We start from the raw sequence: 57,671 nt of genomic DNA, 5'->3' as shown, positions 1-57,671 counted from the left end.
CGTGTCCGCCGGTCAGCAGCGCGATCTGCAGCCGCTCGATGATGGTGAGCTGACCGAGCACTGCCTTACCGATCTCGGTAGAGACACGGCTCGACCACTGCGCCCCAGTTTGTTGTCTTACTTCGACGTGCACGTGACTGACTCTTTCGCTACGCATTGCTTCGTCTCACATCGGCTTCGAGATCCGGCTGCATCGACTCAGGATCGACGCCCGCCGTGGTTTGCAACTCGCCTTCCCATTTGGAAACCACGGCGGTCGCGATGCTGTTGCCGACGACATTGGTGGCCGACCGGCCCATGTCCAGGAAATGATCGATGCCCAGCAGCAGCAGCATGCCGGCCTCGGGCAAATTGAATTGAGTGAGTGCGGCTGCGACGACGACCAGTGACGCGCGCGGCACGCCGGCGATGCCTTTGGATGTGAGCATCAGGACCGCGATCATGGTGACTTGCTGCGCGATGCTCACCTCGATGCCGTACGCCTGCGCGATGAACATGATCGCGAACGTGCAATACATCATCGAACCGTCGAGATTGAACGAGTACCCGACCGGCAGCACGAAGCTCGCCACGCGGTTGCTGCATCCAAAGCGCTCGAGCTCTTCGAGCGTGCGCGGATACGCGGCTTCAGAGCTCGCAGTGGAGAACGCGAGCAACACCGGCCCGCGAATGCCACGCACCAGGCGCAACACGCCCGGGCCGACGAACACCACACCGAGCGCAACCAGGATTCCCCACAGCACCGCGAGTCCCAGATAGAACTCGCCGATGAACAAACCGTAGACGCCAATGATTCCCAAACCCTCTTTCGCCACCGTGCTGGCCAGCGCGCCAAGCACAGCCAGCGGCGCGAACAGCATCACGTACCCGGTGACCTTGAGCATGATTTGGGCCAACGAGTCCAAGGCCTCGAGAATCGGCCGACTGCGCTCGCCCAGCGCCGCCATCGCCGTGCCAAAAAACAGCGAGAACACCACGATCTGCAGGATTTCATTGCGCGCCATGGCGTCGATGGCGCTGGTTGGCAGCGTGTGCTCGATGAACCCCTTCAACGACATGCCGCTGGCCTGCATGCCCGAGGTTGCACCTTCATTGGGCAAAGGCAGGTTCAACGCCCGCCCCGGCTCGAAAATCTGCACAATGATGAGGCCGAGCACCAACGAGATCAGGGAAGCGCCGACGAACCACGCCAGCGCCTTGCCGCCGACGCGGCCCACCGTTGCGATGTCACCCATCTTGGCGATGCCGACCACCAGCGTCGCAAACACCAGCGGCGCGATGATCATCTTGATGAGTCGCAGGAACGCGAAAGGCAGCAGGCCGATGCCATCCGCGAAACGAGTTGCTGTGGCATCGGACGCGCCGACGTGCACGCCATAGCCGAGCAGAACGCCGAGCACGAGGCCGGCAACGATCAACGTAGTGAGTCGCTTGGAGTTCATCAGCGCCTCGACCACATCATCGCGGCGGAGACGCAGCGCTTGGCAAGAATGTCGGTCGGATCGACCAATGTGACGCGGTTGCCCTTGGCGGTGACCCGCTCCGGCTCGGACAGCAACAGCGGCAACTCGGTGCAACCAAGCACGATGACCTCGACGCCTTGCGTCGCCAGCTCATCGATCGCAGCATCGACATCAGCAACGCTCGCAGGACTGGTGAAGCCCGCCTTCACGCCTTGCGGTCCATAGATCGCATTCATCACTCGCGCCTGCAGCGGCGCCGACGGGACAATCTCCTGCAGGCCGTTATCTTCCAGCGCCCGCTTGTAAACGCCACTGGAGATGGTGCCGCTGGTGGCAAGCAAGCCCACTTTGCGCAGCGCTGGAAACATTTCTCGGATGTGCTTCACCGTGACGGTGAGCATGTTCATGATGGGAATGTCGAGCTCGGATTGAATCGCCTCGACGAAGGCGTGCGCGGTATTGCAGGGAATGGCGATCAGATCCGCCTCGCCGGCCTGCAATTTTTTGCACGTCGCATACAGCGCCAGCGTCGGGTCCATGCCGTCGCCGACCAGATGCTCGGTGCGATCCGGGATCTGCGGATTCTGTTCCACCAGCAAGCGCAGATGATCCTGATCGCGCTTGGCAGGAGTGTTGCGCACGACCTTGTCCAGGAAATCGACCGTCGCTGCCGGCCCGACGCCGCCCACGACGCCGAGCTTGAAGGGCCGCTCCACATCAGCCGCGGGATCCGCAACGAGATGTTGTGCATACACTCGATGCGGATCGAGCAACGGCACCGGGACTTGAGCCAACTCGTTCGCCACGAGCGCGAGCTCGGTAACACCAGGCAATAACAACTGCGCGCCCTGAGCGATCAAATCGGCGCAAGCGTCGCGCAACAGCTCGATGGAATAGCCGCTGCGGCTGCCGCTCTTGATGCCGCTCTTGCCGTAGACAGCCTCGGTGACCAGATCCACTCCGTCACGCGGACGCGCGTAGAGCAGTTCGAATTCCTGCGGCCGAAAATAGCGCTCGAACAAAGCGCTCTCACGCAGTGGCGCCGAAGTGAGCACGCCGATGCGCCGCGGCTGAGGGATCATGCCGCGCACGTGCAGACGTAACACTTCGATCATGTCGGCGATCGGCAGCGGCGAGTTCTCCTTCAACTCTTCCATGAAGGTATGACTCAGGAAGCACGGCAGCACCACCGTGCCGATGCCGCGCGCCCTGAAGCTGTCGATCCTGTTGAAGATGTACAGCATGCGCGCCGTGTCCGCGGCGCTCGGGCCGTCGCTTCTCGCGAACGGCCGTTGCTCGAACACGATCTCGAACTGACCTGCATCGACGTGTCGCTCGGTGGCCTCGATCAGCTTCGACAGCAGATCTGCGTCCGCGATGGGCGACAGGCCGCCGATGATGCCGAACGACCGTTCGCGCCTCACTGGTAAACTCATGGAATCTTCGCGTCACTTTTTCCAGGAGAGCGTCCCGACACCGTTCTTGTAGCTGACGGTGGTGCCGAACGGCGCGGAGACTTCCGAGAGATCCTTGAAGATCTGCTCGGCCTCAGCGGCCGGCGACGGATACGGCTGACCGCGCTTGCTGCGAGGCTGGCCGAAACCCAGCGACACCGGATGCAAGCGGATTTCCTGCAACGTGCGATCGTTGTCGTAGACCACTTGCGCGAGCACCGACTGCCAGTACTTGCGATTGGCCGGGAAGCCGACCGTGTCGTTCTTGGAGCGCGTGCTGAAGTAATCGCTGGGCAGCGAATCGTGGCTCAGTCCGGTCTTCTCGTAGTTGTCGGCCGGCTGCAGCTCGACCAGATCGTTCTCGAAAATGAAGTTCGCGAGCGAATAGAAGATCGGCTTGCCCTTGTAGACCTCGATGCCGCGCAGAATGTGAGGACCGTGGCCCACGACCATGTCCGCACCCGCATCGATCATCGCGTGCGCGAACTCGACCACGAACTCGGCCGGCATCCACTGATCCTGCGGGCTCGCAGCCTCGTGCGCATGGATGCTCACAACCACCCAGTCGGCCTGTTGATCCGCATCGCGCACGCTAGCCTGCAGCTCGGCCAGATCGGTTGAATTTGCCTTCGAGTTGATCTTGACCTGATCGCCGACCACATACTCGGCGCCGCCGAACACCAGCTTGTCGCTGCCCGCCTCGCCCATATTCGAGCGCGCCGGGCCACGCAGCGACGTGAGCGTGTCGTATGTCGCCTGCGGCACGGTGTATGTAATCGTGTGACGCAGCGGATTCAGACCGGGTCGACCGGGCATGTCCTTACGCTGCGCGCCCGCGACGATCGGTGCGGGGAAACTGGACGAAGTGGAAATCAGCGCCACTCTACCCTTCGGCGTATCCAGATAGCCCGGCTTGCGCGCCAGCGCGAGATTCTCGCCGACACCGGCATAGACGAAATTGGTCTTCGCCAAGGCCGCGACAGTGCTGCGCATGCCGTCGACGCCGTAGTCATTGACGTGATTGTTCGCCAGGCCCAGCAGATCGAAGCCCGCCCATGCCAGCTCGTCAGTGATGAACCGCGGCGAGCCCATGTAAGTGCCGCCGCTCTGCTGCGCACCCGGGATGGTGAAGTCGTGAATCAATGTTTCGAAGTTGGTGAATGCGATATCGGCCTGACGAATGACGCCCCACATATCGTCGACGCCCGGCGCACGGAACGTCGACACCCGTCGATTGATGATGGAGTCGCCGGTCAAGGCGAACACGGTTTTCGTTTCCTGACCCGCGGCTGATTCCCAGCCCCGCGCCGGACGCGACGGCGTCGCCGCATCCGCCGCCTGAGCGGCCAACAACCCCAGTAACACTGCCTTGGCAATTCGATTGATGTTTTTCATTTAGAAGCTCTTGGTGAGTCTCAGGGTCCAGACGCGTCCCATGGCGACGCTGTTGTAGACGGAGGAGTCGTAGCCGGCGGAGTCCGCAGTGAGCGGCGCATCTTCGTTGGTAAGGTTCTTCACACCGACGCGCACGTTCAGATCGCTGAACCAGCTGTCACTCGCAGGCTTGAAGGTGTAGGCACCGAAAGCGTTGAACGTGACCGTGTCCTCCACCCGCAGGAAATACACGCCGTCGATCGGATAAACGTAACTCGGCCGCCCCAGCTGTTCGTAAGTCGCCGCGCTGATGCTGGCGCCGGTATCGGCGTACTCGCCGATGTAATAAGCGCTGATGCCTGCCGACCAGACATCGTCTTTGGACCAGGACAGATTCAACGCCCCGCGCCACCTGGTCGCGCCGTTCTTGCCCAGGCGGGTTTCGACCGGCGCATTCGCCCCGGCCTGCCGCTCGAATTTGTTCAGGTAGGTCGCATCCGCAGTCACCAGCATCCGGCCCCACGAGAAGCGCGGCGAGTTATAGGTGACGTTGAAGTCGTAACCTTCGATGGTCGCACTCGCCAGGTTGGAATATGGCGTGTTGGTGATCTCGAGGATGCCGACCGGTGCCAGCCACTGCGATTGCGGACGAGTGGCGTTGTACGCCGCGAAGAACGCGCGATCGTCGGCGGTGATGGTCTGCGATCGCTGGATCAGCGGATCGCCGGCGTAGCCGGCCGTACCGCTGCCCAGATCGATCTGGTCGAAGGGAATGCCGCGAGCCAGCGCCGCTTGCGTCGCCGCTAACAGCATCGCCGCGTCGTTGGCGCGAATCTCGTCTGCGATCGGGCTGGCGATCAGGTTCTCCTGATCGATCTTCCAGTAGTCCACCGACATGCGCAGCCCCTCGACGAACGGCACGTCGAGCACAAAGCCCAGCGTGCGGCCTTCGGCCGTCTCGGGCACCAGGTTCGGATTACCGGTAATGCCGGTCTGGCGCTGGAACTGACCGTCGACCGGCAGGCCCGTCACCGGACCGCGATAAGGATCGAAGCTCGAGCCGACCACGAAGCGCGTCGGATAGTTCATCACGCTCAGGTTCGGCGCGCGGAAACCTTCGTTGTACGAGGCACGAATCATCAACGGCTCGATCGGCCGCCAGTCGAGCGTGAACTTGGGATTGGTCGTGTCACCGAAATCGCTGTAGTCCTCGTAGCGAACCGAAGCACCGAATTGCAGACGCTGGGCGCCCGGGAACGCGTTGGCCGGACCGATGATTGGAATCACGGTTTCGGCAAACGCCGCGAGCACCGTGCGATCGCCGATCACGTCGCCCGCCGCGGAGGCCTGCACGAAATCGTTGTTCAGCGGATTCAGGCCCAGATCGTTGACGCCGTTCATGCCGTGGAATTGCGGGCGCACCAGCTCGTAATCGTCCCAGCGATGCTCGGCGCCGAAGGCAATCGCGATCGGACCGCCGCCGAGATCCCACAGCTCGCCATTGACGCGGGCATCGATGCTGCCGAGGATGTTCCGGCCTTCCTGATGGAACTTCTGCACGAAGGGCGACGTGACCGAGTCGGGATTGGTGTACGGCGTAGTCGCGACGACCTGGCCGTTCTGAACCGCGAAGTTATATCCAAATGGGTTGTACGCACTGCTGTCCGTACGCGCCGTCTGAGCGAGCAACGCGCTTTCACGCACGGCATTCAGCGAGTCGTCTTTGGTCTGCGCTCGCGAATACACGGCGCCTGTTTCCCACGTCCAGCCTGGCGCGATATCGCCTCGCAGTCCGGCGGTCGCCGTCACCGCGGTCGTTTCGATGTCGATGGTCTCGGCACCGATGTCAGTGAACCGTTTGGAAACGATCGTGACCGATTGCGGCGTGCCCACCAGGCGCTCGGTGCCGTCCGCATTCGGCGCACCCGTCGGGCTATAGAAGCGTGAACCGAATGGGTTGTAAGGATTGTCGATCGGCACGATCAGCGGCGCGTCGGAATTGATGCCGTACGCGACCGGCGGGCGCACCATGGTCGAAGTGGCGCGATACAACGCCAGATGACCGAATGCAGTCAGACGATCGTTGATCTTGAAGTCGAGGGCGTTGAACCAGTTGAAGCGCTCGCTTTCAGGGACCGAATAGCCATCGGCGTTCACGTCGTAGTAATAACCCAGCTCGGCACCGGTGCGACTCGGCGCGCTGTTCTTGATGCCGACGACGCCGCCTTCCATCGGAGTCAGGTAGCGGGTCGCGGGATTCGAGCCGACGCGAAACGATGGATATGCGCTGGAAGCATTGCGGTCGAAGAACGGGCCATTGGCGGCATCGAAGCCCGGCGGTGCGAGCGCTCGCTTGTCGGAGTCGCCGGCATTCGGCAGGTCCGACGTTTTCAGCTCCTCGCGCGAGAAATAGTCGAATGTCGAGATCCAGTGCAGACGCTCGTCGAAGGCATAGTTGCCGTGCGTGATCGTGACGCCAAAATCCGACCCCGAGCCGATTTCGGTGATGCCAGTCTGCACCTGCATTTCGTTGCCGACGTAGCTGCTGTCGGTCACGAAGTTGATGACACCGGCAACGGCGTCGGAGCCGTACACCGCTGATGCGCCGTCACGCAGGATGTCTACTCGCTCCAGACCGCGCGTCGGCAGCGTGTTCACGTTCACCGACATCGCCGGCACACCGTCTTCAGTCGAAGAGATACCGTGTGCTGCGACTCTGCGGCCGTTCAGCAACACCAGCGTGTTGCCCGAGCCCAGTCCGCGCAGATTCACCGAAGCAATATCGCCGCGCGCGCTGACGCCGCCTTGATTGGAATCGTTGATGGGAACGTTGACGACCGCCGGCATGGCGGTGAGCAGATCGACGGGCGTCGAGGCGTCGCGCAGCTCCATCGCTTCCTGAGAGACGATCGTGACCGGCAACGCGGCGTCGTCGCCGCGCTTGATGCTGCTGCCCGTCACGGTGATTTCTTCCAACGGCGGCGCGGCCGCGGCGGCCTCTTGCGCGTGCGCTGCTTGGGCATGGGCGATTGCGGCGACAACAGCCAGCGCAATCATGCTTCTGGACGATATCGACTCGGTAGCTCTCGACACGACATTACTCCCCAAACTTTTTTTGTGTTGACCCCTGTGCTCAAGCTAACCAACGTCATTTGGGGAGTGCGATGAAAAGGTGCGGCGTGTGTATAACCTCCCGTTATTCTGGGCTGGGGATTGCCTCATGGTGAGGCAGCGGTCGGTGGGCAGCGACCTATTTGAGTGCCGGCGACGCTCATCATCGATGTCGGGCCAGGCGAGCTCGTTTCCTGTTGACGCTGGAACGTCGGCCTGGCGTAAGCTCACGATCCTGATGTGAGCCCCATGAAAGAGTCGGAGCTTCCCGCGGGAGTCTCAGATGAACATTCGATTGACGAGCTTACAGCGACGCCTCACGGCAGCGGTCGCGGTAGCTTGCACACTCGCAGCTGCCGTCTCGCCGGCGCTTGCCGACGGGCGATGGGGTCTGCTCCTCCCATATCAATTGTCGAGCCCGTCGGCCCAGCTCGTCCTCATTCCCCATTCGGGCGTCCCACACGGCATTCACAATGGCTTCGCAATAGTCGCAGCGCCGATCGGTGCGTTCGTGCCATGGTACGGCGGCCTGCCCTACTACTACGCCGACGATGCTTATCGCATGTGGACTTCGGACCCAAATGCGTATGAAGTCGTCTCGCCGCCGCCGGGCGCACCGGCGCCAGTCGTCAATAGCGATCAGCCGTACGCCTATCCGCTCGAAGACCAGAGCCCGGAGCAGCAAGCGCGCGATCGTTATGACTGCCACGCGTGGGCGGTCGAGGAATCCGGCTTCGATCCGTCACAGAGCGGCGACGACATGACTGCCACACTGACGGCGTACTACAACCTCGCTCTTAGCGCTTGCCTCAAGGGCCGGGGTTACAGTGTGCAGTGAGTCAACGCCAATGACCGCCGATGGCTTGAATGAGTGAAATTGCCGCGGACTGTCGATCGACCACGGCTTGGATCTGCGCCTGCCGGGCAGACAGCGCTGCGGTCTGCGTCACGATCACGTCCGAATATGCGATCTGCCCGGCGAGATATTGGTTGTTTGCTATCTCTTCGGCGCGATTCGCCGCTAGCGCAGCCGCGTCACGCTCGGTCGAAACGATCTCCAACACGCGCAAGGCGGCGAGTTGATCTTCCGTTTGCTGAAACGCCGTCAGCACCGCCTGCCGATATTCCGCAACCGTCTGCTCATACGCGGCTCGTGCCTGAGCGACTCTCGCCGAGCGTGCGCCGAAGTCGAGCAATGTCAGCGTTCCCGTCAAGCCGAGCGACCAGACGCTGCTGGCCGACTCGAACAGCGCGTTCCACGAGTTCGAGCTGTAACCGGCGTCACCGCTCAAATCGAACGTGGGGAAATAAGCGCTGCGCTGAATGCCGATCGCTGAATTCGCCGCAGCGACGCGCCGCTCCGCTCCAGCGATGTCGGGCCGCCGCTCCAACAGCGACGCTGGCAACACACCAGGAACGTCCGGCACATCGCGACGCCACTCGCCGTTCGGCACGGCAAAGCTCGATGGATTGGCGCCGACCAGCACCGCAATCGCATGTTCCAGCAACGCCCGTTGACGCACCAAATCGGCGTTGTTCGCGCGCGCGTTGTGTAAGGCCGTCTCTGCTTGCAGGACATCCGAGCGAGCGGCGACACCCGAGTTGTAACGATTGGTGGTGATAGTGAGAGCTCGCTCATAGGCCGCGATGGTCGCGACGAGCACCTCTCCCTGTGCTTGCAGACCGCGCAATTGAATGTAATCGAGTGCCAGCTCGCCTTGCGCGGACAACGTAGCATTGGCGAGATCAGCCGCGCTCGCCTCGGCCAACGCACCAGCTTGCCGCACGCTATCGCCAATACGTCCCCACAGATCGGGCTCCCAAGTCGCGCCAATGGTGACCGAATAGCGCTGGGTACCGCCGCCCGTATTTACTGAGCCAATGTTGCCCACCGTCGGTGCGCCTTGACCGAACGAGCCGACCTTGGTGCCCGACGCGGACAGACTCACCACCGGCAACAACGACGCACGCAGTTCACGAACCAGTCCGCGCGCCTGATCGTAAGCTGCTTTGGCAGCCGCGAGATTTTGATTGCCCACCACCACCCGTTGTTGCAACTCCGAAAGTCCCGCATCGTTGAACAGTTGCCACCACTCGCCGCGTGCCACTGCGTCCGAAGGCGTCGCCTCACGCCAACCCGGTTCTTCCTTGAACGATGCTGGAATTTCCACACCCGGCCGTCGATAGGTCGGCGCGGTACTGCAAGCGACGCCGATCGCAACCCAGCTCAGCAGCACCAGGATTCTGAGGACGAGCCTCATGTCGGTGCGACTCCAAAAGCAGGATCGAGGGTCCGGGAGCCCGGCCGACGAAAACGATCGAGCGCCAGATACACGACCGGTGTCGTCAGCAAGGTCAGCAACTGGCTGGCGATCAAGCCGCCGACGATGACGATACCGAGCGGGCGACGCAGCTCCGCACCGTCGCCGAAGCCGATGGCCAACGGCACCGCGCCGAAGCCGGCCGCCAGCGTCGTCATGAGAATCGGGCGAAAGCGCAGCAGCGAGGCTTCACGGATTGCCGCCGTAGGAGACAAACCGCGGGACCGCTCCGCCTCCAGCGCGAAATCGATAATCATGATGGCGTTCTTCTTGACGATGCCGATCAGCAGAATCAGACCGATCAGCGCGATCAGATCCAGATTGAGCTGCCCGATCAACAACGCGAGCATCGCGCCCACGCCAGCCGACGGTAACGTCGACAGCACCGTCAGCGGATGGATGGCGCTCTCGTACAACATGCCGAGCACGATATAAATCACCACCAGTGCTGCGACGATGAGCAGCGGCATGGTCGCGGTCGATTGCGCGAATACCTTGGCGGTCCCAGCGAAAGATCCCGTCACCGTCGAAGGCAAGCGCGCGCCCTGCTGTACCTGCACGATGCGTTGTGTTGCCTGGCCGAGCGAGACGTCATTGGCAATGCCGAATGAGATGGTCGCCGACGGCTGCCCGTCCTGATGATTCACCTGCGCGGCCGTCGAACCCGTGCTCCAGCGCGCGAACGCCGACAGCGGCACGATGTTCCCGGGCGTGAGACTGACCGCCGCACCCGTCGATGCATCTCGACCCGTGCCGGTCGCCGACACCGGCGCCGAGCTGGTCACGGCCGTCGTCGCCGATGCTGATGTAGATACCGTTCCGCTTGCAGACACCGATGTTGAACTAGCCACGGTCGTCGTCGACGAAGCGGGAGTCGCTCCGACTCCGCTTGCGGACACCGGTGTTGAGCTGGCAGTACTCGTCGATGTCGTGCCGGTTCCGGACGCTGGCGCTGAACTTGCGGCGGCCGTCGTTGCCGGCGCTGGTGTCGTCGGCACATAGACCTGCTCGAGCACGGTAGGCGAGCCATTGAACTCCGGCGCCACGCCCATGACCACGTGATACTGATTCAGGCCGGAATAGATCGTCGCCACCTGTCGTTGTCCGAATGCGTCATACAGCGCCTCGTCCACCGCTTGCGTCGGAATGCCGAGCTGCGCGGCGCGGTCGCGATCGATCTGGACCATCACTTCCGCCCCGCCCTGCTGTTGATCGATATCGATGTCCACCAGCTGCGGCTCTCGCTTGAGCAGCTGGACCAGCGTCGTGCCGGCTTGCTGCAGCGTGTTGAAGTCGTCGGCCTTCAATGTGAACTGATAGGTGCTAACGGCCGCTCGCCCGCCGACCTGCATGTCCTGCACTGGGTTCAAGAACACCGCCAGCCCACTCACGCGCGCCAGCTGGGGTCGCAAGCGCCCGATGATCTCGCGACTCGAAGCGCGCTGATCGCGCGGCTTCAATACGACGAACATGAAACCGCCGCCGGCGCGTATACCGCCGGTGAACGCGACCACCGTATCCACATCGGGATCGCCCCGGATGATGCCGGCGGCCTGCGTGATCTTTCGCTGCATTTCCTGGAACGAGATGCTCTGGTCGGCGCGCATGCCGCCCTGCAATGAACCCGTGTCCTGCTCGGGAAAGAATCCTTTGGGCACGACCACCATCAGGAACAGATTGAGCACCACCACGCCGGCCAGGATCACCAGCACGGTGGCGCGATTGTTCAGTGCCCAATCGAGCCCATGTGCATAACGCTGCTGCAAACGATCGAACGAACGCGCGGCGAACGCGCTGAACCGATTCGGCACTTCCCGCTTACGCAACAGCAGCGCAACCAGCATCGGTGTAGTGGTGAGCGAGATCACCAAACTGATGAGCACCGCAACCGACAATGTCACCGCGAACTCACGGAACAGCCGCCCGATGAGTCCGCCCATGAACAGCAAAGGAATGAACACCGCCACCAGGCTGATGGAAATGGACACGACGGTAAAACCGACTTCCCTCGCCCCGAGCAGCGCCGCCTGCTTCGCCGGCATGCCCCGCTCGATGTGCCGCGAAATGTTCTCCAGCACCACAATGGCGTCGTCGACTACGAACCCCGTGGCGATGGTCAGCGCCATCAGCGACAGATTGTTGAGCGAGAATCCAAGCGCATACATCACGCCGAGGGTCCCGAGCAGCGACACGATGACGGCGACCGCCGGCACCAATGTGGCTCGCAACGACTGCAGGAACACGCTCGTAACAACGACGACCAGCAACGTCGCGATGATTAGCGTGACCTCCACTTCATGCAGCGATGCACGAATCGTAGTAGTTCGATCGGAGGCGACCTGCAGCTTGATGTCCTTCGGCAGCACGGCTGCGAGCGCGGGCAATTCCGCCTTCAACGCATCCACCGTCGCGACAATGTTCGCTCCGGGCTGCCGGCTGATGATGACCATCACCGCGCGCACGCCATTGAACAATCCCATGGTGCGCACATCTTCGGGACCATCCCAGACAGTGGCGACATCCTTCAAGCGCACTGCCGCTTCACCGCGCCAGGCAATCAATAGATCGCGGTAGTCGGCAGCGCGCAGCCCCGGCTCGCTGCCCTCGATCTGCCACGCAAGACGGTCGTTCTCGACCACGCCACGCGGCCGGTGAGCGCTGGCCGATGCTAGCGCGCTGCGCACGTCTTCCAGTGCAATTCCAAACCGAGCGAGCGCCAGCGGATTCAGATCGACGCGTACTGCTGGCAACGCACCTCCTCCCAGCTCGACGTCCCCCACCCCCTGGACTTGCAACAGACGCTGTTGAATCACATTGGACACCGCGTCATAGATGGCCGCTGGCGAACGCGTCTCGGAGGTCAGCGCCAGGATCAGGATGGGCGCGTCGGCGGGATTGGCTTTGCGATACGTCGGATTGGTTCGCAGCGTGGCCGGCAGATCCGCTCGCGCCGCATTGATCGCAGCCTGCACGTCGCGAGCCGCGCCGTCGATGTCGCGATTCAGATCGAACTGCAGTGTGATGCGAGCGGTGCCGATGCCGGATTGCGACGTCATCTCATTCACGCCGGCAATGACGCCCAATTTCTTTTCCAGCGGCGAAGCGACGCTCGACGCCATGGTCGAGGGACTGGCGCCAGGCAACGTCGCCTGCACGTTCACCGTAGGAAAATCCACTTGTGGCAACGGCGCGATGGGCAGCACGAAGAACGCAGCCAATCCGGACAACGCGACACCGAGCGTCAGCAATGTCGTGCCGACCGGTCGCCTCACGAAGGGCCCGGACAAGTTCACGGCGGCGACTCCAACGCCGGCGCGGCACCGCGGCCGCGTCGTTGTACCAATCGCTCAAAGGCGAGGAACACCACGGGGGTGGTGAACAGCGTCAACACCTGACTGACGATCAGGCCACCGGCAATAGCGATACCCAGTGGCCGGCGCAGCTCCGAGCCCATGCCGAAACCGAAGATGAGCGGCAGGGCCGCGAACAATGCAGCGAACGTGGTCATCATGATGGGCCGGAAGCGCAGTAACGCCGCTTGCCGGATCGCCGCGTGCGCCTCTTTGCCTTCTGCCCGCTGAGCTTCGATCGCGAAGTCGATCATCATGATGGCGTTCTTCTTCACGATGCCGATCAGCAGCACGATGCCAATGATACCGATCACGCCCAAGCCACTGCCCGTCACCAGCAGCGCGAGCAACGCGCCGACCGCAGCGGACGGCAGCGTAGACAAAATCGTCAGCGGATGAATGAAGCTCTCGTACAGCACGCCGAGCACGATGTACACGACCACGATGGCCGCGAGGATCAGATAGAACTCGTTGGCCAACGAGGCACGAAACGCGCTGGCAGCGCCGGTGAATTGGGTCGTGATGGATGCCGGCACACCGATCTTCTTTTCCGCGTGCGTGATCGCATTCACCGCGGCGCCGAGCGATACGCCAGGCGCGAGATCGAACCCTATGGTCGCCGCGGGAAATTGCGCGACGCGTGAGATCAACACCGGCGCACTCTTCAAACGGAACGTCGCTATCGCATTCAGCGGCGCGACCGTGCCCGAACCCGTCGGCACGTAGATCTGCGCCAGCGCTTTTGGATCGGCCAACATGCCGGGCGTACTCTCCAGAATGACGCGATACTGGTTCGACGAGGTGAAGATCGTAGAAATGATGCGCTGACCGAATGCGTTGTACAGCGCGCTATCTACTGTCGCAGCACTGATACCCAATCGTGCCGCGACGTCGCGATTGAGCTCCACTTCCACTGCTCTGCCGTCTTCGAGCACGTCGGAGGTCACATTGCGAATCTGCTGCACGTCGCGCAGCGCCGCCATCAAGCGATTCGCCCACAACGAGATATCGCTCGCGCTCGCTCCTTGCAGGGCGAAGCGATATTGATTGGCGCCGCTTTGCGTATCGATGGTCAGATCCTGCACTGGCTGCAGATACAAGGCGACGCCCAGCGTGTCATGCACCTTCTGCTGCAATCGTTGCAGCAACGCCTGCTGCGAGCCGCGCTGGTCTTTGTCCTTCAGATTGATCAGCATGCGCCCCTGATTCAGCGCCAGATTCTGGCCGTCGACACCGACGTTCGAGCTCAGGCTGACCACGTCTGGATCGTCGAGCACAATCGCAGCGACGCCGGACTGCAGCTGCGTCATGCGCGGAAAAGAGACGTCCTGACTGGCGACCACCACCGCGCGCAGCTGTCCCGTGTCCTGCTGCGGAAACAGCCCTTTGGGAATAAGCACGAACAACAGCGCCGTCAGCACCAGCGTCGCCAGAAACACCAGCAGCGTCTGCGTCTGCCGTTCGAGCACCCAGTCGAGTCGGCGCGCATAACTTTGCGCCAGCCGCTCGAACCACCGCAGGCTGTGCTCGATGAGCGGCAACCGGCGCAGCTCGTGCTCCGGCCGCAGCCAGCGTGAGGCGAGCATGGGCACGAGCGTGAGCGCCACGACCGCCGATATGAAGATCGTCACCGCCAGAGTGACCGCGAACTCACGGAACAGCCGACCGACCACATCGCCCATGAATAGCAATGGAATCAGCACGGCCACCAAACTGACCGTCAGCGAAATGATGGTGAAGCCGATCTCGCGCGCGCCTCGCAACGCAGCGGCGAATGGCGACATGCCCGCTTCGATGTGGCGATTGATGTTCTCCAGCACCACGATGGCATCGTCGACCACGAACCCCGCCGCGATGGTCAGCGCCATCAAAGTCAGGTTGTTGATGCTGAAGTCCAGCAGATACATGGCGGCGAAGCTGCCGATCAGCGACAGCGGCACGGCGATGCTGGCGATGACGGTCGCGGGCAAGCTGCCGAGAAATAGAAAGATCACGACCGTGACCAGCACCACCGCGAGCAGCAGTTCGAACTGCACGTCAGCCAGCGAGGCGCGAATGCCAATCGTGCGATCGCTGAGCAGCGTCATCTTCACATCGGCCGGCAGCTGCAATTCGAGCGCTGGCAGCGCGGCGCGGATCGCATCGACCGTGCCGATGACATTTGCACCGGGTTGCCGCTGCACGTCGACGATGATGGCCGGTGTGCGATTCATCCACGCACCAAGCCGCGTGTTCTCGGATGAGTCCACGACGGAGGCGACATCGGCGAGACGCACCGGAGCGCCGTTGCTGTATGCAACGATCAGATCGCGATACTCCTGCGCTGTCTCGAGTTGGTCGTTGGCGTCGATGCTCCACGAGCGCGTCACTCCGTCGAAGCTGCCCTTGGCGCCGTTGACATTGGCATTGGCGATTGCCGTTCGCAGCGCATCGAGCGACAGCCCACGCCCCGCCAGCGCTGGCACGTTCGCCTGAATGCGCACCGCCGGCCGCTGTCCACCGGACAGATTCACCAGGCCGACACCGGATATCTGCGACAGCTTGTTGGCGACCCGCTGATCGACCAGGTTCTGCACATCGGCGAGCGGCCGCGAATTGGAAGTCACGCCGAAGCTCACAATCGGCGCATCGGCGGGATTGACCTTCGCGTAGATCGGCGGCGCCGGCAGATCCGATGGCAGCAAGGTGGCGGCCGCGTTGATCGCCGCCTGCACTTCCTGCTCGGCCACATCCAACGCCAACGCGAGCGTGAACTGCAGCGTAATCACCGACGCTCCCGCCGAGGACGCGGAGGTCATGCGCTGCAGCCCTGCCATCTGACCGAATTGACGTTCGAGCGGAGCGGTGACGGTCACCGCCATCACATCGGGACTCGCACCCGGGTACAGCGTGCGGACCTGGATGGTCGGATAGTCCACTTCAGGCAGCGCCGACAACGGCAACACACGAAACGCCACCAGCCCGGCGAGCAGAATCGCGAGCATCGTCAGCGTGGTCGCGACGGGTCGCAGAATGAACAAGCGAGACGGCCCGCCGTCAGGTCGCTCTGTGTTTTCGTCGCGCTCTTCGGCCATGGCGCGGCCCGTCGGTCAATGCCCGTTATCCGCCGGCGCGCGAGACGCGGGATCCGCAGTCTTTGCACCGGCAAGCGTTACACTCGCGCCGTCGCTCAACCCATCTGCGCCTTCGGTGATAACGGTTTCGCCCGCGCGCAAACCCTTGGCGACGACGATGTGCAGCCCATTGATCACACCGGTTTGCACGGCGCGTGATTTCACGGTGCGATCGGATTGCAGCACGAACACGAAATCGCCCTGTCCGCCGTGCCTCACGCTCGATACCGGCACCGTCAGCGCGTGCGACAGCGTCTTCACCAGCACTGAAACATTGACGAATTGATTGGGAAACAACGTCTCTTCGCTGTTGGCAAAGCGCGCCTTGGCCTTCACTGTCCCCGTGGTCACGTCGATCTGATTGTCGAACGTCAGGAATTCTCCTTGCGCCAGCACGTGCTGACCCGTTTGATCGGTGGCAGTGACCGGCAGCTTGTGCCCTGCACGCAATTGCGTCTGCACCTCAGGCAACTGCACCTGAGGCAAGCTGAATGTGACATCGATGGGTTCAAGCTGCGTGATGATGACGATGCCCATGGTATCGCTCGGCGTCACATAGTTGCCGATGTCGACCTGCCGCAAGCCCGCCTTGCCGGCGACGGGCGCAGTGATGGACGTATAGGCGAGATTCAACGTCGCGGTGCCGACGGCGGCTTTGTCGGCCGCCACCGTACCTTCGAGTTGTTTGACCGTGGCCGCCTGAGTGTCCACCTGCTGATGCGCGATCGAATCCTGCGCCCACAGTATGCGATAGCGCTCCAGGTCGACTCGCGCCTGATCCAGCGTCGCCTGGTCGCGAATCAGGTTGGCACGCGCTTGCGACAAGGCCAGCTGGTAGGGACGCGGATCGATGATCGCCAGCAGCTGCCCCTGCCGCACTTGCTGGCCTTCGGTAAAGTGCAGGCTGAATATGTTACCGGCCAGCTGTGAACGGACTGTCGCGACGACGATGGGTTGCACGCTGCCGATGGCTTGCAACGTGACGGGCACATCCATCGGCGTCGCCTGCGCCGTACCGACCGCCGCCGTCGGCCGCCTCTCACCGCCGCGTTCCGTGGTGCGGGTGAAATGCCACGCTATCCATCCCACCACCGCCAGCAATAGCAGCGCAATCACGCTGTTACGCAGTTGCGATGACGCAGGACGTGCGTTGTCCAGTGACATCGCGTGCTTATACGTCGCGCCCTGTGCCGTCGCAATGCGGAGTCCAGTCGCCATCGCGACCTTGACATCCGCCGCGCACACAGGTGTCGATCCTCGATGCCAACTCATCCACAAAAGTTGTGGGCAACCCTGTGGATATCTGTGTGCGCATGACCTCTTGCCGCAAAATTCGCGGCAAAAATTACCTGCTCAACTTTTGACCAATCGATTGGCACGCAACACTTGACGCGCGCCGATCTGTACCGACGGGCATGGCTCTCGTCACTGGCTCCGCGGGCGGATGCCGACATTGACGCGACTTACGAAACTGCGCGGCATTCGGCAACCCACAGAGGTAGAAGACGATGAAACGGTCCGTGGCCGCGCTGCTGAGCGCGCTGATCTTGTTGTCCGCTTGCGGCGGGAGCGGCAATGACGCCGCCCACCTACCCGATTCCGGTCCCGGCAACGGTTCTGGCAACGGCCCCAACCCCGGCCCCGGACAGAATCCAGGACAGAACCCCGGCCCCGCGCCCGAGGATCCGAGCGGTCACACGCCTCAGCCCACCGATCTGGGCACGCCAATCGGTGCAACTGTGAGTGCCGTCATCGGCGTATCGGGCGGACAACTCGCGAGCGACGATGGCGCGCTGACGGTCGAAGTGCCCGCAGGCGCGTTCGATCAGGATCGCACGCTCTCGATCCAGCAGATCACCAACACTGCGCACGGCGCGAAGGGCCGCGCCTATCGCATTTCGCCAGAAGGTCTGCGCACCAACTCGCCGATGACGATTCACTGGCGTTACTCGGACGACGACGTGCTCGGCACCAATAGCAATGCGCTCGCCATCGCCTACCAGGACGCGCAACGCATCTGGCACGTCTACAAGGAACCGACGCGTGACGCCGCGAATCGCACCCTGTCCGTCCCGACCCATCATTTCAGCGATTGGTCGCTGGTCGCGGGCGTGCAGCTGCTGCCGAAAGCAGCGACGCTCAGCGTAGGCCAGAGCGCACAGTTTCAGGTCGTGCTCTGCGATGAGTTCGACGAGGAAGAAGAGGAGCTCGAGGATGGCGAGCTGCCCGTACCGACCGTCAACTTCGAGTGTCGGACCACCCCGGGCACGTCCTTCCTCGCGGGTGACTGGGCGGTCAATGGCACGATCGGCGGCTCGGCGCGCAACGGCACGGTCGTCGCCGATACCGACGAGCTGTCGGGACGCGCGACGTACACTGCGCCGGCGACTCGTCCAACGCCCAACCTCGTCGCCGTGTCAGCGAGCTACAGAGCGGAAGCATCGCAGCAGCTGCTGGTGTCGAATGTGACGATTGTCGATGCCACAGCGAGCTGCGATCAGTTGAGCACCGTGCAGGGGTTCCAAGCCGAGGTTTCCTTCGACAACTTCAGCTTCACTTCCACCGCCGAAGACCGCGCTCATGCAGGCAGGCATCAAGGCCGACTGACCGGCACTTTACGCAAAGCTCCAACCGGACCGACGCTCGGGTTCTGGACCACCGGAGTCGGGCCGCTGGAGAGTGGGTTCGTGAGTATCAACGACAACTTCTCATACACGCCGCCGGGCGGCGACGGCTACACGGGCAGCATTACCGGCAGCGGTTCGCCGACGACGCCGGGCAGCATGATTACGCTGACGGTCGACTACGCGACCTGCACGTTCGACTTGCACACGTCGTACACCGTGGACGCGGTGTTACTCAAAGACGGCGACTCGATCCGAGCACCGCAAGGCGTCGGCGTGCTGTACCTCCACGATCAGCAGATTCCGCTCGATCAGATTGGCGGCACCATCGAAGGCCAGCGCACAGTTGCGGTAGGCAGCGATCCAGAAGTGACGAACTACGTTCCGGCGCATGATGTTCACACGGAATGGACGGAGTCCGGCAGCACGACTGCACGGTGGACGCTGACGCCGCGGCAGTAGTCAGGAGGAAAGTCGAGGCACGCTCGCTCGGCAGTGACGCCGCGCAGCGTGCCTCTTGGCGATCTCTACGGAGCTGGAAGCTAGAGGCGATAGTTGATGCCGATCAGGAACTGACGGCCGTATTCCTGATAGGTCTGCTGCCGCCACTCGTCTGTCGCATAGGCGATGTAAGGCTCGTTGGTGAGATTGTTGATCTGGAACAACACCGACAGTCCTTTGAACATGCCGTCGCCGAACTCGTAACCGAGCTGTGCGTCGGTGATCTGGTCGCCCTTGACGTACTTGAGCGCGCGCTCATTCGCAAAGTCGGTGATCTCGCCGATATATTTGGAGCGTGAGCGTGTCGCGACTCGGGCCGAGAAGCCGGCGATCTCGTAGTAAGCGGTCGCACTCCAGACGGTCTTGGACAGCCCCGGCAGCGGAATCTTGCCCAGCCCGTTGCCGCCGATATAGTTATTGCCTGGCAGATCTTCGATGGTGATGCTGCTGTCGGTAGTCGCGAAGCTGAGGATCGTTCCCAAGCCGCGCAGTTTGTCACTGAACAGCTCTCCGGTCAGCGACATTGCCAGTTCCACGCCTCGCAGATTGCCACCCTCGCCATTGCGAGGCTGCGTGTACAAGCCAGTCATCGCAGCGATTGGCGGACACACATCGTCGCTGGGATCGTTCGGATCGCCCAGGTCGCCCTGAAAGCAATACGGCAGATCGGCGAGGAACTCGCTGAAATCGTGCCGGGCATCGGTTCGAGTGTAGATGTAAGTCTTGAGTTTCTTGTAGAACGCCGCCGCCGACACATAGGCGCCCGGGCCGAAATATTTCTCGTAGGAAACGTCGAACGCATCGGCGCGCCACGGATCGAGCTCCGGGTTGCCACCAACACCGCTAGGCACCAGGCCGCCGTTTTGGACGCTGGCCCCCTGCTCGCTCGACGCCTTGAGCTGATCCATACGAGGACGGGCGATTTCACGCGCGATGCTCACACGCAGCGCCTGCTCGGCAGGCAACTCCAACGCGAGATTGATGGCGGGCAGCACATCGGTGAACTTCTTGCCTGCAGAGAACGGCTCGATGACGTTGCGAGCGGCGTTTCTACGCAGCGCACTCGAGCTCTGATCGGTGCTGACAACTTGCACGCCAAGGTTGCCCCGCAGTGTTGTCGTTGCGGACAGATGTTGCACGATGTCACTGCGCACATACGCCGTGCTCACCTCTTCATCGACGCGCCAGTTCTTGCCGATCAAGTATTCGAAGCCTGGCGTCGTCGCATCTCCATAGGTAATCGGCTCATAGTATGCGCCGACCACCGCCGGCACGTTCCACGCCAGGATCGGGCCCGTGCTCGCGTAGGAAAGATTGGCGGNNTGGCGGGATTGAGCAGATACTGCGAATCGACCTGGTAGAAACGATTGTCGATGGTCACGAGCGGCGACTCGGGCTGCAGCTTGCTCTTGGCGCGGTCCGAATAGTTGAAGCCCACGGCGAGCGTCTCGATCCAGCCATCGAAGCTCCGCTTCACATCGACGCGTGCCGACTTCAGCTCGTCCTCGACGTGCGGCTTCTTGGTGTAGCCGGCGCCGTAGATGCTCGGGCCGAGCCGCACGCCCGCGGGATCGGCGTAGTTGCGTGAGAAGCTCAAGTGCGGCATCGCGTCCGGTGAGACGCGGAACCAGCCGGAGTCGTAGACATATCGCGGCGCTCCGGGCGCTGCCGAGCTCAACGGCTCGTATTGCGCGTTGGTCTCGAAGTGCAACTCTTCGCGCTCGGCCTTCGAGTAACTCACGTCGGCGGCGAGCGTCCAGGCGCCCGCGACCCACTGATTATTCCAGCCCGTCGAGAGGATGCTGTCCTCGGTCCGGTAAAGAAAGTTTCGCACCAGTGGGATGCGCTGATTGAGGTTCGCGGCAACGACGGTACCGTTGATGACGGTCGGATTCGAATAGCCGAAGATCGTGCCGTCGGGGAACGTGCCGTCACAGCACGGCGCCGGGAAGCTCGCCAGATTCACTTCGAGGCTACGCGCGTTGTCTATCTGGCGACGCTTCGTGTAGTAAACATCGAGCAGGCTGGTGAAGGAATCGGTCGGGCGCCATTCGATAGCGGCCATCGCACCGTCACGCCGATTCTTACCCATGTCGGCGCGGATCTTCATGCCATCGGTGATGAACGCGTCGGGCGCTACGCCGGGATTCATCACGCCTGTCGGATTCATCGGCCCGGCATCGGGAGTGCCATTCGCATGCCAGGGCTCGTACGTTCCCGCGCCACGAATGGCCAGCGGAGATTCCAATCGCGCCACGCCGAAGGTCACGCCGAGCCGGTTGTCGAAGAACTGATCGATGTATGAAAAGCTGGCGCGATAGCCATCCTCCTTCGAATCGGCTCCGAGCTCTCCCTGCGAGTTGCGCTCACCGCGAATGTTGAACGCAAGCGCGCGGCGCGCATGTTCGAGCGGTCGGGTGGTACGCAAATCGATCGTGCCAGCCAATCCCTGCCCCACCAGCCCGGCATCTGGCGTTTTGTAGACGACCACCGAACTGAGCAGCTCCGAGGGGTACTGATCGAACTCGACGCTGCGATTGTCGCCGGTGCTGACCTGCTCGCGACCGTTCAACAATGCGGTCGTAAATCCGGGATCTGTGCCGCGCAGACTGATCGCTGACGCCCGGCCCTCCGCACGCTGCGCGGTCAAGCCTGGCAAACGAGAAATGGAATCGGCAATGCTGGTATCGGGGAGCTTGCCGATGTCTTCGGCGGACACCGCTTCGACGATGCTGCCCGAATCGCGCTTGAGCGAGATGGCATCGACGAGGCCCTGGCGAATGCCAGTGACGAGGATGGTTTCGAGAACATCCTTCGAGTTCGCCTCATTCGACGACGACGCAACGTCCTGCGCGCTCGCGGCCACTGTTGCGAGCAACATCGAACAACCCAATACCGTGGATCGAGTTTCGAGCGCGCGCGCGGACCGCGCACGACGGGCGTACGTAGAAACTTTCATCTTGTGATCCCCCTGCTAAGCGGACAGAGCTGCGCGTTCGCCGCTATTTAATGAGTCGTCGCGCGCATACTAGCGAAGCCAGTTGCGTGGACAATGTTTTGCAAACGTATTCATTGCGCTCGTTTCATTGTTTCGAGAGCAGAAAGCGCAGCGGAACATCGATGCGTGCGCGCCAGGCAGCCTCATCGTGGCGCGCCCCCTCAAACGTCTTGCTCATCCAGTTCACGTCACGTCGATAGCCGCGCGCTTGCATCTGCTCATCGACACGGACTTGGTACGGCGCGTACTGACCATCGAGCTCCACGGTGCCGTGATCGAAGTAGATTCGATGCGTGCTCGGGTCAGGCAGCCTGCCGCGCAAATACTCGACAACCAATCCATCGCCGATCGGCCAATGCGTCGACAGACAACCTGCGCCGCCGAATGTCTCGGGGTACTCGGTCATCGCGTACAGTGAAATGAGCCCGCCCATGGATGAGCCCATGATGAAGGTGTCGTCGCGTCCCACGCTCGTGCGGTACTCGCGATCGATGAAGAGCTTCAGCTCCGTGACCAGAAACTTCAGATATGAATCCGCCACCCAGGTCGGGCTCGGCGTTTCCGGTTGCCGCTGTCGCACTGTCTCCATCAGTGCCGTCTCGAACTGCGTGCCACGGGCCCATTCGACTGCCTTCTGCGGCATGTATTCCTCGCGACGGCGGGACGTGTTCGCCACGGTCACCACAATGGCTTCGCGTATCGCACCTTCGGCGATCAGCCGCGTCATCGCCTCGTCCACGCCCCAGTCCGTCTGGTTCATGGAGGTCCGAGGATCGAACACATTCTGGCCATCGTGCATGTACAGCACCGGGTAGCGGCGCGCCGTGTCACGCGTATAGGAAGGTGGCAGCCACACCCACACATCGCGAGGTGCGACAAATCGCGACTGAACCTTTCCATACTTTTTCACATCACCGGTGATGCCCGCGCCAGTGACTGCCACAGGGGCGCTCGACACTGCCGGCGTACCGACAACCACCCGGGCGTATCGCTTGGGAATATCCGCATAGTCGCGAATCCGCTGCTGATACTCCTGCAGCGACTTGGGCCGCGCGCTCATGTCCGGGTCGGGAAACTGACGGTGCGCCTCGGGCCAGTTCTGTTCGGTGAGAAATCCTTCGTCAACCGTACAGCCTTCGTACTCGGAGAACGGTTTCTCGTAAACGTAGCCATCCGCCAGATCGCGCAGACGGAAGTCCGTGTAGCCAATGGAATGGAAGCTGTCGTCAGCTAGCGCGCCCATGGGCGTGTCCGCAAGATCGAAACCCACGCGCTTGTCCGTGAACCGCGCCATCACCTGATCTACTGCGCCTTTCGCTGGATACACCAGCTCGCGCGGCCCACCGGTACGGCCGTCGAGCGCCCGGTGCAGCATGATGAAGAACACGCGCGTCGGTGCCATCTGCACCAGAAGGTTGCCCATGTAGCGATCCTCCAGGCGATAGAAGCCCTCGGACAGATAGTCGTTCACGGGCTGCCGATAACGAGTGAACGCGTGGACGCTGCCGGTGAGAATCAGGATCTTCTCCTGCTTCTCGAGGATTTCCCGGCGCAGCAGGTCGGCGCGATAGCGCTCCGAATTGCCCTTGTGGAACACGCGCCCGACGTTGACGGGCGTGCGGATACCCGTATAGCCCTCCCAGTTGAATTTGTAACTCAGATTGAGGATGCGGAACTTGCGCGCACCAGCCGGCAGCGAACGGTTGAGCTCCCAGGCGACGCGGTAGATGTCCATGTATTCCTTGAACGCCCAGCCGACGTTGTAGTTGAACATCAGGCGTCGGGCGACTGCCTCGTCGTAGCGCTCCCCAGTGACCAGCGCGTCGAGCGCCGCCTGATCCTCGCTTGCGCCGAACTCCATGCCGAAGTTGTACACGCCCGCCTTGTACAGCAACGGAATCAGCCGTTGCGCCAGCATCAGGTTGTGCTTGATTCGATGATCCTCGCCGAGCAGAACGATGTCGTTTCGATCGAACTTGCTCGTGATGTATTGCTCCGGCGTTTGCCAGTGCGCTTGGAGGTAGTCGCCAAGTTGCTTCGCCTCGGCCTCCGACAGCGGCGTCGGTGTACGCGCGGGCGCCGACGCCAACGCGACGGCATTCGTCAAAGCGAGCGCCACGGCGAACAACGCGGACAATGTGATTCGGAACTTCTTCATGGATGACTCGTGAGTTCTTCTTCCGATGCGAATGACTTGATCAGCAAGCGATAGCGCTTCGCGACATCGCCGGCCTCCTCGAGCTTGTGCAGATACTCGCGGGGCGTGGCCGGCCAGGGATCGAGCGGTGGAAAGTCGGGATAGCGTCGGCGGGTCTCCTGCCAGTTCGCTGCCGTGACGAAGCCAGGATCCACCGTACAGCTCTCGAACTCGCTCAGCGGCCTCTCATATATATAGCCGTCCGCCAGATCGCCCAGTCGCAGATCGGGATGCCCGATCGCGTAATAACTGTGGTCACGCAGCTCGCCCAGCGGCGTATCGACCAGATCGAACCCGACACGCCGGCCAGGCAAGCGCGACATGACCTGCTCGACCGCGCCGTCCGCCGGATGCAATAGCTCGGCCCCACCGCCAGTCTGGCTGTCGAAGGCCCGATGCAATTGGATCGTGAACACCTTCGTTGGGACCTGCTGGTACAGCAAGCCGCCCATGTATCGCGTTTCCAGCCTGTAAAAGCCGACCGAGAGATAATCGTCGACCGGCTGCGCATAGCGCGTGAACGCATGACTGTTGCCGGCCAGGATCAGAATCTTCTCGCCCTTCGCGAGAATCTCGCGCCGTACCACTTCGGCGCGATACACCTCCGGGTTGCCACGAAAGTGCACTCGCGCGAAGACTTCAGGCGTGCGATTGCCCGCATAGGCCGACCAGTCGTACTGGTAACTCAGATTCAGCACCCGAAATTTGCGAGCACCGGGCGGCAGCGACCGATTCAAGTTCCAGGCGGCCCGATAGATATCCATGTACTCGCGGTACGGCCAACCGACGTTGTAGTTGAACATGAGGCGTCGCGCGCGCGTCGCGTCGTAACGCTTGGCGGTGACGAGCTCATCCAACTCGGACTGATCCTCGCTCGCACCGAATTCCATGCCCAGGGTGTAGACGCCCGCCTGATACAGCAGCGGTACCAAGCGCTGCACGAGCAACAGGTTGTGCTTGATCGCATGATCCTCGGCCAGGAACACGACGTCGTATCGGGCGAGCTTGTTCACCACATATTGCTCGGGCGTGTCCGCATGAGCGGCAACGTAGCCTGCCAGCTCGCTGGCTTGCTGATCGCTCAGCGGCGCGCGAGCGACGGCCGACGTCGACCAGCACGCTAGACAAGCGATCAAAGGTAACAGCGAGTGCTTCATGGACGGCATGCGATCGATCAACGCACGCGCCGATAGAAGGAGCGAACATCAGCGAACTCGCGAATGCTGCGTCGATAAGCCTCCAGACTCTGCGGACGCGAGTCGAGATCTGGGAAGGCAGGATGCTGTCGCTGTGCCTCGGGCCAGTTGGCGTCGGTGAGAAATGCTTCGTCGATCGTGCAGCCTTCGGCCGCACGAAACGGTTTCACGAATACATAACCGTCCGCGAGGTCTCGCAACCGGAAATCCGGATATCCGATCGCGAAGTAACTGTCGTCGCGCAGCTCGCCGAGCGGCGTGCCGACCAGATCGAAGCCCACGGGCGCATTGCTCCGTCGCGCCATCACCTGTTCGAGCGCACCGCCGGCCGGCTGCACCAGATCGCCCGGCCCACCGGTCTGGCTATAGAAAGGTCGATGCAACAGGATGTTGAACACCTTACCCGGCGCGAGGCGATACAGCAGATTGCCCATGCTGCGATCCTCGAGCCGATAGAACCCTTCGGACAGATAATCGTTCACGGGCAACGCGTATCTCGTATACGCATGCCCCGTGCCCGTGAGAATGAGGATCTTGTCCTGTTTCGCCAGCACCTCGCGGCGAATCAGCTCGACCCGAAAGCGCTCGGTATCGCCCTTCGGAAACACGCGCTCCATGTTGTCGGCGGTCGGCACGCCATTGAAGCCGTCCCAGTCGAACTTGTAGCTGAGATTGAGGATGCGGAACTTGCGAGCGCCGGCTGGCAGCGATCGGTTGAGCTGCCAGGCGACACGATAGATGTCCATGTACTCCTTGAATGCCCAACCCACGTTGTAGTTGAACATCAGGCGACGCGCGACCGCCTCGTCGTAGCGCTCCCCTGTCACCAAAGCATCCAGCGCAGCCTGGTCCTCGCTGGCCCCGAACTCCATGCCGAAGTTGTACACGCCCGCCTTGTACAACAAGGGAATCAGCCGATGTGCGAGCAAGAGGTTGTGCTTGACGCGGTGATCCTCTCCAAGCAGCACGACGTCGTAACGAGCGAACTTGCCGGTGATGTACTGCTCGGGCGTCGCGCCGTGCGATTTGAGGTACGCCGCCAGTTGCCGTGCTTCAGCCTCGGGCAGCAGCGTCGACGCCGCTGCCTTCATGCTCGCGAACATCAGGCAGAACGCGGATAGCAGCAGCGCAAATGGGATACGCATGGATCGGATGTGCATGGCGAAGGAGCTTCAGTTCAGATCGCGATAGCGTTGGCGAATGTCGACGTACTCGCGAATCTTCTGCAGATAGTGTTCGCGCGTCGCCGGCGGCGGATGAATGCCTGGAAAGTCCGGAATCTCTCGCCGGGCCTGAGGCCAGTTCTGTTCGGTGAGAAAGTGCTCATCGATCTGGCAGCCCTGAAAGCGCTCGAACGGCATCTCATAGATGTAGCCGTCGGCCAGATCGCGCAAGCGAAAGTCCGGATGACCGATGGAGTAATAGCTGTCATCGGCCAGTTCGCCGATGGTGCCGGTCAGATCGAAGCCCACCGGCCGGCTGCCGAGTTGCGTCAGCACTTGATCGAGCGCGCCGCCTGCGGGATAGCGCTGCCCACCGAACTTTCCTGGGAACGGTTGATGCAGAACGATCGTCGCGACGCGTCCCGGCGCGAGCCGCTGCAGCCGGTTGCCCAGATGTCGATCCTCCAGGCGCCAGAAGCCATCCGCGTTGTAGTCGGGCAACGGCATTTGATAGCGCGTGAACGCATGCACGCTGCCGGTGAGGACGAGCAGCTTTTCGCCACGCGCCAGGATTTCGCGCTGGACGACGTTCGCACGAAAAGCATCGGCGCTGCCCTTGTGATAGACCTTCGCCATCGCCGCCGGCGTGCGTGCGCCGGTGAAGCTTGCGTAGTCGTAGCGATAACTCAGATTGAGAATGCGGAACTTGCGCGCCCCGGGCGGCAGCGACCGGTTGAGCTGCCAGGCGGCGCGGTAGATGTCCATGTACTCCTGGAACGCCCAACCCACGTTGTAACTGAACATGATGCGGCGGGCCTGGGCTTCGTCATAGCGCGCGCCGGTCACCAGCGCGTCGAGCGCCGCCTGATCCTCGTTCGCGCCGAATTCCATACCGAAGTTGTAGACGCCGGCCTGATGCAAGAGTGGAATCAGTCGCTGGGCCAGCAGCAAGTTGTGCCGGAGCGCGTGCTCCTCGGCCAGCAGCACGACATCGACCCGCTCGAACTTGTTCACGACATATTGTTCGGGCGTGCTGACAACGCTGGCCAGCTGCTTCGCCAACTGCTCCGCTGTCGCGGACGAAAGCGGACGTGGTGCTGCGTCGGTTGTTAAAGCAATGAGCAATGCCGCGCCGATGCAGGCGAGCGTGCGCAAGCGACGTAACGCTGCGACCATTGTCCCCCTCACTTCATTCTTGTCGTAAGCTCAGTGTAGGAGCGCGACCATGACCGAACAATCCTTTGCAAACGTATTCAACGATCGCCTCGAGCCGACGCCGGCTAGCATCGAACCGGCTGGAAGCACACCAGCCTTAGAAGAAGACAACGTGTCGCCGAAGACGCGCAAGCCCACCTCGCTGGACATAGCCGAGATCGCGAAGGTCTCGCAAGCAACCGTTTCGCGCGCCTTGCGCGGTAGCCCATTGGTCAACGCCGAGACCCGAGACCGCGTGCTCGAGATCGCGCGTCGACTCCACTACCGCACCGACCGCAGCGCCGCCGGGCTGCGCTCGCGGCGAAGCGGCACGCTCGCGCTGTTGCTGTTCGAAGAGTCGCGCGATGAGGGGCAGATCAACTCATTCTTCCTGTCGATGCTCGGTCACATCACCCACAGCGCGGCCCGTCGCGGCTTCGATCTGCTGTTGTCGTTCCAACAGCTCAGTGACGACTGGCATACGGACTACGAGGTGAGCAACCGCGCCGATGGACTGATCCTGCTCGGCTACGGCGACTACCTCGTGTACCTGGAACGATTGCGGCGCTTCGCCGAGCTCAGTGCTCATTTCGTCGTCTGGGGTCCGATGATCGACAGCCGACCCGGCCACTTCGTTTCCTGCGACAACGTGCTCGGCGCGCAGCTGGCGGTGGAGCATCTGTTGAAGATCGGTCGGCGCAGCATCGCCTTTATCGGCAGTGCGCTGGACCGCAGCCCCGAATTCCAGCGACGCCACAGCGGCTACGTGCAGGCATTGCGTGCGGCCGGCCTCGAGCCGAATCCGAGATTGCATCGCGAAGCCCGCAGCCTGGAAGCAGAAGGTTATCGGGCCGGCATCGAGTTGCTGGATACGCAAGCGCATTTCGACGCCGTGTTCACGGCCAGCGACTTGATCGCAATGGGCCTGGTCCGCGCCCTGCAAGATCGCGGACTGCGAGTTCCTGAAGGCGTCGCTGTGGTCGGCTTCGACGACATCGGCCCGGCCGCACATTTCAATCCGCCGCTCACGACGGTGCGACAGGATACGGTGCTGGCCGGCGAGTATCTGGTCGACAACCTCATCAAGCTGATCGAAGGACAGCGAGTCGAATCTCGCGTAATCACGCCCGAGCTCGTGGTGCGAGCATCCTGTGGCGCGCGGACAGTTTGATCGTCGCTGTCCTCGACACTGCAATCGTATTCAACGATCGGAATGACTCGATGCGCTTCACAATGCTGCATCGACATTCGGGGACAGGGAAATACGATGCAGGCGCCTTCCACAAGTGCTGGAGCTTCGGTGCAGCCGCCATGGTGGCGCGGTGCCGTCATCTATCAGATCTACCCGCGCAGCTTCGCCGACGCGAATGGCGATGGCACGGGCGATCTGGCCGGCATCAGCTCGCGACTCGACTATCTGGCCGAGCTGGGCATCGACGCGGTGTGGATCTCGCCGTTCTTCAAGTCGCCGATGAAGGACTTCGGCTATGACATCAGCGACTACCGGCAGATCGATCCGATCTTCGGCACCTTGGAACATTTCGACACGCTGCTCGATGCAGCCCATCGCCGCGGCATTCGCGTGATCATCGATCAAGTTCTCAGCCACACTTCCGACGAGCACGCGTGGTTCCAGGCCAGCAGACAAGCCCGCACCGGCGACAAGGCCGATTGGTATGTGTGGGCCGATCCGCGCCCGGATGGCACGCCACCCAACAACTGGCTGTCGATCTTCGGTGGCTCCGCCTGGCAGTGGGAATCGAGGCGCGGCCAGTACTATCTGCACAACTTCCTGCCGAGCCAGCCGGATCTGAACTTCCATCACCCCGCCGTGGCTCAGCAGGTGCTCGCGGAAGTCGAATTCTGGCTGGAGCGCGGTGTCGATGGGCTGCGCCTGGATGCGATCAACTTCTGTTGTCACGATCCGCTGCTACGAGACAATCCGCCCAAGCCTGCGCATCTGCGCACCGGACGCGGCTACGCCGCCGACAATCCGTACGCCTTTCAATTCCATCTGCACGACAACACGCGCCCGGAGAACCTGGCGTTTCTGGAAGCGCTGCGCCGCCTGGTCGATCGCTATCCGTCGGCAGTGACTCTCGGCGAGCTCTCCTGCGAGAACCCACTGGAAGCTTTGGTCCAGTACACGAGCGGCACTGGACGCCTGCACATGGCCTATAACTTCGAGCTGCTGGTGGACACTCTGTCGCTGCCCCACATCCGCAACGTCATCGAGACCTTGGAAGCCAGGTCGCAGGACTGCTGGCCTTGTTGGGCCATTGGCAATCACGATGTTCGCCGCGTGATCTCGCGATGGTCGGATGGCGAGGCACCGCAACCGCGCGCGAAGCTGTTGAATGCGTTTCTTGCCTCGCTCAAAGGCACCATCTGCAGCTATCAGGGCGAAGAGCTTGGATTGACGGAAGCCGAACTGCCCAGAGAAGCGTTGCAAGATCCGTATGGCATCGCTTTCTGGCCCACATTCAAAGGGCGCGACGGCTGTCGCACTCCCATGCCTTGGACGGACAAAGACGCAGCGTGCGGCTTCTCGAGCGCAATGCCTTGGCTACCGATCCCGCCCGAGCATCGTGCGCTCGCCGTCAACACGCAGATGTCGACGGTGGATTCGGTCCTGAACGCCTATCGCACGTTCCTGCGTTGGCGACGACTCCATCCGGCGCTGCGCTTTGGCGGCATCCGCTTCATCGATTCGCCTGCCGACTCACTGTGTTTCGTCCGAGACTACGCTGGCCAGCAGCTGCTCGCCTGCTTTAACTTCGCCCGCTCCCCGTGCACGCTTCGCTTGCCGAGCAGAACGTCTCTCGAAGTCCTCATCGGTCACGGATTTTCTCGCGCCGCTGTGGATCGGCAAGCGGTGACGATTCCTGCTTGCGGAGCGTTCTTCGCCTATGTCGGCGGCAGCGGCTTCTCCACTCGTTGAATAATATGAAGAATCTCATGAGACCTTGGCTGGCAATTGCACTGCTTTTGGGGATGGTCGCGACGGCGAGCGCGCAACGCATCGAACACGTGGAACCGACCTCGTGGTGGACGGGCATGCGCGACAGCCGCCTACAGCTCATGGTTCATGGCGAGCGCATCGCGGAGCTCGAGCCCGCAGTGAAATATTCTGGCGTGACGCTGGGCACGGTCACCCGCACCGACAATCCGAATTATCTATTCATCGATCTGTCGCTCGCGCCGGGCACGCCGCCGGGCAAGTTCAACATAGAGTTTCGACGCAACGGCCGTACGGTGCTCAAACATGAGTACCAGCTGCATGCTCGCAATCCTGCTGCCGGCTCGGGCTTCGGGCCGCAGGACGTTATTTATCTGATCACTCCCGACCGTTTCGTCAATCGCGAGTCGCGTAACGACAATGTTTCGGGCTATTTGGAGAAAGCCAACCGCACCGACCCGCAAGGTCGTCACGGCGGTGACCTCGCCGGCGTGCGCTCGCAGCTGGATTACATCGCCGACATGGGATTCACGCAGATCTGGCTCAATCCCGTGCTCCAGAACAATCAGCCTGAGGCGTCCTATCACGGCTACGCCGCGACCGACTTCTACTCGATCGACGCTCGCTTCGGCGACAACGAGCTGTACCGCTCGCTATCCGCCGCCGCACGTGAGAGTGGCATCGGGTTAATTAAGGACATCGTGCTGAACCACTGCGGCTCTGAGCATTGGTGGATGCGAGATCTGCCAGCTCGCGATTGGATCAACCATGGCGGCCACTTTGCTCCCACCAGCCACAATCAGGAGAGCCTGCTGGATCCCCATGGCAGCGAAGCGGATCGAGCCGCGCTGCGCGACGGCTGGTTCGTGCCGACCATGCCGGACCTCAATCAACGCAACCCCTTACTGTCCACTTACCTGATCCAGAATACGCTGTGGTGGATCGAATACGCCGGCCTGTCCGGTCTGCGCGTGGACACCTGGCCCTACTCCGACCGCGCCTTTCTCACCGAATGGACCCGTCGAGTGCTGGAGGAATATCCGCGCTTGGGCATCGTGGGCGAAGCGTGGCACGAGAATCCGGCGATGGTGGCCTACTGGCAACGCGACGCGGTTCGTGCCGACGGCTACGTGTCTCATCTGCCCAGCCTGTTCGATTTTCCGCTGCAAGTTGCGCTCTCACGAGGATTGCTGGAGCAGGAAGACGGCCCGACCACCGGCCTGACGCGCATCTATCGAGCGCTGGCCAACGACTTTCTTTATCCGGAGCCGAACAACCTCGTCATCTTTCCTGACAACCACGACATGAGCCGCGTGTTCACGCAGCTGGGAGAGGATCTGGACCTGTATAAGATGGCCATCGGATTCGTGCTCACGACGCGTGGCATTCCCCAGCTCTACTACGGGTCGGAGCTGCTCATGAGCCATCCCGGCACCGATGCGCACGGAGCGATTCGCAGCGATTTTCCGGGCGGCTGGCGCAACGATACTGTCAACGGTTTCACCGGCGCGGGTTTGTCCGAAGCCCAACGCTCGGCCCAAGACTTCACTCGCCGCCTGCTGAACTGGCGCAAGCGGACGCCTGCGATCAAGCACGGCCGCCTGTCGCACTATGCGCCATCGAACGGCACCTATGTGTACTTCCGCCACAGCGACGCTCAAAAGATCATGATCGTCTTGAACAAGTCCACCAATCCACAGCAATTGGATACCGCACGCTTCAGCGAGATCATCGGCTCCGACCTGCTCGCAACGGATGTCCTTTCGGGTCGACGGTACGACTTGAAGCAGAAGCTGCCATTGACTGGCCGCGGAATCACTGTGCTCGAGTTGAGCGGGAGGTAGTTCCGGAGGAATGCCCAAAGTGCAAGTCTTGACAGCGCCCTCCCCTTGCTAGCTCCAGACATTGCTGTGAAGTGATCCACAAAAGTTGTGGGCAACCCTGTGGATATCTCCCCGCACAGGACCTTTTGCCGTGAAATTCACGTACCCGCATCGCGTGCTCAATCTTTAACCAATCTGTCACGCTGCGAGCGTTGACATGCGCGAGGTGCGCCAGCTTCTCGAGATTCACCGCCGCCATCGCTGGCAGACACTGTATGCAATGTCGTCGCGATGGACGCGCGGCGAACGGATCCGCCCAAGCTGGTGGCATTGCCACGTCAGCGAGCAAAAACTGTGCATTGATCTGGCAATGACAATCCGTCGCGCACGTTTGAGCGGGGCGCCGGTACAATCGCCCGTGTCATTGGCCATCTAAACACTAGAGCGAGATACGATGCGAGGACTAGTACGGCTTGTTCCTGCCTTGCTGCTGACCTTAGGCGCCACCACGGCGTCGGCACAGCGAGAAATCAAATTCGCCCCCTATGCAGTGCCATCCTCCGGGACCATTGCTCTTTCCGTGCGGCAGGATGTGCCACAGGAAGGCGCGTTCGCGGAAGTTGATGCAGCGGTCGGTGGCGCCCTGAGGCGTGCTGTGACGTCGATGAACTACCGCGGCGAGCGGGACAGAGTGCTCGACCTGGGCGGCGTCGGACCTTACGAGCGTGTCATCTTGATTGGCACCGGCAACGAGGCCGCCACTGCACGCATCCTCGAGGATGTCGGCGGGTGGGTTGGCCAGGTGGCCGCCCGTAGCCCAGTCAAGCGTGTCGAGATCTTGTGGCCGGGCTCTGAAGCCGATGCCGGCGCGCATTTGGCCTTCGGCGCTGAGCTCGGACAGTATCGCTTCACTAAATATCGCCAGGTTGCTGCCAATGCGCCGGTGCTCGGCGAAGGCGAGATTGTCGTCCGCACGCCGGCCGGCGACGCTGCCGGTTCGACATACTCAGCGCAGTGGCGGCCGGTAGCCACGGCGGTCAAATTCACCCGCGACCTCATCACCGAGCCCGCCAGCGAGATCTATCCAGAGAGCTTCGTCGAGCGCACACGCGAAGCGTTCCGTGGCGTCGCGAATGTTCGTATCGAAGTGCTGGACGTGCCGGCGATGGAGAAGCTCGGCATGGGCGGCATGCTCAGCGTTGGCAAAGGCAGCGTGCGTCCGCCTCGCCTGCTCGTCGTGCGTTACGACGGTGGCAAGTCGGGCACCGCTCCGTTCGCTTTCGTCGGCAAGGGCATCACCTTCGACAGCGGCGGCGTTTCCATCAAGCCGAACGACGGCATGTGGCGCATGAAGACCGACATGTCCGGCGCAGCCGCCGTCACCGGCGCGGTTCTGGCACTTGCAGGCAGAAAGGCGCCCGTCAATGCAGTCGCGATTGCCGCGCTGGCCGAGAACATGCCCGACGGCGGCGCCTCCCGCCCAGGCGATGTCATCCGCACGATGTCCGGCAGGACGTTCGAGATCATGAGCACCGACGCCGAGGGACGCATGGTGCTGTCGGATGCCGTGTGGTACGCGCAGAAGCAATTCAAGCCCCGCGTCGTCATCGACCTGGCCACGCTCACTGGCGCGATTACTACTGCCTTGGGCGATGACTACGCTGGCCTGTTCTCACGCGACGAGCAGTTGGCCACCCAGCTGATCAGCGCCGGCGAACAGTCCGGCGAGTACCTGTGGCGCATGCCCCTGCACCCCTCGTACGCAAAAGATCTCGAATCACCGATCGCCGACATCCGCAACGGCGCCGGCCGCCCCATGGGCGGTGGCGCCGGTCACGGCGCGCACTTCATCGGATCGTGGATCGAAAGTGGCACGCCGTGGGCGCACCTCGACATCGCCGGCATGGCCTGGCGCGAAGCCGATCCTTTGCCGACCTCGCCTCCCGGTGCCGCTGCGTTCGGCGTTCGGGTGCTCGATCGGTACGTGCGGATGACGACGAGTCAGTGATAGATGAGTCACGCGGGCCGCGACGAGCGGCCCGCGTGGACACCGGCCCGGTACCATGGTTGGCAGGACAGCTACAGGATTTCGTCCGTGCCCGCACGCTCAAGACTGCTGGTCTGTGTGTTGTTGTCGATCCTGACCAGGTCACCTCCTTCGCTGTGGCCAAAAAGCTCGCCGGCATGAAAGAGCTCCACCGCTGGCTGGCGCGAAGTCTGCCCGGTAAGGTGCACTCGCTGGTGCGCGCCAAACCCGAGCAGAACTGGTCGCAAAGGCAACCCTACGTAGATCCGGAATGGCCAGATAAATTCGAGTCATTGTGCGACCGGATGAACGTACCGGCCCCTGTGAGCACCTCATCGCCCGTCGCTCCCGCTTTTCAATGAGCCTTGCCCTTCTGACCGCGAAGGAGAGCGGCGTGGGTTATGTATCTGTTATCAGGTCGCCGTTCTCAACTGAAAAGGCCTCGACGCAGCTTTTGTCGTCATTCCCCTATTCTGGTGCTGGGTCGCTCTCTTGCTCATATCGCTCACTAGCGGAAGCTGGGCTGTCGCTGCGAGATCACCGCAACGGCGTGCCGCAGCCTGCGGAATCGTGCTGACACTAATGTTGATATCGATAGCGGCGATCGAGATGCGATTGATCGCGCAAAGTCCACCGTGGCTGCCCACAGTTAGTGGCTGAACCATTCCTTGACCGTATCATTCCATTTCGGCGGTCACTGAACTTCATACCAGGTCAGAGTGCAAATACCGCTAACGTTCTTTTTCGAGTCGTCGACTGCCCCGTTGATCGGCTGTCCGGTGGCCTTCGCGGCCAACAGCCCGGCGAGAATTTGATTGCGGTGAACATCGTCAGCATACGCAGCAACCAAATAGCCATTGACGTTATACCAATTGTTTGCAGGACACCCGGTTGCATGGATGGCGTCTATCGAACTATTGATCTTGATCCATACCTCTCCGCGGTGTCCAACATTCTGGGCATGGCTGGAATTGACGAAAACCCGCTCCACCACAAGATTGAAAAAACCGATCTCGGCTGCGTGCGTGGTGGGTGCCAGAGCAAACGCCGCCATTGCCAGGGCAATTCGTTTGAGTGATGACATCTTCATCGCAAGCCTCGCCGTAGTACCTGACGGTGTTATCGATACTCAGCCAGCTGACCAACCAATGCCTGCAGGCGGATTACTGAACCCTGTAAATGATTGGGTAGCCATTCGAATCTGTGGTATTCCAGTGAACCGAGACCACCGTACCGGTGACATACGCGGTGAGCAGGAACGCAGACATTTCCTTGTACAGAGGGTTCGACTTGTACAGACAAGCCCACCCTGGCGCGGGCAGTTGGGGCGAAAGTTGCACACAAACGCCTCGATCCGTCAGAGTCGGGTCGCCATTCAGATCGTGCTTGACGATGGTCCCGGCTGCTCCAGCCGCATGAGCTGACTGCCCCGCGATGATTAGTGCCAGTAAAGCGATCGTAGAAAGACTATGTTTCATAGTTGGACACTCGCTCTTGTTAATCCCTGACAGACGACGAATGCGCCTGGTTGATCGATCTGCGGCCGTCGCTGTGACGCCAACGGCTGGGGCCTGACCATTCCTTGACCTTGCATTGCTGATCCATGCCTGCGGCCTGTTTATTTTGTAATCTCAGTTTGAGATGGGCTCCACGCCGCTGTCAACGATCTTTCAGCGCCCGACCCGAAAATCAGGGGATGGACGAATGGAACGCTTGCTCGAGCAACACGCAGCAGGCGATCCATGACGAACGGTGCGCCTGACGATTTTCTCTACCACGAATAGATCAACCGCCAGATGAAAGTTTTCTCGGCCGGGTGCCCCACATTCAGACGCGAGCGGCCGCCACCGAACTGCAGCGTCACGTGCTCGCTCACGTCGAAGTGAATCTGCGGCACGAGGCCATGGCGCCAGCGCCAGCCGTCGCTGATCTCGCTGTTGACCTCCAGACCGAAGGTCAAGCGCTGCGAATAATCGTAAAAGATGCTGTTGTTGACCAGACCGATGTAATCGCCGTCGCCGCGGAAATGAGCATGGCGCAGGCCGACCATGTTGAACACGCTCCATTTCCTGGAGAGACGCGCGCCGTTCAAATAGATCAGATCAGCCGTGTAATCTTTGCTGTTCCGCTCGTAATAGACGATGGCCTGCCAACCATGGATCATCCGGCCATCCAGCAAGGTCCCCGCTGTGCCCTGCACGGCCACCTTGTACTCTTCGAGCGTCGCTCCCTCGAACGGCAGCTCCAACTCCAACGCGTAACCGTCGGCAAAGGCGTACTCGATCTCCGGTGCCCAAGCGGTACCGCCACTTGCATGCTGTACGAGGGCATTGACTTCCAGCTCGCCCTTGTCGGCTCCCAGAGGGCGCACCAGATCGAACAACAGCGGCTCGGGGACGTGCGGTAATTCGCTGCTGACCGCAGCGTCGCCTTCGGGGAACGATACCGAGCCGTCGTCGGGAGGCACCACACTGGCCTGGCTGAACGCCGGCGTCACGAGCAATGCACTGAGTACTGAGCAATTTGTCGCCCGCCGTCGGGCTTCTAGCAACCTCTGCACGCTTTCGAACACTCCCGGCACTCGACGGATCGGCAAAGGCCCTTTCGACCGATGCGTGGCTCCGAAGTTCGATGCAGAGAATGTCGCTAGATGACGCTAGGGCGCTCGACAGAGGGGTATCGCAACACCTCGCCCGCCGATCACCACTTCTCGCCGAAGGGCCGTACCTCGATTTCGAACGTCCAGGCCGAGCGCGGCTGCTGCGCCAGCCAGACGGCGCTTGCCGCCATGGCGTCGGGTTGCAGGAAGAAGCCGTCGGGCTTGCCAGGCATCGCGGCGCGGGTCCGCGGGATATCTACGACCGCATCGATGACGATCAGCGATACATGAATGCCTTGCGGCCACAGGCTGCGCGCCATCGACTCGGCCAGGCTGCGCTGAGCGGCCTTCGCAGGAGCAAAGGCTGCGGTCTGAGGCCCTCCTCTTCGAGAAGCCGTCGCGCCGATGAAGATGATGTTGCCAGATCCGGCCGCCTTCATTGCCGGAATCACTTCGCGACTCACCGCGAGCGCACCATAGGCATTCACACGCCACGCAGACTCGAATGCCTGCAGATCGATGCTCTCGACATCACCCCAGACCCCGGAACCTGCGTTGTGGACCAATGTGACAGGATCACCGAGCTCGGAGCGGATCTGGCTGAAGGTCCGCGCGACTGCGTCCGCATCCGAAACATCACAGGCATAGGCTCGTGCATCGGGCAAGCTTGCGGCGAGCTTGGTGGCGAATTGCGTGCCGCGAGCGAGCAGTGCAACCGCCATACCTGTCTTCGAAAAGGCACGAGCCAACGCGGCACCATTGCCCTCGCCTACACCCGTAATCACACACAGCGGCTTGCTCATGGAATGTCTCCGTCAGGATGACGTGGAAACGACCACCGACCGAAAGCGCCGACTTCACTGTAACGCAGCCACTGTACCAAGAGTGTCGGAAGTTGGTGCAATCCGGGCGTCATCCCGGCGGCGTCACGGGCTCCGCCGAGTTCGTGAACAAGCCGCTCGCGGCCTGCACGGCAATCTCTGCTTCGAACACCGACTCGAGCAACTCGAGATGTGCCAGCTGCTTCTGAGCCACTGACTGGATGGCGTCGATGAGTTCGAGAATGCCGCCCTGACCGAGCTTGTACGCGTCGCGCGCCATGCGACGCAGTTCGGGAAGTTGTGACAAGCCATCGCGTTCGAAACGTTCGGTGAGCGCACGTCGCTGCGCCAGCTGATCGGTTGCCCGCCGCAACGCCGTCTCAGCAGCGAGCCGCTGCGCCCGATTCTGCAATCGGGCTCGGTTCGCCTCAGCGCGGGCGCGACCGATGGCGCCTTGCTGTCGATCGAAGACCGGTATGCTGATCGATACGCCATAGACAAAATCGCGAGCACCACGCTCACGTTGCTCGCCCACCGTGATCGCCGTCGTAGGCAGCGCTTCCCGACGCGCCAGTTCGCTCCGCTTCTCCGCAGCGGTTTCGGCGGCAGCGGCAGCACGAAGCGAACTCAATCGATATTCAGCTTGCGGCCAAAGGGCGTCGAATGTCAGCGGTTCTCGTGATGGTTGCAATTTTCCCAAGGCAACCGGTCGCCACTCGGGCTGTCCGACGGCGATGGCGAGTTGCATCACGCTCGATGCGAGCTCGGCCTCCGAACGCTCCAGCTCTGCCTGCGCTTGAGCGCGCTCGAGCTCGATGCGAGCGAGATCGTATCGAGAGCGGGCACCCGCCTCCACCTGGCCGCGAACGATGACGATCGAGGCCATCAGGTCTTCGTAGACTGCCTGATGCAATCGTCGGCGCTCCTGCGCCACGAGCAGTTGCGTGAACGCCAGGGCCGCATCTCTCAACACATCGGCACCCACCGAGCTGACCTCGGCACGAACAGCTTCCGCCTCCAATTGAGCGCTCTGGATGCGCAGCCCCCGCTGACCAAAGATCGGCAGCGATTGCTCGACCAGGATCTGTGGCGTGAAGTTGTAGTAGGACACCTCGGGATTCGGCAACGCCCGCGCGGTCTTGATGTCTGCATCCGCGGCATCGACGCGGCTTTGCTCTCCCAGCAGCTCTGGATTTCGCGCGCTCACGAGCTCCAGCAGCTGCGGCAGCGTGATTTCGCTCGGAAGATCCAGCGCGAACGCGCGGGATGACCCGAGACATAGCATCGCGATCATCAACATCGGCTTGAACACTGGAATCATTCCCGTGAATTAGTGCTGGACTGCCTGGGCGTCACGCTGTTCGGACGTGCGCATGTCTCTCGGACCGAACCACGCATACAAGACAGGCAGCAACAGCAGCGCCGCAGCCGGCAAGGTAATCATCCCTCCCACGATGACCGACGCGAACGGCCGCTGCGTTTCGCTACCGACACCGCTCGACAGTGCCATCGGCAACAGGCCCAACATCGCCAGCAACGTCACCATCAGAACGGAGCGCATGCGCAGCGTTGCTCCTTTCACGAGCGCTGAAATCATTGCCTCACCGTCTTTCCTCAGCTGCTCCACGGCGCTCAAGACGAGCAGGCCCGCCAATGCAACCTGCCCAAGCAGCGCGATGAATCCAATCGCTGCGCTGATGGAGAGATTGATTCCCGTGATGTACAGCGCCGCGATACCTCCGATCATCGCGAACGGTGCCATCAGCAAGATCAGACCGGCGCTGCGCGCCTGGCCCAAGGCAGCAAACAACAAACAGCGCGAAAGACGATCAGCAGCGACAGCGGAATCACCACCGTGAGCCGCGTCGCGGCGCGGCGCTGGTTCTCCCACTCACCACCCCAGGCCGCAACATATCCATCCGGCAACTGTACGTTGCTCGTGAATGCATCGATCGACTCACGCACCACCGAGCCAATGTCGCGACCTTGCACATTGAATTTCAGGGCCATGTAACGAGCGTTGCCCTCTCGGAAGATCGACGCATTGCCGATCCGAATATTGATGTCCGAAATCGCATGCAACGGCACGGTCATGCCCGACGCCGTGGGCACGGCGATGTCCCTGATGCGTGCCTCGTCGGTGCGTTCCTCGTAGGGAAGGCGCACTCGCACCGGCACACCGAATTCGCCTTCCCAGAACTGCGTGGCCACCGTGCCGCCGACCGCTGCCTCCAACGTCGTTTGCGCCTGGGCCATCGTGATGCCGTATCGCGCCAGTGCCTGGCGGTTGAACTCCACTTGCAACTGCGGGGCCGGGGAATCCCGGTACAGATCGAGGTCGACGATTCCGTCGACCGGCTCCAGCAAGGCACGCGTTTTCTGCAGCAACGCTCGCAGTGTGTCGATGTCAGGACCGAAGAGCTTCAGCACGACGTGGCCACGCGCGCCCGAGGTCGACTCCTCGACGCTGTCTCTAATCGGTTGCGCAAAATTGAAAGCGACGCCCGGAATCTCGATGAGAGCGGCACGCATCTGTGCGACGAGCGCTTCCTTGTTCACTCCTGCGCGCCACTGATCATGAGGCTGCAAACGAACCAGCACCTTCGCCAGATTGATCCACTCGTTGTCGGTGCCCGACTCCGGCCGGCCCTGCTCGCTGACGACCGCTCGCGTTTCCGGGAAGGCACGCAACCTGCGACGAACGTCGCGCAAGACCTCCTGCCCCTTCTCCAGCGATATGGAAGAAGGCATCTGAACCAGTACATAGACATCGCCCTCGTCCAGCTCCGGCAGAAACTCCGTGCCCAGCCGGCTCGCGGCGAACGCCGCCAGCAGCAACGCGAGGACAGCAACACCGCAGGCCAGCCTTCGCTGTCGAGCACTCTCGATCACGCGCTGCAAACATCTCTCGTACCAATGCTGCATGCGTTCGAAGATCTCGGGCTCTCGCGTATCCGCATCCTTGGGCCGCAGACCGATGGCGCACAATGCCGGCACCAGCAACATGGCGAACACCAGTGCGCCCACCAGTGCGAAGGAATAGGTCAGCGCGAGCGGACGGAAGATCCGTCCCTCGACACTTTCGAGGGAGAAGATGGGAATCAGTGCGGCAATGATGATTGCCATGGCGAACAACGTCGGCCGGGCGACTGCAACGGCCGAGTCGATGATGAGATCGTAGAGCTCGCTGCGAGTCGCCGGGCGGCGCACGCGGGCGGTGGCCAGAATGCTCTCGGCGAGCACCACAGCGCCGTCGACGATGATGCCGAAATCGATGGCGCCCATCGATATGAGATTCGCCGGCATTCCCAGCATGTGCAGTCCGATGAATGCGACGAGCAGCGCCATCGGAATGACGCTGGCAACGATCAGCGACCCACGCACGCTGCGCAGGAACAGCCACAGCACCCCGACGATCAACGCGCCGCCAAACAGCAGGTTGTGAAACACCGTCGCCAGCGTATGACCGATCAGCTCGCTGCGATCGTAGCTGGGCTCCATCCGCATGCCTTTCGGCAGAATGCTTTCGTTCAACTGCTCGACCCGACGATGCACTTCGTCGAGCACGCGCGAGGGATTCGCGTCACGCTTCAGCAACACGATGCCCTGCACGATGTCGTCATGATCGTCCATGCCGACCGCTCCCTGCCGCGGCGTATACGACTGGATGACTCGTGCTACATCGCCGACCGTCACGGGCACGCCGCCATCGGCCTTGAGCACGACTGCCATGATGTCTTGAGGCGTGCGCAGCAGGCCGATACCGCGGACGATGAGCGACTGCTCTCCCCGACGCAGCAAACCGCCGCCGACATTGCCATTGGACGCCGCGATGGCGTCGATGACATCGGACAGGGTGAGCTCCAATCCGATGAGACGCGCCGGATCCACCTCGACGTGAATTTCCTTTAGAAAGCCGCCGATGCCGACCACGTCGGCGACACCCTGCACCTGCTTGAGCACGCGGGTGACGGTCGTCTCCTGTTGAATGCGCAGCTGCGACAGATCGTGGCGGTCGCTGACCAGTCGGTAGTAATAGATCTTGCCCAGCGGCGTGCTGTCAGGCGCCATCTCGGCGGTCACCCCGTCGGGCAACTCGGCCTGCATGAGACGTTGCATGACCTGGACCCTGGCAAAGTCGCTGCGTGTGTCGTCATCGAACACCGCGGCAACGAGCGACAGGCCAAAGTAACTTTCGGAACGGAGCGACTGCAGGCCCGGCGTCCCATTCAACGCGCGCTCCAGCGGCAACGTGATCTGGCGCTCGATCTCTTCCGGGGGCAAGCCAGGTGCCTGCGTGATAACGCCCACCTGGACATTTGTTACATCCGGGTAGGCTTCGATCGCCGTATCGAAATAGGCAAACAGGCCGTAGATTGCGACCGCTGCGGTTATTGCGAGCGCAACGAGCCGCCGATGCACCACCTGTGCAATCAAAGAGCGCAGCATATGTGGGGTTACATCAACTGGCTGGCAGCGCCATCGAGCAACAATGCACCGCGCACGACGATGCGCTCACCGGGTTGCAGGCCGTTCAGAACAGGCACACTGCCGTGCGCGGGACGGCCCAATGTGACATTGCGTGCATCGAAATGCGTCTGCGAGCGCTGCACGTAGACGATCGATCCCTGCTCGCCTTTGATCAGAACGGCGCTGATCGGAATCGACGTGATGCCTTCACTTTGAACTTGGATGCCCGCTCTTCCCACCATGCCAGGCCGGATGCCGCGACGTGCTTCATCCAGGCCGATGAACACCGGCACCCGACCATTGGTCTGGTTGGCCAGTATTCCCACCTTTTGCACGTGCCCCTGCACGGTTCCGGCGACCGCCGGCAGCTCGACCTGAGCGACCGCCCCTTCTTCGAGGCCGCCGAGATCGCTTTCGAAGACTTCGGCCACCATCCACAGCGCGCCCGGATCGCCGACGATGAACATGGGGTCGCCGCCGGGCTCGACAGTCGCGCCCGGTGTGGCCAAACGGGCAGCGACCACGCCAGCGCGAGGTGCGCGTAACACGAAACGATCGTGCTCACCGTCACCCAGGTATTTCCGCGTGCGCTCGGCCCGATCGAGCTCATGTTGAGCTGCCTGCAGTGCAGCCTCGGCGGCCACTTTCTCTACCTCGGTGCCCACGCCGCCTGCAAACATCGTTTGTTGCCGCCGAGCCTCGGCGCGAGCGACCTGAACACCGACGAGCGCGTTCGAGTAGTCGGTGCGAATTCGAGCCGCCTCCGGACTGGCGAGAACAGCCAGCGCAGCACCCGCGACAACACTGTCGCCCACTCGCGCGCTCACTTCGATGACTCGCGCGGAGACCGGCGTATCCACCGAAGCGACCCGATCATCCCTGAACTCGGCGCGTGCAGTGGCCCAAACAACGCGATGCTCACGCTCGCCGGAAACTTCCTGAACGTCCAGCATCGCCAGCGATGCCTGCTCGATCTGCACTCCCTCGCTCGGCGCTGCGGTCTCATCGCTCGCCGCCGCGGACTCGACCTTCGCCTGCCCAGCTCCGCAACCGAGAAGACACGCAGCCGTCACACCCAGCAGTCCTATCGGGAGCCCACGCTTGATCATTCTCATGCAGATTTCGTCCAGCCGATCTTCAGCAAATGCTAGAAGGCCGGGTGAACGGCATTCATGAAAGTATCATTACCGTTTGGTAAGTCGGGCCGCTCAACGCTCCAGCGCCGGCAGCACGAGGCGCGCGATCAAGCCCGGCTTGGCATCTTCGAGTTGCAAACATCCTCCGTGCAGCCGAGCGACAGCCACCACGCTCGCGAGTCCCAGACCGTAGCCGGGCAAGCTGCGATCCAGCCGATAGAACCGCTCGCCCACACGGGGCAATTCCTCCGAAGGAATGCCTCGTCCATTGTCGCGCACGGTGACGGTGACCCAACCATCGGCATGCGCAGTCTCCAGTCGGATGGCAGCGCCTGGCTGTGTGTACTTGAGCGCGTTGTCCACCAGGTTGGCCACCGCGTTGGCAATGAGATGCGGATCTCCCAGAGTTTGCGGCTGATCCTGGCAAACATACGTCAGCGTCGACGAACGCGCTTCCGCAAGCGCGTCATAGAGCTGAATCACATTGGTCGCGACATCATCCAGCGACACCGAGACAAAGTTCGAGCGGCGCGCGCCGGACTCCGCCTCGGCAATCTTCAACAACTTCTCGAAGACGATATTGAGATCCTGCAGCTCTCGAATCGCGAACTCCGTCGCCTCCGCCAGCTGCCCCGAGTCTCTGCCAACCTGCAACCGTGCGCTCACCCGCGATAGCGGCGTGCGGATGTTGTGGGCGATCGTGTTCGAGACGTGCCGAACTCCGTCCATCAGCGCATGAATCCGGTCCAGCATCGAATTGATGTCGCGGGTCAGGCGCGCGAACTCATCCTCTTGCTGCGAGACCGGGATGCGTTGTTGCAGATCTCCATCCTCGATGCGCGCGGCGGCCTGCCGAATGGCGCCAATGCGACGTTCCAGTCTGCGCCGGAATGCCAGTGCACCCGCCACAGCCATGATAAGTGTGATTGCCCCACCGGATATGCTCGCTCTTCGAATGAGCTGCCGCAGCTCACGCTGATCCTGCATGTCTCGTCCGACGACCAGCATCTGATCGTCTGCGAGACGCGTCACCTGCAGGCGCGCAACCGACTCCCGCCCGGAGCGCATCACGGCCTGTTCCACGATCTCCGGCCCTGGCACCAAGGACTCCGGCAAGGACGTTACGTTGCCGGCGAGATCGCGGCCCGCCGCGTCCAGCAGCAAATAGATCTCGGTGTCCGAATTGACACCGTCGCCGAGGATGACGCTGATCCGATGTGCCAATGATTGATCGCCCTCGTGTTCGAAGTGCTCTACCAGACGCAACGATGCGGAGCGAATCTGCTGGTCGATACGACGCTGCCAGACACCGACGGTCTGCATGTAGAAAATGGCGAGCAGGATGAGCATCGTGAGCACGACCATCGCGCCATAGCCCAGCGCCTGACGGAAGGCCAGCGACGTCCACAAGCGCTGTGCGAACGCGATCATTGCTGACCGTACGACGACTCGGGAACCTCGGCCATCATCACATAGCCGACGCCGCGCACGGTATGGATGAGCGGCACGCCGAAGTTTTTCTCCAGCTTGGTGCGCAGCCGACTGATGTGCACGTCGATGAGATTCGTATGGGGATCGAAACTGTAATCCCATACGCTTTCGAGCAGCATGGTGCGCGTCACCACCTGCCCCTGTCTGGACAGCAGGTAGACGAGCAGTCGGAACTCGCGAGGCTGCAGCGGAATCTGCACGCCGCCGCGCTCCACCCGACGAGCGATGAGATCGACTTGCAGATCCGCGATGCGCAGCTCGTGGACACTTTCGTCGACTTGAGAGCGTCGTATCAGCGCTTCGATACGGGCCGCAAACTCAGAGAACGCGAAGGGCTTGGACAAATAATCGTCGCAGCCCGACTCGAGCCCGCGCACTCGCTCATCGATCCCTGAGAGTGCGCTCAAGATGAGCACCGGCACGCGCCGCCCCAGGCCCCGCAGCGTGCTCAGAATGCTCAGCCCATCGACCTTATCGGGAAGCATGCGATCCAGCACGATGACGTCCCAGGTGCCAGTCGTCGCACGCTGCAGCCCGTCGACACCGTCGCGACAGAGGGTGACCGCGTATCCTTTCTCGCGCAGCCCCTTGGCCACGAATGCCGCCGTCTCTACGTCATCCTCGATTATCAAGCACTTTCGCATCGATTCTTCATCTGGCCTGTACCGGCGGGATGAAGGGTAGCGCCCCTGCGGCCGCGGAAGCCAGCCGCAGAGCTGATGCGATACCGAGACAACTCGATCATTACGAAATGGTAACTTTCGGCGTAGGCCGAAGCCTATTTGTCAGGCAGGCCCAACGCGATCCGCTCGATCCGCTTGGCGATCTGCCCCACGCCGACGTTGGGACCGATGCCGTTTGCAATGACCGCAACCGTGAGCCGGTCACCGGGAAACTCGTGCAAGGACGAGTTGAAACCGAAAATGCCACCGCCGTGTCCAATACGAGCGTGACCTTCGACCTGATCGATGCCCAGGGCATAGCCATACTCGCTCGGCGCAGCGCCCTCGATCTTGGGCATCGCCGTACTGCTCAATTGACCATCGTTGAGCCGACCCGGTGCGATCATCGTCTGCAAGGAAGCAGGCTGGAGCACCTTGCCGTTAAACAGGGCAGCATTCCATTTCGCCAGATCGCCGGCCGATGAGCGCATCGCCCCCGCCGCACCGGGAATCGTCATCGAGATCAGGCGGGCATTCTTGAATTTTCCCGGCGCCTCGGCGTCATAGCCCGCCACCCGCGCCGGAACGATTTCCTGCTCGTCATCCAGCGCCGTTTGACTCATTCCCAACGGTGCGAACAAACGATCTTTGAGCACTGTCGCGAGCGGCTTGCCCTCGACCTTCTCGATCACTCCGCCGAGCAGGAAATAAGCTGTGTTGCTGTAGGACCAGCCGGTGCCAGGCTCGAAGTCCTGTGTCTTGGGCATGCGAGCGAATCGTTCGATCCATTGATCGGTCGTCCGGCTCACCGCGGCTTCGCGCTCGATAATCGACTCATCGTCTGTGTAGCTATGCAGCCCGGAGGTGTGGTGAAGCGCCCTCCTTGAATACCGCAATCTGCAATCCCGGACTCTCTCCTGCGTCGATGGCCGCTTGGGCAGCACGGTCGATCGCCGCAGCCATTGTGGAAATGTCTGCGCACAACGCAGGAAATGAAGCCAGCGCCAGCAGCACCGACAGGAAGAAACGACGAACCGAGTTATTCACTATCCATCCCTCCGTAGAAAGCGCCATTCTATTTGCGGAAAGCGCGCATTGGAGCGCTCAGGGCTCGCCCACCGGCCCAACGGTGATCGTTGGAAGATCCTGTGGCCGCAAAGGTCGGTACGTTTGCATCGCCTCTGCATCCAGCGGGCCATACGGCCGGGTGGCCGTTATTTGCCGCTGCGTGAACGCTCCGATGTTATAGCCGCCCACTTGCGTTGCTCGCGTTGTCTGCAGCCAGGCGGCAAAGGAGTTGGCGGCCTCAGGTGAGTCAAACGTCAGTCGAACCGCGCCCGTCTCCGAGCTATGCAGCGCGAGCCACTCGCGACGGCCCGCATTCTTTGGGGCGAGGCCCAAGTCCCAGAACGCCTGACGAACGGCATCCTGGTCAAGCAAAGTGACCCGTGCCTCGGCCGAGCAAGCCCACTCCTCGCCCGAGGCGCCGAGTCGCACGATGTAGTCCAACTGTAGCGAGGCTTGCACCGCGTCCAATCCCGGCGGATGACGGATAGGGGTCAGCTCGATCTTTGCATCGGCCGGCTGCACAGCAGAGCCGTCTGCCTGCCACAGCCGTACTTCGCCGAGCACTGTGTCATCGATCACCGTGCCACCGGGCATCACGCTCACATCAATGGAATGCGAGCCCGCAAGCTCAGTCGAGCCGCGAGCGACGCGCATTACTCGGATCTGCCCGGCGGATCCTTTCACGGTCGCAATTTCGGGGGCACTGACCGCGCCGTTTGAGACCTCACTTGCCAGCGCTGCATCGGACGCGCCCGGATCAACCAACACGTGGTCGGTCTTGAGGCGAGCCCATTGAGTGAACGTTCCTCCATACGAGGCTATCGACAGCGCGCTCCATACGATGCGATCGTGCCGATCCAGGCCTGCTGGGTCGACGCCAATCGCCAGCCTTCGCCCGACCTCGCCGACCGTGCGAATGCTGTACGCCCTGCTCGATACCGGCCCTGGTAGCGGATAAACGTCGGCCGCCAGCCTGACCTGCCCCTCCAAATGTTGCGGGCAATCGTAGACAGGATAGCCCGCACTGAACTCCGGCCGGCGCGCCACAGGCTCAGTAGCGCATCCGGCAAACACCAGTGACGCTACGGCGAGGCCGAGTACCTTCGATCTCATATGGCTCCTGATTGCGAGCTGCGATCCGCAGCCAGTCCTCGTGCGCGATCGTAGGCGAACCCTGCTGTATGTACAGCGCTCGAGCGCGTCATTGGCCTGAAGAAACGTGATCCGTATACTGGAGCGATCCGACCGCTCCCCGCTATAAAACCGTGTCAACAGGCGGAGTTGGGACACAACAAGGAATCGGGATGGCCACTCTCCCTGCGCCCATGAAACCGCGATGGCTGCGCGATCTGCTGCGGTTCCTGCCGCTGAAAAGCCAGTTCGTGCTATCCGGCTCGGTACGCGATCTGCAAGCGCACGAAACGATGCCTGGCAGCGTCAACGCCGTCCCGCTGTCTGCGGTGCTTGCAAGTGAGCTAGCTGCGGCCGGTTATGAGCGCATCCTCGCGTACGACCCGGTCGCGGGATTCAGGGTAGCTCATCCATCCGGCGAGCCGTCGGCACAAGATGCCCTGCTACAGGAGCTGGGCTTGCAGCCGGCCAACGGCGCGGCGCCCGCCGGCACCGATTTGCTGGGGATGGTGCTCGAGCGCGCGGTACTCGGTGCTGGCCCGGCGACAGCCGTCATCGTGAACTTCGCTTCCAGGCTCATCATGCGCTCGGATGCGCTGGCCGCAGCGGAGCATCAGCTGTTCACGCGCGCATTGGTTTTGACACAGAAAGCGAGCGCGAGGCCGCTGGGCCGCAACCGCTCGCCTCTATTCAACACCATTCTCTGGCTGGTCGATAAGGAAGGAGACTTGCCTGACTGGCTCATCATCGACAACCCGCGCCTGCGTCACATTCCTGTTGCCAAACCCGATCGGCCGGCCCGTCGTGCAGTCGCGGCTGCGCTGATCCGAAGTTTGCCAGGGGCACGCGAGGCCAGCCCCGAAATACTCGCGCGCGCGGAGCAGGAATTGGTCGACGAAACCGAGGGACTGCTGCTGATGGACTTGAACGCCATCGTCGGCCTCGGTCGCGCCGAGGGCTTGAACGTCACTGCGGTCGCGGATGCGGTCCGACGCTACAAAGTCGGCGTGACGGACGATGAGTGGCGCAAGATCGAGCGCGACAAAATCGCCTCCGCGCAAGACTTTGTCGGGCGTCGCGTAATCGGACAGACGCATGCCATCACCCACATGCTCGACATCATCAAGCGAGCGGCGACCGGCATCAGCGGCGCTCGTCGCGGTGGCCGCCCGCGCGGCGTCGCATTCCTGGCTGGACCGACTGGCGTCGGTAAGACGGAACTTGCAAAGACGGTGACGGAACTCCTGTTTGGCGACGAGACGGCATACATCCGCTTCGACATGTCGGAGTTCAGCGCCGAGCACGCCGATCAACGGCTGCTGGGCGCGCCGCCCGGCTACGTCGGTTACGACGTCGGCGGCGAACTCACCAATGCGATCCGCGAAAAGCCCTTCAGTGTAGTGCTGTTCGACGAGATCGAAAAAGCGCACCCGCGCATCCTGGATAAGTTCCTGCAGATACTCGACGACGGTGTGCTCACTTCGGGCCGCGGCGACCGGGTGTATTTTTCCGAGGCGCTGATCGTGTTCACTTCGAACCTCGGCATCTACTCCACCGACCTCAGCGGCGCGCGCGTCCAGAATGTCACAGCGGCACAGCCGTACGATGAGGTTCGCCGCAAGGTGCGCAGCGAGATCGACAACCATTTCAAAGTGGTGCTGAACCGGCCCGAGATCCTGAATCGCATCGGCGAAAACATCATCGTGTTCGATTTCATCCGGCCGGAGGTCGCCGTGCGCATCTTCGAACAAATGGTCACTTCGATTCTGGGGAACGTGCAAGAGGCCGGCTATCACGTCTCGCTCGCGGCCGCAGCTCGCGCGCAGCTGGAAAGCTTGTGCTTGACGGATCTATCGAATGGCGGCCGCGGCATTCGCAATCAACTCGAAGCCCACCTCACCAATCCCCTGGCTCGCGCTCTGTTCGAGCATGAGCCGGGCGCATCGCGTTTCGAGATCTCCGAGGTGATCGTGGGCGTGACCACGTCACTCGTGCTCGGACCGGCGACGTGACGAACATTGCGATCTCGAGGCTGCATTTTCCGGTGACCACGCTGGGGCCGGGACGACGTCTGGGTATCTGGTTGCAGGGTTGTTCGATTCGCTGTCCGGGCTGCATTTCCGTCGACACCTGGCCCGAAGGTCGGGGACTCACGACAGTGTCGCAAACCCTTCGCGCCTTGCAAGGCTGGCTCAATCAGGCAGACGGAATCACTATTTCCGGCGGCGAGCCGTTCGATCAACCCGACGCGCTGCGCGACTTGCTCCGGTCGCTGCGCGAACAAACGTCGGTTTCCGTGTTGGTGTATTCGGGGTATCCCTTCGAGCGCATAGCTGCGTGGCTCGAGCGCAATCCCGGCCTGATCGATGGCCTGATGTCGGAACCCTTCGAAGTCTCCAAGCCGCAAACGCGCGCCTTGCGCGGCAGTGACAATCAGCAATTGCATCTGCTAACGCCGCTGGGGATGAGCGCGCTCGCAGACATCGATCGGCCCGTCGGCGAGCAGGATCGCGCACTCGATGCCATGTTCGATGCGGACGGCACCGTGTGGTTCGCTGGAATCCCGATGCGCGGCGACCTGGCAAGACTGCGCGCAATCCTCGCCGATGCAGGCCACAGCGTCTCGCTCACCGAAGGCAGTGTCTGATCATGGCGGCAATGATTCGCCTGTGTCCCAACTGTCGAACCGAACGCGCGTTGACCGAACTGTTTTGCCTTGGCGAGTTCGAAAGTGCGCCGTGCAGCTGGGATCTCACTTCCACGCCCATCAGCGAGCCTGGGCGCGGGCATGAACCGCAGACGCCTGTCGGCGCGGTTTGCACCAATGGCCACCCGATGGCAGTCGGTGATTTTCTTTGCGCCCAATGCGGAGCAGATGTTGCAACGGCCATCTCGGAGCGGCCGGCAACTGCCGAAACGTCGGCCGATATCGGCGGCTGGCGACGCGTCCGCGAATTGCCATCGTCGGACAAGGTCCGCGAACGGTTCATCGTCGCACGAGTGACCGACGGCTATCAGGCCGAAATGAGCCTCTACAGCGTCGGTAGCGAGCCTGACCCTGCGGTCTACGAAGTACTCCGCCGACTGCCAAGAGATTACGTTCCCGAGATTCTGCAGACCGGCCGATGGGAAGGCCGCGCCTTCGAAGTCACCGAGGAACTGACGGGCGGCACGCTTGCAGATCTCGGTTTGTTGCCGGAGGACGAAACGACCTTATCGCGCATCGTGTCCGAAATAGGCGCGGCTTTGCATAGCTTCGCAGAGCGCGGCCTGAGACATCGTGACCTTCGGCCGGGCGCCATCGTGGTTCGAACACGAGATCCATTGGATCTGGTCATTACCGACTTCGGATCGGCACGCCTGTCCGAGTTCGATCTCGATATCGTCTCGCCGCTCGAAACCACTCGCTACACCTCGCCTGAAGGCATTGCTGGTGGCGTCGCCGCGGCTTCGGATTGGTGGAGCCTGGGCATCGTGTTGCTCGAACAGGTCACTCGCGGTGCATGTTTCGAGGGCGTCAACGATCAGGCATTCCTGATACACGTGCTGACGAACGGCGCGCCGATACCGGACAACATCGATCCGCGCTTGCAGCTCCTGCTGCGTGGCCTGTTGGCACGAGATCGTCGCGAGCGCTGGGGTTGGGCGGAAATCACTCGCTGGCTGGCCGGCGACTCACCGCCCGCGCCTCGATCGTCACTTCCGCCGGGTGCTACCGATCAAGCCGGTCGTGGAATCAAGCTGGCTGGACGCACGCATACCACCGGCACGTCATTCGCACTCGCAGCCGCTGACGGCGCCACGTGGGACGAAGCGAAAGATCTGCTGCTGCGTGGTGCGATAGTCACCTGGGCGCAGGAGATGAACCTGGATGCGACAGCCACCGCATGGTTACGCGACATCGCGCGCGTCGAGGGCTTGTCGGATGACTTTCGCCTGGCGCTGGCACTGAAACAATTGAACCCGGCGATTCCACTGATCTGTCGCGGCGAGATCGTGACACCTGGCTGGCTGTTGGATCATCTCGCGGAAGGACACGCGCTGATCTGCGGCCCAGTGCCGGACCTGTTGCAGCGAATGGATGCGGAGCCTTGGCTCACACGGCTCAAAGTCCGGGCAGCCGCTGTGCGTGAGCGCGCGAGCCAGTTTGAAATCGATCTCAATGAAGACGATGTCCGCGTGCACGTACTTTCGACGTCACGCAGCCGACTCGCCGCGTTGTGGGCAGAGCGACGCGTGCTGTTACCCGACACCGATCATCCGGCACTGGCAGCCATCATCGAACGCCGACAGGCGAACGAAGAAGATCTGATTCTGCTGCTATCCGCCGCGGTGGGCCATTTCCGCACTCCGGACGACGTATTGAACGACGCCGCCACGCAAGCCATGCGCGCTGGGCTGGAGGCATTCGATAGAAACGCAGCCCTGGCGCATCTGCAACGTCCGCGGGCCGAGATCTATCAGCTGCTGGAGAATCGCATCTCCGGTTTTGTACGCAGCGGCATCGAACGTCTCGACGAGTGGGCGGATCAGTTCCGGCTGGAACGCCGCTTGTCACTGGCGCGCATACTCGTCGTACTTTCTATTCCGCAGAACGCGTGGCAAGAGCCGCCGGGACAACAGTACGTCGCCACGTTATTGGATTTCTTTGCAAGGCGACTGGCGACCGCCGTCCAGCGCGGCCCCCTGTCTCGCATGGTCATCGGCAAGACCACAGCTCGCATCGATCTTACAGAGCTCGACACGCCGCGGGTGCCGGCGGCTGCATTGCTCGATCGCATCCTGGTTCGCGGTGAGCAACTGTTCGATGTCGATCCGGCGGCATTCGCCGATTCGACGCTGCTGGAGCGGCGCGTGCGTACGCTGCACAGCCACTCCACGCTCTATCGTCGGGATACTGGCATCGACGGTCTGTATCTCGGCTTTCCATTCCTTCTCATGCAGGACACGCGCGCGTCGGTGCGGCCACGCATCGCGCCGGTTCTATTGTGGCCGTTGAAACTGAAGCCAGAGGTGGGTGCTTCCGGACGCGTTTCGTTGGGCTTCGACCGCGACCGCGAAGAGGTGCGGCTGAATCCGGCGCTGGACGCGTTGCTCGGACCCGATGCCGTTCGTCAGTGGCAGACGCTAGCGCACGACCTGCTCCATCGCCAAAGTCTCACCGCCGCGGAGTTGATGGATGCATTCAGCACATTGATGCCAGCGCAAGGTCGAGCGCTAGCGCCATTGCCTGGCAAAGATACGCGAGTGAAAAACGGTCAGGGACAGCTCACCTGCTCCGCCGTCGTGTTTCATCTCTCCTACGCTGGCCAGGCCATCATGGAAGATCTGCGCCAGCTGAAGACCGTGCCGCCTACGGCCACTGCGCTCGCAACGGCATTGCGATTGGCAGAATCGCTGCCGACTGAGCCGATCGATCCGGTGCCGGAGAGCGAGCGCTTCTTCACTGCCGACCGCGATCCATCTCAGGAAGCCGCCGTATTCGAGGCACGCCGTGCGCCGGGCCTGGTCGTCGAGGGTCCGCCGGGCACCGGCAAGAGCCAGACCATCGTAAACATGATCGCGGATGCCATTGGTCGCGATCGTAGCGTACTGGTCGTGTGCCAGAAGCAGCCCGCGCTCGAGGTGGTTCGCAAGCGCCTCGCGGCCGAAGGTTTCGGCAATCGTCTGATGATGATCACCGACGTAAACGCCGATCGCGAGCGCGTGGTGCGCGCGGTACGCGAGCAACTCGAATCGATACGAGCTACTGCTCCCGCCGTGGAACAGGCGAAGCGTACGCGCACTCAGCTTGTGAGCCGACTACAGTCATTGAAGTCGGATCTCGACAAGTATCACCACGCATTGCATGCGGTGGACCCTCAGACCGATCTCTCTTATCGAGTATTGCTGGGCGACTTGCTGAATCTGGAGCGCAGCACCCCACCGCCAATCGATGCGCCGCAATTGCGTCAACTGCTGGCAGGCTTGGATGTTACGAGCCTGATCGAATTGGAAGATGCGTGCAGCCCGCTGGCGCGGCATTGGCTGCCCGCGCGCTATGAAGGCAGCGCACTCGCTGCGCTCAGTTCGTTCGGGTCGGATGCGGGCACATTGAAAGCCTTCCAAGCCAGCTTCGAAGCCTTTACACAGGCGGAGCTGGAGCGCGACTCAGTCGTCGACCGGACCGGTACCGCGCTTCGTGTGAACGACGCTCGCAGTGCGAATACCTGGCTCGATACGCATGGGCCGGTGTTTCGCAATCTCGACGCGCCAGCGCGAGAGCGAGTGGCACGTTGGCTGCCCTTTTTTGCCGCCGACGAATCGCCCGAAGGCGCCAAGCTACAGACAGAGCTCGCCGAAATCCTTCAGCAGTTCGCTGGCATCCACCATGCAACCAGCGATCCTGCGCGTGTGCCACTGACCCGCACTCGTGATGAGACATTGCATACGTTGCACTCAGCGGCGCAGCAACTAGCTCAGGCACCGGAGTCGTTCCTCGAAAGCCTCTCACCGATCCGATGGATGAACGGACGCCGGCTACGCTCGTTCTTTACTCGCAATAAAATTGCCGAGGTTGCTCCTGATCAGCTCCTGACTGCGGTAACGCACGAACAGGAGCTGCGCGCGCCACGTGCCCGGTTGGGCCAGATCGCCGCTCGCCTCCATCCCGGCGGCCCAGGCATTGATGAGCTTCCCAAAGCTGCGCTCGAACAGCTTGCGACGGATCTGAGAGCTCAGTTGGCTCATGCTCAGCAGCTGGCGAGTCACGTGGCCACCAGCCCGCATCCGCTCGAAACCACCGAGGCGCTGCGAGCAGCCACTGTCGACGCTTTCGATAGTTTCAGTATGCGCGTAAGGCAAGGATGCGAGCGCCACACGGCGCGAACCCGGTCGTTGGCCGCGCTCGCCAGCATCGACTCCTATCTCACCGAAGACTGGCGCATCTCCCGGAAACGGCTGATCGAGTCCGATCAAAGTAATCGCGATGTCATTACGCCCATCACGGCCGCGATGCCGACGCTGCCGGCGTATCAAAGATTTCGCATGCAGGCGCAGCAGTTGCCGGAGCGCATGTCTGCGGCATTCGAATGTTTGCGGATTCACGAGGCGGTGCTTGATCTCGTTCCCAAAGAGGACATGGAAGCGGTTGTCCGGCACACGCTCGCCCGAGAAGCCCGGCTCGCATGGAAAGCGCGTATCGAGAGTACCTATCCTGTGCTGCTCTCCGAGCGAAGCGAGCTCGATGCCAAACGACGCTCGCTCAAAGACATCGATGTAAAACTGCGCGGCGCCAATCGCAACCTGCTCGTGGACGGCATCGACCTGGGCCGCATAGGCTCGGTGCGCGATTGGGAAGACATCACGCGACTTCGCGGCCAAAGAGCGCGACGCTTGCGGGAGTTCCTCAGTCGCGGCGTCGATCTCGGTCTGACTGCGCTACGGCCCGTGTGGCTCATGAACCCCGATGTCGCCAGCCGCGTGCTGCCGCTCAAACCGGGGCTGTTCGATACGGTGATCTTCGACGAAGCATCGCAGATGCCAGTGGAGTTCGCGGTGCCGGCGCTATATCGCAGCCGGATCGTAGTGGTCAGCGGCGACGAGAAACAAATGCCGCCAACTGCCTTCTTCGCCGGCCGCGTCGACGACGATGACGAATTCACCGACGGCGAGACTGCGGACGACGCAGGCGACGACGATTCCGCCGCTGCAATGCTGGTGTGGAACCGGCGCGAGATCAAGGACTGCCCGGATCTGCTGCAACTGGCCAAGTCCGCGCTGCCGACCACGACACTGAAGATTCACTATCGCTCCGCGTTCCGCGAACTGATTGCGTTCTCGAACGCCTCGTTCTATGGCAACCATCTCAATATTCCGGTGCGCCACCCGGACGACAAGGTGCGACGCGAGCGTCCGATTCAAGTGTTGCGGGCTGACGGCGTCTACTCGGACCAAACCAACCCGGCCGAAGCAGACTTGGTGATCGATGTGCTCGCGCAGCTGTGGGCGGCACCGGTCGATCGGCGAGTATCCTCCGGCGTCGTGACATTCAATCGCAAGCAAGCGGACTTGATCGAGGAAAAACTCGAGGAGCGAGCCGAGGCGAATGCTGCGTTTCGAGATGCACTGACACTGGAACGCGAGCGGGTGGTCGATGACCAGGACATGCGTTTCTTCGTCAAGAACGTCGAGAACGTGCAAGGCGATGAACGCGACGTCATCGTGTTCTCGTCGACGTTCGGACGCAATCCTCAAGGCACATTCCGTCGTAACTTCGGCGTGCTGGGCCAAACCGGCGGCGAGCGACGGCTCAACGTTGCGGTGACCCGCGCCCGAAAGCGCGTCGTGCTGGTAACGTCCATGCCAGTCGCGGAAGTGTCCGATCTGCTGACCACCCAAAGGGCACCCTCCTCCGCCAGAGATTTTCTGCAAGCCTATCTGGAGTACGCGCGTGCGACTTCTGCAGGCGAATTCGATAGCAGCCGCGCGCTGTTGTCCCGAATCGCCGTTGCGCACAACGAGTCCGTAGGTCGTCAGCGCGGTGGCGAACTCGACGGCTTCATCCGCACCGTCATAGAGTTCGTACACAGCCTCGGATTCAGGGCCCTGGCACTGCGCGACACCAGCGTTTTTGGCATCGATCTCGTCGTGGAGAATCCGCGCACCGGACTCTACGGGTTGGGAATCGAATGCGATGCCCCTCGCCATCCACTATTGGAAGATGCATGGGCGCGCGAAGTCTGGCGACCGGCATTGCTCGGCAACACCATCTCGAGAGTGCATCGAGTTTCGTCAAACGGTTGGTATGTCGATCGAGCCTTAGAGCAGTCACAGCTTCGGCAAGCCCTGCAAGAAGCACTCGGATAGGAGATCGATATGAGCGGTCCTAAGGCCGTGCGAATTGTGTCACGGGAAGAGCGCATCGCCACGTGCGCAGGCTTGCTCGGGCGCCTCGAATCGGCGCTGCAGGATTACGAGCGCGCAGCACGCCGCAGTGGCGCGCTCACCGAAGCGGACGTTCAGAAGATGCGTGCGCGCCATGAACAGTTGAAACAAGCGCTCGCGGCCAATCGTTTCGATGAGGTCGAGCGAGCTGCGCGCACCGAGATCGACTTCGTGCAACGAGAACGGGAGCAACGGCAGGCCGACGCCATCCGTAAGGAAACTCTCAGACGCCGCGTGCAGAAGCGCACCCGGGAAAATGAGGCGCAATTGCGCACCAGTGCAAAATCACCGATTGGCGGCGATCGTGCCACGGAGCAGCAACTCGAGCTCGCAAAGAAACTCAAAGAGGCCGAGGATGATCGCTCGTTTCGAGCGCTGGCTGGCCGCTCATCCGTCTGTCGCCGATACCGAAACGACCCGCATCGAGCAGCAACTGGCCGAACTATCGTTCCTGCTCGACGCCGATGCTCTGCAGGATCTGGAACGCAGACTACAGGCCGT

Annotated in this window: 36 protein-coding genes and 1 pseudogene (1 of these 37 running past the window's edge); 10 read left to right on the top strand and 27 right to left on the bottom strand. The window is 62.0% G+C overall.

Translation table 11 applies throughout. The annotated features are described in order from the left end of the window. The 5 genes in view from D0550_RS22765 to D0550_RS22745 are tightly spaced (at most 12 nt apart) and all read right to left on the bottom strand, a layout consistent with a single transcriptional unit that may run on beyond the window. Positions 1-157, bottom strand: the 5' end (the start) of a protein-coding gene (locus tag D0550_RS22765; protein ID WP_116811486.1) for an AAA family ATPase. The gene continues 854 nt to the left of window position 1, outside the view; the window shows 157 of its 1,011 coding nt (coding positions 1-157); the start codon lies at positions 155-157; the stop codon falls past the left edge of the window. Further along, the gene (locus D0550_RS22760; protein ID WP_116811559.1) at positions 150-1,442 is read right to left on the bottom strand and encodes a dicarboxylate/amino acid:cation symporter; all 1,293 of its coding nucleotides are present in this window, start codon (positions 1,440-1,442) and stop codon (positions 150-152) included. Before D0550_RS22760 ends, D0550_RS22765 begins: the two co-directional genes overlap by 8 nt. After that, a complete protein-coding gene (gene cuyB, locus D0550_RS22755) occupies positions 1,442-2,899 on the bottom strand; it encodes a cysteate racemase (protein ID WP_116811485.1) in 1,458 nt (485 codons plus the stop codon). The genes D0550_RS22760 and cuyB overlap by 1 nt, the downstream gene beginning before the upstream one ends. A gap of 12 nt (positions 2,900-2,911) precedes the next feature. After that, complete coding sequence (locus D0550_RS22750; protein WP_116811484.1) at positions 2,912-4,312, bottom strand: CapA family protein; 1,401 nt, start codon at positions 4,310-4,312, stop codon at positions 2,912-2,914. Continuing rightward, positions 4,313-7,384 carry a TonB-dependent receptor domain-containing protein gene (locus D0550_RS22745; RefSeq protein WP_153067281.1) on the bottom strand — a complete coding sequence of 1,024 codons (3,072 nt, stop codon included), beginning with the start codon at positions 7,382-7,384 and terminating at the stop codon, positions 4,313-4,315. It abuts the gene before it with no gap. A gap of 301 nt (positions 7,385-7,685) precedes the next feature. On the opposite strand from D0550_RS22745, the gene D0550_RS22740 reads away from it, so the two are divergent. Next, positions 7,686-8,240: a hypothetical protein gene (locus tag D0550_RS22740; RefSeq protein ID WP_116811482.1), complete on the top strand. Its 555-nt coding sequence runs from the start codon at positions 7,686-7,688 to the stop codon at positions 8,238-8,240. Position 8,241: 1 nt separating this feature from the next. Here D0550_RS22740 and D0550_RS22735 read toward each other — a convergent pair whose 3' ends face one another. Genes D0550_RS22735 through D0550_RS22720 form a run of 4 tightly spaced genes read right to left on the bottom strand, consistent with a single transcriptional unit; the run spans position 8,242 to position 17,404 of the window. After that, positions 8,242-9,663 (bottom strand): efflux transporter outer membrane subunit, encoded by a 1,422-nt coding sequence (locus tag D0550_RS22735; RefSeq protein WP_116811481.1) that lies wholly within the window; start codon positions 9,661-9,663, stop codon positions 8,242-8,244. Next, the gene (locus D0550_RS36050; protein ID WP_116811480.1) at positions 9,660-13,016 is read right to left on the bottom strand and encodes an efflux RND transporter permease subunit; all 3,357 of its coding nucleotides are present in this window, start codon (positions 13,014-13,016) and stop codon (positions 9,660-9,662) included. Before D0550_RS36050 ends, D0550_RS22735 begins: the two co-directional genes overlap by 4 nt. Further along, complete coding sequence (locus D0550_RS22725) at positions 13,013-16,147, bottom strand: efflux RND transporter permease subunit (RefSeq protein WP_116811479.1); 3,135 nt, start codon at positions 16,145-16,147, stop codon at positions 13,013-13,015. Before D0550_RS22725 ends, D0550_RS36050 begins: the two co-directional genes overlap by 4 nt. Before the next feature lie 15 nt (positions 16,148-16,162). Continuing rightward, positions 16,163-17,404, bottom strand: a complete 1,242-nt coding sequence (locus D0550_RS22720) for an efflux RND transporter periplasmic adaptor subunit (protein ID WP_161965990.1) — start codon at positions 17,402-17,404, stop codon at positions 16,163-16,165. 290 nt (positions 17,405-17,694) lie between these two features. On the opposite strand from D0550_RS22720, the gene D0550_RS22715 reads away from it, so the two are divergent. Beyond that, positions 17,695-19,272, top strand: coding sequence for a hypothetical protein (locus D0550_RS22715; RefSeq protein ID WP_116811477.1), 1,578 nt, complete (start codon positions 17,695-17,697; stop codon positions 19,270-19,272). Positions 19,273-19,352: 80 nt separating this feature from the next. Here the strand turns inward: D0550_RS22715 and D0550_RS22710 are convergent, their stop codons facing one another. The 6 genes from D0550_RS22710 to D0550_RS22685 form a co-directional block, all read right to left on the bottom strand. Next, complete coding sequence (locus D0550_RS22710) at positions 19,353-20,597, bottom strand: TonB-dependent receptor domain-containing protein (protein ID WP_349770736.1); 1,245 nt, start codon at positions 20,595-20,597, stop codon at positions 19,353-19,355. Beyond that, positions 20,510-22,192, bottom strand: a complete 1,683-nt coding sequence (locus D0550_RS22705) for a TonB-dependent receptor plug domain-containing protein (RefSeq protein WP_422664264.1) — start codon at positions 22,190-22,192, stop codon at positions 20,510-20,512. The genes D0550_RS22710 and D0550_RS22705 overlap by 88 nt, the downstream gene beginning before the upstream one ends. A gap of 202 nt (positions 22,193-22,394) precedes the next feature. Continuing rightward, the gene (locus tag D0550_RS22700) at positions 22,395-24,467 is read right to left on the bottom strand and encodes an alpha/beta hydrolase-fold protein (protein ID WP_116811475.1); all 2,073 of its coding nucleotides are present in this window, start codon (positions 24,465-24,467) and stop codon (positions 22,395-22,397) included. Continuing rightward, positions 24,464-25,672, bottom strand: coding sequence for a ChaN family lipoprotein (locus tag D0550_RS22695; protein ID WP_153067280.1), 1,209 nt, complete (start codon positions 25,670-25,672; stop codon positions 24,464-24,466). Before D0550_RS22695 ends, D0550_RS22700 begins: the two co-directional genes overlap by 4 nt. Positions 25,673-25,680: 8 nt before the next feature. Then, positions 25,681-26,847: a ChaN family lipoprotein gene (locus tag D0550_RS22690; protein WP_161965989.1), complete on the bottom strand. Its 1,167-nt coding sequence runs from the start codon at positions 26,845-26,847 to the stop codon at positions 25,681-25,683. 27 nt (positions 26,848-26,874) lie between these two features. Next, positions 26,875-28,041 (bottom strand): hypothetical protein, encoded by a 1,167-nt coding sequence (locus D0550_RS22685; RefSeq protein ID WP_116811472.1) that lies wholly within the window; start codon positions 28,039-28,041, stop codon positions 26,875-26,877. A gap of 49 nt (positions 28,042-28,090) precedes the next feature. Between D0550_RS22685 and D0550_RS22680 the strand changes: the two genes are divergently transcribed. The 5 genes from D0550_RS22680 to D0550_RS34655 all read left to right on the top strand — a co-directional run bounded on the left by D0550_RS22680 (position 28,091) and on the right by D0550_RS34655 (position 35,229). Then, on the top strand, positions 28,091-29,230 hold the full coding sequence (locus D0550_RS22680; RefSeq protein WP_116811471.1) for a LacI family DNA-binding transcriptional regulator: 1,140 nt from the start codon (positions 28,091-28,093) through the stop codon (positions 29,228-29,230). A 96-nt stretch (positions 29,231-29,326) separates the two neighbouring features. Next, positions 29,327-31,000, top strand: a complete 1,674-nt coding sequence (locus tag D0550_RS22675) for an alpha-glucosidase (RefSeq protein WP_116811470.1) — start codon at positions 29,327-29,329, stop codon at positions 30,998-31,000. A gap of 17 nt (positions 31,001-31,017) precedes the next feature. Next, on the top strand, positions 31,018-32,862 hold the full coding sequence (locus tag D0550_RS22670) for a glycoside hydrolase family 13 protein (protein ID WP_206606474.1): 1,845 nt from the start codon (positions 31,018-31,020) through the stop codon (positions 32,860-32,862). 433 nt (positions 32,863-33,295) lie between these two features. Continuing rightward, positions 33,296-34,849 carry a leucyl aminopeptidase gene (locus D0550_RS22660; protein ID WP_116811467.1) on the top strand — a complete coding sequence of 518 codons (1,554 nt, stop codon included), beginning with the start codon at positions 33,296-33,298 and terminating at the stop codon, positions 34,847-34,849. Positions 34,850-34,884: 35 nt separating this feature from the next. Next, complete coding sequence (locus D0550_RS34655) at positions 34,885-35,229, top strand: hypothetical protein (protein WP_153067279.1); 345 nt, start codon at positions 34,885-34,887, stop codon at positions 35,227-35,229. A 332-nt stretch (positions 35,230-35,561) separates the two neighbouring features. On the opposite strand, the gene D0550_RS22655 is transcribed toward D0550_RS34655, so the two are convergent. From D0550_RS22655 to D0550_RS22610, 11 genes and pseudogenes are all read right to left on the bottom strand, one after another. Further along, the gene (locus D0550_RS22655; protein ID WP_116811466.1) at positions 35,562-35,957 is read right to left on the bottom strand and encodes a hypothetical protein; all 396 of its coding nucleotides are present in this window, start codon (positions 35,955-35,957) and stop codon (positions 35,562-35,564) included. Positions 35,958-36,638: 681 nt separating this feature from the next. Then, positions 36,639-37,364 carry a hypothetical protein gene (locus D0550_RS22650; protein WP_206606473.1) on the bottom strand — a complete coding sequence of 242 codons (726 nt, stop codon included), beginning with the start codon at positions 37,362-37,364 and terminating at the stop codon, positions 36,639-36,641. A gap of 203 nt (positions 37,365-37,567) precedes the next feature. Next, positions 37,568-38,269 carry an SDR family NAD(P)-dependent oxidoreductase gene (locus tag D0550_RS22645; RefSeq protein WP_116811465.1) on the bottom strand — a complete coding sequence of 234 codons (702 nt, stop codon included), beginning with the start codon at positions 38,267-38,269 and terminating at the stop codon, positions 37,568-37,570. A gap of 109 nt (positions 38,270-38,378) precedes the next feature. After that, positions 38,379-39,599 carry a TolC family protein gene (locus D0550_RS22640; RefSeq protein ID WP_206606472.1) on the bottom strand — a complete coding sequence of 407 codons (1,221 nt, stop codon included), beginning with the start codon at positions 39,597-39,599 and terminating at the stop codon, positions 38,379-38,381. An 18-nt stretch (positions 39,600-39,617) separates the two neighbouring features. Beyond that, positions 39,618-42,736: pseudogene (locus D0550_RS22635) on the bottom strand (efflux RND transporter permease subunit). Between the two features lie 8 nt (positions 42,737-42,744). Beyond that, entirely contained in the window at positions 42,745-43,872 is a 1,128-nt protein-coding gene (locus tag D0550_RS22630) for an efflux RND transporter periplasmic adaptor subunit (RefSeq protein WP_116811463.1), read from the bottom strand. A 93-nt stretch (positions 43,873-43,965) separates the two neighbouring features. Continuing rightward, the gene (locus D0550_RS22625) at positions 43,966-45,324 is read right to left on the bottom strand and encodes a sensor histidine kinase (RefSeq protein WP_116811462.1); all 1,359 of its coding nucleotides are present in this window, start codon (positions 45,322-45,324) and stop codon (positions 43,966-43,968) included. Continuing rightward, complete coding sequence (locus D0550_RS22620) at positions 45,321-46,028, bottom strand: response regulator transcription factor (RefSeq protein ID WP_116811461.1); 708 nt, start codon at positions 46,026-46,028, stop codon at positions 45,321-45,323. The genes D0550_RS22625 and D0550_RS22620 overlap by 4 nt, the downstream gene beginning before the upstream one ends. Before the next feature lie 134 nt (positions 46,029-46,162). Beyond that, the gene (locus D0550_RS22615) at positions 46,163-46,990 is read right to left on the bottom strand and encodes a serine hydrolase domain-containing protein (RefSeq protein ID WP_241520885.1); all 828 of its coding nucleotides are present in this window, start codon (positions 46,988-46,990) and stop codon (positions 46,163-46,165) included. Further along, a complete protein-coding gene (locus tag D0550_RS35195) occupies positions 46,896-47,093 on the bottom strand; it encodes a hypothetical protein (protein ID WP_206606484.1) in 198 nt (65 codons plus the stop codon). Before D0550_RS35195 ends, D0550_RS22615 begins: the two co-directional genes overlap by 95 nt. A 57-nt stretch (positions 47,094-47,150) precedes the next feature. Further along, positions 47,151-48,227 (bottom strand): hypothetical protein, encoded by a 1,077-nt coding sequence (locus D0550_RS22610; RefSeq protein ID WP_153067278.1) that lies wholly within the window; start codon positions 48,225-48,227, stop codon positions 47,151-47,153. A 191-nt stretch (positions 48,228-48,418) separates the two neighbouring features. On the opposite strand from D0550_RS22610, the gene D0550_RS22605 reads away from it, so the two are divergent. Genes D0550_RS22605 through D0550_RS22595 form a run of 3 tightly spaced genes read left to right on the top strand, consistent with a single transcriptional unit; the run spans position 48,419 to position 57,092 of the window. Then, positions 48,419-50,257 carry an AAA family ATPase gene (locus D0550_RS22605; protein WP_116811458.1) on the top strand — a complete coding sequence of 613 codons (1,839 nt, stop codon included), beginning with the start codon at positions 48,419-48,421 and terminating at the stop codon, positions 50,255-50,257. After that, complete coding sequence (locus D0550_RS22600) at positions 50,254-50,892, top strand: 4Fe-4S cluster-binding domain-containing protein (protein WP_116811457.1); 639 nt, start codon at positions 50,254-50,256, stop codon at positions 50,890-50,892. Before D0550_RS22605 ends, D0550_RS22600 begins: the two co-directional genes overlap by 4 nt. 50 nt (positions 50,893-50,942) lie before the next feature. Continuing rightward, a complete protein-coding gene (locus D0550_RS22595; RefSeq protein ID WP_206606469.1) occupies positions 50,943-57,092 on the top strand; it encodes an AAA domain-containing protein in 6,150 nt (2,049 codons plus the stop codon). A 39-nt stretch (positions 57,093-57,131) separates the two neighbouring features. Here the strand turns inward: D0550_RS22595 and D0550_RS22590 are convergent, their stop codons facing one another. Further along, entirely contained in the window at positions 57,132-57,437 is a 306-nt protein-coding gene (locus D0550_RS22590) for a hypothetical protein (RefSeq protein ID WP_116811456.1), read from the bottom strand. Positions 57,438-57,671: the final 234 nt, after the last annotated feature.

It is taken from the genome of Steroidobacter cummioxidans, from assembly GCF_003104955.1.
Note: the sequence above shows the minus strand (reverse complement) of the source record. Positions and strands in the feature narration are given on the sequence as shown.

Excerpts from the sequence above, each read along its gene's own strand:
- D0550_RS22760 (WP_116811559.1), bottom strand. The coding sequence starts at position 1,442 with ATGAACTCCAAGCGACTCACTACGTTGATCGTTGCCGGCCTCGTGCTC.
- cuyB (WP_116811485.1), bottom strand. The coding sequence starts at position 2,899 with ATGAGTTTACCAGTGAGGCGCGAACGGTCGTTCGGCATCATCGGCGGC.
- D0550_RS22750 (WP_116811484.1), bottom strand. The coding sequence starts at position 4,312 with ATGAAAAACATCAATCGAATTGCCAAGGCAGTGTTACTGGGGTTGTTG.
- D0550_RS22740 (WP_116811482.1), top strand. The coding sequence starts at position 7,686 with ATGAACATTCGATTGACGAGCTTACAGCGACGCCTCACGGCAGCGGTC.
- D0550_RS22735 (WP_116811481.1), bottom strand. The coding sequence starts at position 9,663 with ATGAGGCTCGTCCTCAGAATCCTGGTGCTGCTGAGCTGGGTTGCGATC.
- D0550_RS22725 (WP_116811479.1), bottom strand. The coding sequence starts at position 16,147 with ATGGCCGAAGAGCGCGACGAAAACACAGAGCGACCTGACGGCGGGCCG.
- D0550_RS22720 (WP_161965990.1), bottom strand. The coding sequence starts at position 17,404 with ATGGCGACTGGACTCCGCATTGCGACGGCACAGGGCGCGACGTATAAG.
- D0550_RS22715 (WP_116811477.1), top strand. The coding sequence starts at position 17,695 with ATGAAACGGTCCGTGGCCGCGCTGCTGAGCGCGCTGATCTTGTTGTCC.
- D0550_RS22700 (WP_116811475.1), bottom strand. The coding sequence starts at position 24,467 with ATGAAGAAGTTCCGAATCACATTGTCCGCGTTGTTCGCCGTGGCGCTC.
- D0550_RS22695 (WP_153067280.1), bottom strand. The coding sequence starts at position 25,672 with ATGCCGTCCATGAAGCACTCGCTGTTACCTTTGATCGCTTGTCTAGCG.
- D0550_RS22690 (WP_161965989.1), bottom strand. The coding sequence starts at position 26,847 with ATGCGTATCCCATTTGCGCTGCTGCTATCCGCGTTCTGCCTGATGTTC.
- D0550_RS22685 (WP_116811472.1), bottom strand. The coding sequence starts at position 28,041 with ATGGTCGCAGCGTTACGTCGCTTGCGCACGCTCGCCTGCATCGGCGCG.
- D0550_RS22680 (WP_116811471.1), top strand. The coding sequence starts at position 28,091 with ATGACCGAACAATCCTTTGCAAACGTATTCAACGATCGCCTCGAGCCG.
- D0550_RS22675 (WP_116811470.1), top strand. The coding sequence starts at position 29,327 with ATGCAGGCGCCTTCCACAAGTGCTGGAGCTTCGGTGCAGCCGCCATGG.
- D0550_RS22670 (WP_206606474.1), top strand. The coding sequence starts at position 31,018 with ATGAGACCTTGGCTGGCAATTGCACTGCTTTTGGGGATGGTCGCGACG.
- D0550_RS22660 (WP_116811467.1), top strand. The coding sequence starts at position 33,296 with ATGCGAGGACTAGTACGGCTTGTTCCTGCCTTGCTGCTGACCTTAGGC.
- D0550_RS22655 (WP_116811466.1), bottom strand. The coding sequence starts at position 35,957 with ATGAAGATGTCATCACTCAAACGAATTGCCCTGGCAATGGCGGCGTTT.
- D0550_RS22645 (WP_116811465.1), bottom strand. The coding sequence starts at position 38,269 with ATGAGCAAGCCGCTGTGTGTGATTACGGGTGTAGGCGAGGGCAATGGT.
- D0550_RS22630 (WP_116811463.1), bottom strand. The coding sequence starts at position 43,872 with ATGAGAATGATCAAGCGTGGGCTCCCGATAGGACTGCTGGGTGTGACG.
- D0550_RS22625 (WP_116811462.1), bottom strand. The coding sequence starts at position 45,324 with ATGATCGCGTTCGCACAGCGCTTGTGGACGTCGCTGGCCTTCCGTCAG.
- D0550_RS22620 (WP_116811461.1), bottom strand. The coding sequence starts at position 46,028 with ATGCGAAAGTGCTTGATAATCGAGGATGACGTAGAGACGGCGGCATTC.
- D0550_RS22610 (WP_153067278.1), bottom strand. The coding sequence starts at position 48,227 with ATGAGATCGAAGGTACTCGGCCTCGCCGTAGCGTCACTGGTGTTTGCC.
- D0550_RS22605 (WP_116811458.1), top strand. The coding sequence starts at position 48,419 with ATGGCCACTCTCCCTGCGCCCATGAAACCGCGATGGCTGCGCGATCTG.